This window comes from Collinsella aerofaciens (assembly GCF_018785245.1).
In the GTDB taxonomy this organism is placed as follows: domain Bacteria; phylum Actinomycetota; class Coriobacteriia; order Coriobacteriales; family Coriobacteriaceae; genus Collinsella; species Collinsella aerofaciens_AD.
On sequence record NZ_WQPL01000022.1, the window covers coordinates 115737 to 173407 of the forward strand.

Below are 57671 nucleotides of genomic sequence, written 5' to 3' on the forward strand. Positions count from 1 at the left end.
CATTCGTCGTTACTAGGACAGGTCATCTTCGTAGGGCATCAGATCTGCCAGATAGCCCTTTTCCTTGAGCATGGCCTCGATCTCGTCGAGGGTTTGCTCATCCTCCGCCGCGATGCGATGGAAGTGGTAGCCGCTCGTCACCGTCAGCAGCGGGAAACTCTTGCCGCTCTCGATATCGTGCAGGTAGCGCTCAACATCGCGACGATTGCGGATGTCCAGGTCGGCCGTGATCTTACCGTACACGCGGTGATTGACAATCACGTTGAGCACGGCGCCTCCGGCGTCGACGATACTCGTGAGCTCATCGCCTGCCTGCTCCACGCCGTGGCGAACCTTGACCAAGCGCGTGGGCACAGCGGGGCTGCTGGAGGCCTCCTGCAGCACGTAGCCGCGATTGGTCGCCACGATATCGTGCCCGTCGGCGCGCAGCAGAGCGATGTCTTGCACGACAATCTGGCGGCTCACACCCACCTCGCGGGCAAGTGCGCTGCCCGAAACGGGCTCCTTGGCTTCCTCGAGCACGCCCATGATGGCACGACGACGCTCGCGGGCGTCCATTATTTACCGTCCAACAGACGCAGGTGCTTGAGCGAGAGGTCGAGAATCGGCGCAGAGTGCGTCAACGCCCCCGAGCTAATAAAGTCAACGCCCAGGTCGGCGAGCGCGCGGATATTGTTGGCATCCACGTTGCCCGAGCACTCGGTCTTGGCACGGCCGGCGATAAGCTCAATCGCGGCAGCCATATCGTCGTGGGTCATGTTGTCGAACATGATGATGTCGGCGCCGGCCTCCACAGCCTCGCGCACCATGTCCAGGTTCTCGCACTCGATCTCGACCGTCGTGGTAAACGATGCATGGGCGCGCGCCATCTCGATCGCACGCGTCACGCCACCGGCGGCATCGATGTGGTTGTCCTTGAGCATGACAGCCGTCGACAGGTTATAGCGGTGGTTGCTGCCGCCGCCGATCTCGACCGCGGCCTTCTCGAAGACGCGCATGCCCGGCGTGGTCTTGCGTGTGTCGACAAGCACGGTCTTGGTGCCCTCGAGCGCCGCGGCCATCTGGTGCGTATAGGTAGCGATGCCGCTCATGCGCTGCAGGTAGTTGAGCGCCACGCGCTCGCCCGAAAGCAGCACGCGCGCATCGCCACGCACCTGCCCCACGTGGTCGCCGGCGTGAACCTCGTCACCGTCGGCAACATCAAACAGCACCGAACTCTGCGAATCCAGCAGCTCAAAGGTGCGAGCGAACACATCCAGACCCGCGATGATGCCATCGGCCTTGGCGATAAGCTCCACCGTGGCGGGACGCGCCGTGGGACACACGCTCGCCGTGCTCACGTCCTCAAAGGTAATGTCCTCGCGCAGAGCCTGCAAAATCAGATCATCGACGACGAGCTTCATGGTAATGGGATTCATGGTCTACTCCTCCACGGCCTGTGTGCCGGCGGCACGGGCCAAATCATCGATTGCCAGGGCGTCGGCGCTCAGGGCGCGATGACGGCCATCGAGCGCGGGATCGCCCGCCTGCTCCACGGCCAGCGACTCGCCGGTGCGCATGTACCACGCGGCGCGACGACCCCAGACTAGGGACTCGAGCAAGCTGTTGGAAGCTAGGCGGTTCTTGCCGTGAACACCGTTGCAAGCCGTCTCGCCCGCGGCGTAGAGCTCGGGCATCGAGGTGCGACCGTCCTTGTCGACCCACACGCCGCCCATAAAGTAGTGCTGCGTGGGCGTAACGGGGATGGGCTCGTCCAAGATGTCGCGGCCGTCCTCCAGGCAGCGCGCGCGGATGTTGGCAAAGTGCCCGGTCACCACATCGCGCTCGACGGGGGCAAAGCTCAGCCACTCGTGCTCGGTGCCGTCCTGCTTCATCTGCTCGCGAATGGCGGCTGCGACCACATCGCGCGGCTGGAGCTCATCGGTAAAGCGCTCGCCGGCGGCGTTAAGCAAAATCGCCCCCTCGCCGCGGCAGCTCTCGCTGATCAGGAAGGTGCGGCCCGGCTGCGGCGAGAACAGTCCCGTGGGGTGAATCTGCACGTAGTCCAGGTGCTCCATCTTAATGCCATGCTCCTGAGCAATGTAGCAGGCATCGCCCGTGAGCTGCGGGTAGTTGGTCGAATGGTCGTATACGCCTCCGATACCGCCCGTCGCCCACAGTGTGTGGCGGGCATGAATCTTAAACGGCTCGCTGGCATGCACGCCCTCGGCGGCGTTTGCCAGCTCGTCGGCGGGACGAACCGAGTTGTCCTCATCCACGGGAACGGCAACGACGCCGGTGCACACCGTGGCCCCATCGCGCTCAGCCGTCAGGATGTCGGTCATGGCCACGTGCTCCAAAATCTGCACGTTATCCAGCTTGCGGACGGCCTGAAGCAGCTTGGTTGTGATCTCCTTGCCCGTAATGTCGGCATGGAAGGCAATGCGCGGGCGGCTGTGTGCGCCCTCGCGGGTAAAGTCGAGGCTGCCGTCGGCCTTGCGCTCAAAATCCACGCCCATCGCTAGCAGGTCGTTGATGACCGAGCGGCTCGAGCGGATCATGATGTCGACGCTCTCGCGGCGGTTCTCGTAGTGGCCGGCGTGCATGGTGTCCTCAAAGAAGGCATCGTAGTCAGAGCCTTCGGGCAGCACACAAATGCCGCCCTGAGCGAGCATCGAATCGCACTCGTCGACAGCACCCTTGGAGAGCATGACCACGCGCGTGCTCGTCGGCAGATTGAGAGCCGCGTACAGACCCGCCACGCCGCAACCGGCAATGACGACGTCACACTCCATATCGGGGTATTGTTTGGTTTCCACAGGAATCCTCTCCCTTGTAATGTGACATAAGGAACTGTCCCTCATGTCACATTGGCTTAGCGCGCCGCGTACTCGAGCATGCGGTCGAGCGTAAGTTTGGCCTGGTCGGCAGCCTCGTCCGACACGCCGATCTGCACCTCGCCCTCGCCCGTCTCCAGGCAGTGCACGAGCTTTTCGAGCGTGATGAGATCCATGTTGACGCAGGTGGGCTGCACCGCCGGGAAGTAGAACTTCTTGCCGGTGCCCTGGCAGCGGCGCTCGAGCTCGTAGAGCACGCCGCGGACCGTCACGATGATGAACTCGCTCGCGTCCGACTCCTCGGCGAACTTGATAATACCGGCGGTGGAGCCGATGTAGTCGGCCTCGGCCAGGACGTCGGCCTTGCACTCGGGGTGCGCCAGCACGAGCGCGTCGGGGTGGGCCTCCGTCGCGTCGACGATCTGCTCGACGGTGATGATGTGATGGCGCGGGCAGTAGCCGTTGTTGAGGATGACGTGCTTTTGCGGCACCTGCTCGGCTACGAAGCGACCGAGGTTTTGGTCGGGAATGAACAGGACATGCTGCTGTGGCAGCTCGGACACGATCTTGACGGCGTTGGAGCTGGTGACGCACACGTCACTCCAGCTCTTGATCTCAACCGTCGAGTTGACGTAGCAGACCACGGCAAGGTCGTCGCCATACTCGGCGCGCGCCGCGTCGACCGTCTCGTGCTTGACCATATGAGCCATGGGGCAATCCGCACCCGGCTCGGGCAGCAGCACGGTTTTGGTGGGGTTGAGCAGCTTGGCGCTCTCGCCCATAAACTCCACGCCGCACAGCACGATCGTCTGCTGCGGCAGGCTCTTGGCAAGCTTTGCCAGGTAGAAGCTATCGCCGACGTAATCGGCAACGGCTTGGACCTCGGGCGCCACATAGTAGTGTGCCAGGATCACCGCGTCACGTTGGGTTTTTAGTTGCTGAATGGCCTCGACGAGCTCTGCGGGCACCAGTGCCGCGCGCTCCGTTGCCGTCGTTGCCGATGCTAGGCCGGCCGCGATATCGCGCGCAAGCTCCGACGCATCCATGTTCGCGCTCTGTGCCATCAAGGCCCCTCTCTTTTGGCGAATCTTGGGGCTTTAGTATGACACCTAGGTTTACAGCTGACAAGACAGCTGTAAACCTAGGTGTAAAGTTGAAATAAAGATTCAATCATGCGGCAGGTCCATTTTCGAACTGGCAAGCTGAGGATGGTCGAGCTCTCGATAGCGCAGGAGGCATCTTTAGGCGCCCGCCGCGCATGGTCGACGGCATGCCCGTAGCCGGGCACACCGGACACGGCTTTGGAACCAAGAGCATTAAGCTTGCCGTCGAGCGCATGAACGGCAACTGCCAGTTCCGCATCAACGGCAACCGGTTTGAGCTGCGCGCCGTGATGTAAGGGCGCGACAAGCCGGCGCCGCGCTCGACCCGTCAGGGCCGCCTTGCCGGCGCCAGTCCGCTACAGCGGCGCGGCTGCCGGGGTCAGCTGCTTGATGTATGCCCACATGCGCTGCTTGGCAGCTTTGTCAGTGAGCGCCGCCTCAAAACCGTCGAGCGCGAGCACGCGACGACCCTGCACATGGGCGACCAAGCCGGGCTTGAGCATAGCGGTATCAAAGTCGTCGATTGCCACGAGCATGTCGGCATAGGTCTCGCGCATGGTATCGGCCGCGCGATCGTCCAACAGCAGGACCGCCTCGGGGTCCAAGGCCTCGAGCGCCTCGCGGAACAGCTCGCACGGCAGGCCCTCGCCTATCGCAACCGCTCCGTCGCCCGCGCCGGCAACGCTTGCCAGCACGCAGAAATCCTCGGGCGCGTAGCCGATGGCACCGAGCGCCTTGCGCAGCGCGGCACCGTCCGGACCGGCAGCCAGCTCGCCGCCCGCACGCTCGGCATCGTCTAAATCACCTTTTACCAGCACAATCGGCGAGCACGCGTTGCCCGCGATACGCACGCCGCGACCCGCGAGCGATGCGAGCTCCTGCTCGGTCGCCTGGGCGATAGCTTCTTTTTTCTGGCTTTGTGACGTGGACATGCGCTCTCCAATCGTTTGCGTGCCCACCATTATATAAAAGAGCCGCCCGCGAGTGGTTGCATTGCGGGCCGTTGGGTATAAGCACGGTCGTACTGAGTTTTACGCGGCCGAGCCGCGTCGCACTATGGAGGTCACCATGGCTGACATTAAGCAGATTACCCCCGAGAACTTCGATTCCGTCGTTAACGGCAGCCTTCCCGTGCTGGTTGATTTTTGGGCACCGTGGTGCGGTCCCTGTCGTTCGCTCTCGCCCATCGTTGACGAAGTGGCCGACGAGCTGGCCGGCAAACTTGCCGTCGCCAAATGCAACGTCGACGACAATCAGGACCTGGCCATGAAGTTTGGCGTCATGAGCATCCCCACGCTGGTTGTATTTAAGAACGGCGAGGAAATTGACCGCTCCGTTGGCGCGCTACCCAAGGCCAGGCTGCAGGCGCTGCTTGAGAAGCACCTGTAATACGCCGGTCATGTGCTGCCGTCCATGAGCGGTTTTGCGCCGCTCACCGGAGAGCCGGGCGCTGCGCCCGCGACCACGGATAGTATGGTAGTCACAAACAGCCCCCAGTGAACGGGTGCGGGTCAGACAGACTCGCACCCGTTTTCTTATGCGGCGATGCGCAAAGCGGGCGTAGTAGAATCTGAACCACTGATTAGACCCGTATAAAAGGAGATTTCCCATGCATGACGTCGGAATGAACATGAGCCAGCTTGCCATGAGCGTCAAGCAGGTCGACGACACGATCGAGCTCGCCCACGAGTGGAGCCATCAGCTGCTGCATGCGACCGAGAACTTTGATATGGAGCGCATTGGTGCCAAACTCGAGGCCGCCATGGCGGCGCTCCACGAGGCGCACGACGCACTCGAGGGCTACGAGGAGGCCATCGAGGCCGACCATAACTCCGTTGGCTCCGTAAAGCTGGTGTAGCGTGACCGAGCACGAGCACACCTGCGATCACGGACACGAGCATTCGCACGGGCCGACTGGCGACGCGGACTGCCGTTGCAGCGGCTCCACCTCCGAACTGGTCCGCTTTTCGGTCACCGCGCCCGACGACCTGCTGCGCCGCTTTGACGAGCAGATCGCGCGCCGCGGTGACGTGGCCAACCGTTCCGAGGCCGTACGCGATCTGATTCGCGCCTCGATCGCCAAGGAGCAGATGCGAACGCCCAACGAGCAGGTCATCGGGTCGCTCACCATGATTTACGACCATCACACCGGCGACCTGACGCGCCGTCTGGACGAGGTGCAGCACGACTACACCGACGAGATTGTCTCGACCATGCACGTGCATCTGGACCACCACAACTGCCTGGAGATTCTGGCGCTCAAGGGTCGCGGCAAACGCGTCTACGAGCTGGCAGACCGTCTGCTGGGACTGCGCGGGGTTAAACACGGCGAGCTCACCTGTGCCGCCACCGAGCAGAGCCTGGGGCTGTAACAGCACACATTTCAATGAAGGAGGATCGCATGCGGCATGTGCATATCCATGTAACGGGCATTGTGCAGGGCGTTGGCATGCGGCCATTTGTGTATCGCGAGGCCATGGCGCATGGCATTTGCGGCTGGGTGCTCAACGCGGGCGATGGCGTGCACATCGAGGCGCATGCTTCGGTCGAGGCGCTCGACGGCTTTGTCGCCGCGCTGTCGGAGCACGCGCCTGCCGCGGCCCGCGTTGAGCATGTCGCTGTCGCAGACCTGGAGCCCGACGCTTGGGATACCGACGATGAGCAGGGCTTTCGCATTGTGGCGTCGCAGGATCAAACTGCCCACACGACGCTCATCTCCCCCGATATCGCCACCTGTGACGACTGTCTGCGCGAACTGTTCGACCCCGCCGACCGACGCTATCACTACCCCTTTATCAACTGCACCAACTGCGGGCCGCGCTTTACCATCATTCGCTCGCTGCCCTATGACCGAGCGGCAACCTCGATGGATCGCTTTCCCATGTGCCCCACCTGCGCCGCAGAGTATGCCGACCCGCTCGATCGGCGGTTTCACGCGCAGCCCGATGCCTGCTTTGATTGCGGACCGCATATTATGTGGCGTGAGGCCAATCGCGGTGTTGCGCCAGCGGGCGTTGACGCAACACCAGCCGTCGGCTCCACGCGCGAGGCCAGCGATGCCATCATCGAACGCTGCGTCGAGCTGCTGGCAGGCGGCGGCATCGTCGCCATCAAGGGTCTGGGCGGATTCCACCTTGCCTGCGATGCCAGCAACGAACAAGCAGTGCGCGAGTTGCGTCGTCGCAAGCGTCGCAGCAACAAGCCGCTTGCCGTTATGGTGCGCGACCTTGCCGACGCCGAGCGCCTGTGTCATATCGATGGCGTTGAGCGCGACCTGCTGGCCGGCAGCGTTCGTCCCATTGTGCTGTTGCGTCGCCGCGCAACCGGCAGCGACACCCACGGCTCCCCCGACGACCCTGAGCTCGCGCCATCCGTCGCGCACGACTTGCCCGAGCTCGGCGTCATGCTCCCCTACACCCCGCTTCAACATTTATTGCTCGCCGCGGCCGCGGCGCGCGGCATGAGCGCACTCGTCATGACCAGCGGAAACCTGAGCGAAGAGCCCATCGAGACCGACGATGCCCTTGCATGGGAGCACCTTGTTGCCGCCGGCATCGCCGATGCGCTGCTCGGTAACGACCGCGCGATTCTGTCGCGCTACGACGACTCCGTGGTACGCGTGGTCGACGGCGACGTCATGCCCGTGCGTCGCGCACGCGGATATGCGACGCAGCCGCTGTCGTTGCCGGCGCTCGACGGCACCACACCCTGCGTGCTCGCCTGCGGTCCTCAGCAAAAAGCCACGGTGGCACTCACGCGCGAGGACGCCGACGGCCATGCGGCCTGTTTTGTGTCGCAGCATATCGGCGATGTCGAAAACGGCGCGACTTTCGATGCTTGGAGCGCCGCACGCTCGCGTCTGGAAAACCTCTTTGACCTGGCGCCCGCCGCCTTGGCATGCGACATGCATCCCAGCTATCTGTCGAGCCAATGGGCGCGCGAACAGGCACGGGAGCACAATCTGCCGCTTATCGAAGTCCAGCACCATCATGCGCACATCGCGAGCGTAATGGCAGAGGCGATTGCCGCAGGCCGGCTTGCGCCCGATGCACGCGTCCTCGGCATCGCCTTCGACGGCACGGGCGCCGGCACCGATGGCACCATATGGGGCGGTGAGTTTCTTATCTCCCGTCTCTCCGATTTTGAGCGCGTCGCGCATCTGCGCACCTGGGCACTTCCCGGTGGCGCGGCATCCGTACACGATGCCCGCCGCAACGCCTTTACCCTGCTAAGTGAGCTCGACCTACTCGAGCACCCGGGAGCCGTGGGGCTCTTGAACAGCCTTGACGAGCAAACGCGCAGCATAACGGCAACGATGGTCGAGCGCGGCATCAACAGTCCGCGCACCAGCAGCATGGGTCGCCTGTTTGATGCCGCAGCCGCGATTTTGGGCATTTGCGGTCAGGCAACCTACGAGGGCGAACCCGCCATCGAGCTCGAAGCCGCCGCCTGGCGTGCGCTGGACAGCGAAATCGCCCGTTTTCCCGACGACAACGCCGGCCATTTCGCATCTGACCCATCGTGGCTGGACGGCCCCGATGTTCTGGACCAGAAAGCACTCTTTGAGGCGCTTTTGGAGGGAATTGAAGCCGGAGCGCCCGCCGACAGGCTCGCACTCGACTTCCATGTCGCCGTCGCGCGCTCCTCGGCGCGCATCGCCAGCGATATCTGCGTGCGCAAGGGCATCGACACCGTCGCGCTCTCGGGCGGCGTGTTCATGAACCGACTCCTGCTTCAGCTCCTCACCCGCGAGCTCAAAAACGCAGGCCTTACTGTCCTTGTCCCCCATACCGTGCCCGTCAACGATGGCTGCATCGCCTACGGTCAGGCGGCGGTCGCAAGCGCTCGTCTTGCGCAGATCGCATCGCAGTAGCTCGCCCTCGCACGCCGCTGTGCCCAGCCGTCTCACAGGCGTAACGCGTTTGCCCGCAAACCCCGTGAGCGCTACCATCAACTGATGGATTATTAAGCGCCCATCCAGCGCAAAGCGTATAAAAGGGGAACAATATGTGCCTTGCCGTTCCCGGCAAAGTAGTCAAACGCGACGACGACCTCAAGGCCACCGTCGACATGATGGGCATCGAGCGCCCCGTGTCGCTGCGACTCGTGCCGACGGCGCAGGTTGGCGACTATATTCTCGTACACGCCGGCTTTGGCATCCAGATTGTCGACGAGCAGGAAGCGCAAGAAACGCTCGAGCTCGTTAATACCATGACCGAGTTAGTCGAAGAAGACCAGCTGGCCAGCAACCCGGCCGAGGCATACTAGTGGCGGCCGGACAGCCGGCTCGCTCCGGTATCGACTTTTCGGCATTTCGCGATTCCAAGCTGGCCCGCGAGCTCATCGAACGCATCCATGAACTCGTCGGCGATCGCACCATCAACCTTATGGAAGTCTGCGGCACGCACACCGTGAGCATCGGCCGCTATGGCTTTCGCTCCATTATGCCGGCCGGGCTCAAGCTGCTGAGCGGACCGGGCTGCCCCGTCTGCGTTACCGCCAACCGCGACATCGACCACGCAATCGCGCTCGCCAACATAGACGGCGCCATCATCACCACCTTTGGCGACATGATGCGCGTGCCCGGATCGTCCACCTCGCTCGCTGCGCAAAAGGCGGCAGGGCGCGACATCCGCATCGTCTACTCCCCGCTCGACGCGCTCGACATTGCCGAGCAAAACCCCGATCGTCCGGTCATTTTTATGGGCGTGGGCTTTGAGACCACAACGCCCACCATCGCCGCCGCTATCTTGGAGGCCGAGGCGCGCGGGCTTTTGAACTTCTCGGTCTATTGCGCCCACAAGACCACGCCGCCGGCGTTGCGCGCCATCGCCAACGACCCCGAGACCGCCATCGACGGCTTCATCCTGCCGGGCCACGTCGCCACCATCACGGGCTTGGCGCCCTTTAGCTTTTTGGTCGATGAGTTCGATACCCCGGGTGTGGTCACGGGATTTGAACCGGTCGATATCCTGCAAGGCATCTGCATGCTGGTCCAGATGGTTGTCGAGGACAGGCCCGCAATCGACAACGCCTACCGTCGCGGCGTCAATGCCGACGGCAATCCCGTGGCGCGCCAGCTGGTCGAGCAGGTGTTTGAGCCGTGCGACACCACGTGGCGCGGGCTGGGGCCGATTGCCAACTCGGGCCTTTCCATCCGCCCCGAGTTCTCGCGCTTTGATGCCCGTACCCGCTTTGACGTGCCCGTCGAGGAGACGGTCGAGCCGCGTGGGTGCCGCTGCGGCGACGTGCTGCGCGGGGCCATTACGCCGAGCAGCTGTCCGCTCTTTGGCCGCACCTGCACGCCCGAACACCCCGTCGGCCCGTGCATGGTGAGCTCCGAGGGCAGCTGTGCGGCGTACTACCGCTACCGTAACTAGCCCGGACGCACCCGCACACCGGCACCACCCACGATTGGAGTTTTGGATATGTCCCATAGCATCACCGATAGCACCGTCCTGTTGGGCCACGGCTCTGGCGGTCAGATGATGAAGCGCATCATCGATGAGGTCTTTTTGGATGCGTTTGGGTCGCCCGAGCTGCTCGAGGGCAACGACGCCGGCGTCGCCGCGCTGCCCGCGAGCGGGCGCATCGCCATGTCGACCGACAGCTTTGTAGTCTCGCCGCAGTTCTTCCCCGGTGGCAACATCGGCCGCCTCGCCGTGTGCGGAACCGTCAACGACGTCGCGACCTCGGGCGCCAACGTGCGCTACCTGTCGTGCGGCTTTATCCTCGAAGAGGGCTATCCCATGGATAAGCTCCACCAGATTGTGCAGACGATGGCCAAAACGGCGCACGAGGCGGGCGTGTCCATAATCACGGGCGACACCAAGGTGGTCGAGCGCGGCGGGGCCGACGGCGTCTATATCAATACCGCCGGCGTGGGCGAGGTGCCCGCGGGCGTGGCACTCAGCGGCGCCAACTGCCAGCCCGGCGACGTCATTCTGGTATCGGGTACGCTGGGCGACCACGGCATCGCCATCATGAGCCAACGCGAGGGCTTGGCGTTTTCGAGCACGATCGAAAGCGACGCCGCGCCGCTCAACCACCTGATTGCCGACGTTTTGGCCGCAGCGCCCGGCACGCGTTGCTTTCGCGACCCCACGCGCGGTGGCCTGGCGTCCACACTCAACGAGTTTGCCCAGGCCAGCGGTGTTGCCATAGAGGTCGACGAGGATGCCGTGCCCGTGCGTCCCGACGTGCAGGCCGCCTGCGAAATGCTCGGCTACGATGTGCTGCAGGTGGCAAACGAGGGCAAGATGGTCGCCGTCGTGCCGGCCGAGCAAGCCGATGCCGCGCTGAGCGCCATGCGCGCCGCCCGCTACGGCGAGAATGCCGCCATCATCGGTCGCGTGCTGCCGCTTGAGTCAGGCGCCCGTCCCGCCGTGCGCGTGCGCACCGGCTGGGGCTCGACTCGTATCCTCGACATGCTCGTGGGAGAGCAGCTGCCGAGGATTTGCTAACGGCAAAAGCTTGCGGCCGGCGCGATGCGACTTGATATCCCTGGAGATGTTCAGATTCCAAGCTCGCCCAACGCGGAAGCCCAGTATTATGAGGTGCGTTTTTAAAGCCAATGACGGGAGCTTTCATGGCAGCAGCTTTTTCCCATGTGATCTTTGATCTGGACGGCACCATCCTCAACACGCTCGAGGACCTGGCGGCCGCCGGCAACCATACCTGCGAGATGCACGGCTGGCCCACGTTTGCCGTCGACGAGTACCGCTACAAGGTGGGAAACGGTATGCTCAAGCTGGTTGAGCGCTTTATGCCTGCCGAGTATGCGGGCGACGGCCGTATGTTTGAGCAGACGCTTGCCGAGTTTAGGGCTTATTACGGCGAGCACAAGGAGGACCACACCGCCCCCTATGCCGGCACGATCGAGATGCTCGACCGTTTGCGCGCCGCGGGTGTGCAGCTTGCCGTGCTCACTAACAAGGACCACGTCTCGGCGGCTCCTCTTATCGAGAAGTATTTTGGTTCCGAGCGCTTTGCGCTGGTACAGGGCCGTGTCGATGCGTTTCCGCCCAAGCCCGAAGCACCCGTCACGCTGCATGTGATGGAGGAGCTGGGCGCCGATCCGGCAACCACGCTCTATGTGGGCGATTCCAATGTCGATATCCTAACCGGCCACAACGCCGGCCTTAAGAGCGCGGGCGTCAGCTGGGGCTTCCGCGGCCGCGCAGAGCTGGAGGCAGCCGGCGCCGACTACGTGGTGGACAGCCAGGCAGAGCTCGCGGCGCTGATTCTGGGCGAGTAACCGCTCATCCCTTCCACGGGTAGCTAATGTGGGACGGGACTCTTTTAGCTGCCCCCGCAACAAAGAAATGTCCCCGACTGCCGCACCATGGCAACGACGCAGGTAGAGGACGGACAGCGAGCGGGCACCAGAGCGAACAAATTGGCATGAAAAGAGGACGGCATAGACCTTCTGGTCATGCCGCCCTCTTTGAATGACAAGTTGTCGCTCTGGTGCCCGCGCAGCGTCGAGCAGTTGCGGCGTTTGGTAAAACGCCGCAACGAACTAGCTCATCATCGCATTCATCATCTCGGTGGTTGCAGAATCATCGGCAGACCACTCGTTATCCTTGTTGGCGGAATACTTAAAGGTGACCTTGGTGTCCTTGGTCTTAGCGGCCTTGGTCACGTCGACCATCACCTGACCGGCCATCTTGTACAGGTCGTCCTCGGAAGGCATCGTATCGAGTGCGGCGATCTTCTCCTGATACTGGGTGGCGAAATCTTCGACGATCTTGTTCATGGACTTGCAGGTGATGGTAACCTCGGCGGTCGCGGTACCCTTGTCCTCATCGACCGTCACATCACCGATCTTGTAATCAAAGCCCTCGAGATAGCTCTTGGCATACTCCTTGGGATCGATGCCCAGCTGCTCAAACTCGTCGCCCGAAGCCTCTTCCAGGCCGGAGAGGAAGTCATCGCCGCCGTTCTTAATCTCGTCAAACTGGCTCGTAAGGTCGTTGGTGATGAGCTCCTCCACCGAAGGCCCTCCGCAGCCGGAAAGCAAAACCACGCACGCGACCAGGGCAGCCATCAGGGGCGCAAGCAGCAGCTTCTTTTTCATGACATTCCTCCAAACAAGCGGCGCTGCGTTCCCCACACAGCGCACGTCGTGACAGTAAGTCCATATTAGCGGCTCCGCCCAAACCCCTACGTCGCAAAAGCGCGGGCGGCTCAATTTGACGAGTGAATGGCCCATAAAGCAAGCCCCCTGCAATAAAATGCGCCTGCTCAGCCTATTAAAAAAGGGTGGCCGGATAACCCGACCACCCTTGTGCATCTTCTGGATGTCGCAGTCTACTTGCGGACGACCTTAACGATGGCGTCACCAGCAGCGACGGCAGACTCGGCCTCGACGGTAAGCTCGACGTCGGCGAACTCGGCGGTGTTGGACACAGCCACGACGACGCAGTCCTTGTAGCCGGCAGCAGCGATCTTGGCGCGGTCGATCTTGAGCAAGGGCTGGCCGGCCTTCACGACGTCGTCGGCCTTGACGAAGCCCTCGAAGCCGTCACCGTTCATGTTGACGGTATCGACACCAACGTGCACCAGGACCTCGATGCCGCTATCGGACTGCAGGCCCACGGCGTGACCCATGGTGACGGTCACCTTGCCGTCGCAGGGAGCGTAGACCAGATCGTCCTCGGGCCACACGGCGCAGCCCTTGCCCAGGACCTCGCCGCCAAAGACGGGATCGGGCACGTCGGCCATCTTGATGACCTTGCCCTTGACGGGCGAGCACAGCACGTCGGCGCCGGCAGAAGCAGAGATGGAGGCGGGAGCTGCAGCAGCGGCAGGCTCAGCCTTCTTCTTAAACATGTCAAACAGACCCATACGTTTTCTCCTCTTGATTAAGCGCAACGTTATGCGCATGCCTATGGTGATTATAGTGCCAAATGATCAAATTGCTAAGGTGAGGGCTCGAATCGCAAGCCCTTCCAAGCCCTTCCCAAAACCATTTCCCCAGTGGCACTCATATTGTCGATTAATCCTCGATAAGCCCCAGACGAACAAAAGCATTCCAGATGCCGTCGTCATCGACGTCGGTGGTCATGTAATCGGCTGCCGGTCCGACATTCGGCAGAACGCCGAAACTCAATCGCCGGAACTCAATTACTCCAAGCCCTCGGTGCCGTTGGACTTGATGATCTTCTGGTACGCGAAGAAGCTGTCCTTGCGGCGGCGCTCGTAGGTACCGGTGCCGTCGTCGTACTTATCGACATGGATGAAGCCGTAGCGCTTGCGCATCTCGCCGGTGCCGGCGGACACCAGGTCGATGGGGCCCCACCAGGTGTAGGCGATCAGGTCGACGCCGTCGGCAATGGCCTCGCCCATGGCCTTGATGTGGCTGCGCAAGTAGGCGATGCGATACGGGTCATGGATGGAACCGTCCTCCTCGACCTCGTCGTAAGCGCCCATGCCGTTCTCGACCACCATCAGCGGAATCTCGTAGCGAGCATAAATCTCGTTGAGGGCGATGCGCAGGCCCAGCGGGTCGATCTGCCAGCCCCAGTCGGTGGACTCCAGATAGGGATTCTTGCCGCCAAAGGTCATGTTGCCCTCGGTCATCTCGTGGTCCTTGTGGGTGCCCACGGTGCCGGACATGTAATAGCTAAAGGAATAGAAGTCGACCTTGCCGTCGGCGATATCCTGCAGGTCGCCGTCCTCCATCACAAGCTCAACATCGTTCTCGGCCCAGAAGCGCTTGGCATAGAACGGGTACTTTCCGCGCACCTGCACGTCGGAGCAGTACCAGTTCATGGCGTTCATCTCCTGCTGCGTGGCGAACACGTCGGCCGGATCGCACGTGGCGGCATAGGAAAGGATAAAGCAGTCCATGTTGCCCATCTTGAACTGCGGGTAATGCTCGTGGGCATAGCGCACGACGCGACCGCTGGCGACAAACTGGTGATGCAGCGCCTGCATACGGGCCTGCGGCGTGGTGTGAACCGCCGAAGCCGGGCCCTCGAAGCCCTGAATCATGCTGGTCTCGAAGAGGTTGCCCATGTCCTGAGTGCCACAGTTGATCTCGTTGAAGGTGAGCCAGAACTTGACCTTGTCCTGGTAACGGTCGAAGACGGTTTGGCAATACTTCTCAAAGAAGCCGATGAGCTCGCGGCTCGCCCAGCCGTTGTATTTCTCGACCAGGTGATAGGGCATCTCGTAGTGCGAGAGGGTCACGAGCGGCTCGATGTTGTGGGCGCGCAAGCAGTCGAAGACGCGGTCGTAGAAGGCGAGGCCGGCCTCGTTGGGCTCGGCGTCATCGCCGTTGGGGAAGATGCGGCTCCAAGAGATGGACATGCGGAACATGTTGAAGCCCATCTCGGCGAACAGCGCGATGTCCTCCTCATAGTGATGGTAGAAATCGATGCCGTCATGGTTGGGGTAGAAACGATCGGGGTCGATATCGATCGTGATCTGACGCGGCTCCTTGTAGCTGCCGCCCAGGAAGTGGTCGTCGACGGAAGGACCGCGGCCGTCCACGTTCCAAGCGCCCTCAAACTGGTTGGCGGCGGTGGCGCCACCCCAATAGAAGCCCTCGGGGAACTTGATGTTTGCCATGAGCATCTCCTTTACATCGCGGGTCGATGAGCCGAGTATCGCCCACGCGCGCGGCAGGCAGGGGCAGGGGTGCCAAACCCGACACTTCTTTTCGCGCCCACGGACCGCCGCCGCCCCGTCCCTGATACTTCCTGATACCGACCGAAACGTGCCAAAATAAACCTGTCTTTTTTGGCAGGTTTGTTGAGTGTGGGAGTTCGTATGGATATCAAACGCAAGATTTCCGAGGCACAGGGCCTTACCCCTACCGAGCAACAGCTCGGCATCTCGGCCCTTGCCATGGGCGAAGACGCCCGTGGGCTCTCCATCAAGGAATTTGCCGCGCGCACCAACGTTTCTGTTGCGAGCGTCCACCGTTTTTGCAAAAAGCTCGGCCTCGAGGGCTTCAAAGATCTCAAGGTCGAGCTCATCCGCCTGGCAACCGAATCGGGCAACCGACGCGACGTGGACATCAACTTTCCCTTCGACGCCACGTCCACCCCTGCGCAGGTTATGGAGCGCATGGAGGGACTCTACCAGACCACGCTGGCCGAGACGCAGGAGCTGCTCGACCCCGCGCAGCTCGACCACGCCGCCAAGCTTATCATGCGCGCCGGCACCGTGGACATCTACACGGGCTCGCACAACCTCTATCCAGCGGGAATGTTCCGCGACCGCCTGCTCTCCGCCGGTAAAAGCGCGACGTGCCACGACGGTGCCGAGGCCCAGGTGCGAACGGCGCTCGCCTCGGACCCCGGCCATGTGGCAATCGTCATCTCCTACAGCGGCCTTGCCCCCAACCTCAAGGACATCTTGCCGATCCTCAGCAGTCGGCATGTCCCAGTCATCGTCATCGGCACGCCTTATTGCGCTCGCATTCACCCCGGCTTTGCCGCCTACCTTACGGTGAGTGACCACGAGAGCATGACGCATCGCATCACACAGTTCGCGAGCCACATCGCCGTGCAATACGTGCTCGATTCGCTCTACAGCAGCTACTTCGCCAAAGATTACGCCCGCTGCTCCGAATTCCTAGAGCGCTCATTCCCCTACACCCGCCTCCCGGGGCTTAAGTAGCGACGAGCGTGGTTCTCGGACGTCTATCTAACGAGAGCAAGTAGTCATTGGGGACGTTCTTAAATGACTAGTCAAACAAGAACGTCCCCAACGACTAGTCGTTTAAGAACGTCCCCAATGACTACCCATCCGGAGTAAGACAACGCCGCAAGTAGAGGACGGACAGCGAGCGACGTCCAGGGCGAACAAGTTGGCATGAAAAAGGCGAGGCATTGACCTTCTGGTCATGCCGCCGAAGTTGAAAGGCAGATTGCCGCTCTGGCGGGCTTGCAGCGTCGGCCGGTTACGGCGTTTGGTAAAACGCCGTAACTACTCCCGAGCTCCGTACTGCTCGTAGTAGGCGTCGATGGCGGCCTTGAGCTCGTCGTCGATGACGACCTTGCCGTCGATCTCGTGGTTGTAGAGAGTCTCGACGACCTCGGCCATGGAAACGATGCTCGCGACGGGGAAACCGTACTTGGCCTCGATCTCCTTCTGCGCGGTGGTCACGCCACCCTTGCCGACCTCCATGCGGTTGAGGGACACGATCAGGCCCTTGATCTCAACATCAGCAGCAGCCTTAACCTTGGGATAGGTCTCGTCGATGGACTTGCCGCTGGTGGTAACGTCCTCGACCATGACCACACGGTCGCCGTCCTTGGGCTCATAACCCAGCAGGTTGCCCTTATCGGCACCGTGGTCCTTGGCCTCCTTGCGGTCGCAGCAGTACTTGACCTCCTTGCCGTACAGCTCGTGGTAGGCAATCGCGGTCACGACGGCCAGGGGAATGCCCTTGTAGGCCGGCCCAAACAGCACGTCAAAGTCGTCGCCAAAGTTATCGTGGATGGCCTGGGCGTAATACTCGCCCAGCTTCTTGAGCTGGTAGCCCGTCACGTAAGCACCGGCGTTCATAAAGAACGGGGACTGACGGCCGCTCTTGAGCGTAAAGCTGCCGAACTTAAGGACGTCGGACTCGACCATAAACTTGATGAACTCTTGCTTGTAAGCCTCCATGCGGGCTCCTCTCGTAATCGCGTACGTGCCTTCCAGTTTAGCGCAGGCGAAGCGTAGATGCGGGTGCGCTTTGGGGCCACGGCATTCTGCAAGGGCTTTGTCAGAGGGAATGGTTTTCCGAACAATGGGGTTGACATGTCAAACCCCCTCATCAAGAATACGGGCGGCTTAAAAAGGGGTACGAGATACCCAAAGCGCGCTGCGCTCAGCCTTTAGGAGGTGTGCCATGGAAGGCAGTCCTAGTCGAAAAACCTGCATGTCGCCCTTGGCACGCCGCGAGGACTCCGCATCCGCATAACCACCAACAACAGATCGTCAAAACCACCACAAAGATGCCTGCCCCCTTTGTGGTGGTTCGCGAGCATGACGTGAGCGACATCTAGGTTTTTTGCAATTCAATACGACACGTACGCTAACTCCCTTCGACAAGGAGGACCCTATGCTGATGCTCAAAACCGCCACGGTACTCGAAGCTATCTCCAAGCGCCGCCGCACGGCGCGCCCTGCCGCTCACACCGGCCTGTCCAAGAACACCATATTCGCCGCCACCCATAGCGCCGATGACGCCCTCGTTCTGCTCGATGCCACGGCAAACGGCCTCACCGCCAAGCAGGCAACCGAGCGTCTGGACGCCTCCGGCCCCAACACCATCGAGGCACCGACCAAAACGCTCGCCCGCCGTATCGCCGACGCCTTTGTCGACCCCTTCGCCGGCATCCTCGCCGCGCTCGCGCTGGTCTCGCTCTACATCGACGTGCTCGCCGTGCCCGAGCCGCAGCGCGACCCCTCCACGGTCATCGTCATCGGCATCATGTTGCTGGTATCGGGCGGTATGAAGTTTATCCAAGAAGCCCGCAGCGGCAATGCGGCCGAGGCCCTCAAGGACCTGGTCTCCAACACTTGCACCGCCCTGCGCGACGGCGAGCGCGTCGAGATCCCCTTCGACGAGCTCGTCCCCGGTGATGTGATCCGCCTCTCTGCCGGAGATATGGTGCCGGCCGATGCCCGCGTCATCACCGCGCGCGACCTGTTTGTGATCGAGTCCGCACTCACTGGCGAGAGCGAGGCCGTCGAGAAGACCACCGCCATCACCGTCGTCGAGAGTGCCGACGGCTCCGCGCTGCCACTCTCTGCCTGCAAGAACATCGTCTTTACCGGCACCTCCGTGCAAAACGGCACCGCCATTGCGCTTGTCGTTGCCACCGGTTCGGATACTTACCTGGGTGGCATCGCCAAGATGCTCAACGGGCGCGGCGAGAAGAGCGCGTTTGACCGCGGCGTCTCGAGCGTCTCCATGTTGCTCGTACGCCTCATGCTCGTTATGGCGCCGGCCGTCTTTGCCATCAACGCCGCCACCAAGGGCAACGCCATCGACGCGCTGCTGTTCGCCACGAGCGTGGCCGTGGGCATCACGCCGCAGATGCTTCCCGTCATCGTGACCACGAGCCTGTCGCAGGGCGCCAAGGACCTCGCCCGCCGCCAAGTAATCGTCAAGGAGCTGCCGGCGATTCAAAACCTCGGCGCGATGGACGTCCTGTGCTGCGACAAGACCGGCACCCTCACCGAAGACCGCATCGTGCTCGAGCGCTATCTCAGCACCGACGGCAACGAAGACGCACGCGTGCTGCGCCATGCATTTTTGAATAGCTTCTTCCAAACCGGCCTCAAAAATCTTATCGACCTGGCCGTAATCGACCGTGCCGATGTGACGCCCTCGACCGTCGTGCCCGATTCTATGCTGGGCCAGAGTCTGCGCGACTGCTATACCAAGGTCGACGAGGTTCCCTTCGATTTCTCGCGCCGTCGCCTGAGCGTAGTTGTCGCCGACGCCCAAGGCAAAACCCAGATGGTTACCAAGGGCGCTGCCGAGGAAATGCTCGAGATCTGCTCCTTTGTCGAGATCGATGGCATCGCTCAGCCGCTCACCGACGAGAAGCTCGCCCAGATTCGCAAGCAGATCGCCGGACTTAACGCCGAGGGCCTACGCGTAATTGCCGTGGCGCAGAAGACCAATCCGCGCTGCGTGGGCGAGTTTGGCATCGCCGACGAGTGCGACATGGTGCTGATGGGCTTTTTGGCCTTCCTCGATCCGCCCAAAGCAAGTGCCGCGGGCGCCGTCGCCACCCTCGAGGCCAAGGGCGTGGCGGTCAAGGTCCTAACCGGCGACAACGACCGCGTCGCCGCCACCGTCTGCGAGCAGATTGGTATCGATGCGAGCAACGTCTTGCTCGGCTCCGAGATCGATACGCTCGATGACGCCGAACTTGCCGAGCGCGCCGAGAAAACCCACCTCTTCGCCAAGCTCTCGCCGCTGCAGAAGGCGCGCCTGGTACGTGTCATGCGCGAGATGCTCGGCCACACCGTGGGCTTTATGGGCGACGGCATCAACGACGCCGCCGCCATGCGTGCGAGCGATTGCGGCATCTCGGTCGATTCGGCCGTCGATATTGCCAAGGAATCCGCCGATATCATCTTGCTTCAGAAGGACCTGGGCGTGCTCGAGCGCGGCATCATCGAAGGCCGCCGCACTTACGGCAACCTGCTCAAGTACCTCAAGACCACGGTGAGCTCCAACTTTGGCAATGTGCTGTCCGTGACCGTCGCGAGCCTGTTCTTGCCGTTTTTGCCCATGAGCGCCCTGCAGCTGGTACTGCTGTCGCTCGTCTACGAGATCGTGTGTATCGCACTGCCGTGGGACACCGTCGATGACGCCTGGACCGCCCGTCCGCGTGCCTGGGACGCTGCGTCCATCAAGGGCTTTATGCTCGAGCTGGGCCCCGTGAGCTCGCTGTTTGACATCGTGACCTTCGCCGCGCTCTTCTTTGTCGTGTGCCCCGCCGCCGTGGACGCAAGCTGGTCCGAGCTTGCCGCCGCGGGCGACGTCGCGGGTATGGCGACCTTTGCTGCGCTCTTCCAGAGCGGCTGGTTTGTCGAGTCCATGTGGTCGCAGACACTCGTGGTCCACATGTTGCGCTCCCCGCATCTGCCGAGCCCGCGCGACCACGCCGCGCCCGCATTGTGCGTTCTTACCGTGCTGGGCCTGGCGCTCGTCACCTGGCTGTCGGCAAGCCCCATCGCCGATGCGCTCGGCCTCATGCCGCTGCCCACGAGCTTTTTTGGGCTGCTCATTGGCATCGTTACCGCCTATATCGCGCTCACCCAGCTGGCAAAGCGCCGCTACATTGCCCGCCACGGCGAGCTGCTGTAGCAAGTAGACGGAAAACACCCTGCCAGCTGCCGTTGCCACTACCACAGCTGCCAACGCCGCTGCCGTTGCCTCTGCCGCCGCCGCAGTCTATCCCCCCAGCAGTTGCGGTGAAATAGTTCCTGTTTAAAGCCCCGTGACTTTAATTTAGGGACTATTCCACCGCAACTTATTGGGAGATTAGCTAGTCCTTGGGTGTCCAGGACCAGAAGAAGTTGATGAGGGCCACGCGCGAGGCGGTGCCGGTCTTTTTGTTGATCGAGGAAATGTGACGATAGAGCGTGGAGCGCGAAAGGAAAAGCGTTGTGGCGATGTCCTGAACGCTCTGGTCCGAAACGACCAAGACCTCAAGAATATCGTGCTCGCGCTCTGTAAGCCCAAAGGTGGCGACGAAAGCATCGAGGCGTTCATCGGACGTGAGCTCCGCCGCCTCCACGGGCTCGGGGTCGGGGCATGTGGGCGCAAGATCCCCACCAAGATCGTCGGTGGCAAGCGGCAGGCCATCCTGCATCACGGCATCATCGGCTCGTTGCCCCAACTGCCCCAGCAGCGTAATCGCAATGCCCACAAACATCACGAGCGCTGCACCGACCGCAGCCAGCACATTTTGACTCGAGATAATCGCCACTGCCGGCGCCGTCACGAACATCGAGCACACGTTGTTGACGACGCGACCCATGCACGGCCAAAAATATGACCAGCGCGCATAGAGCGAGACGGCGGCATATTTTGTGGTAAAGAACACCACGAAAAAGCCCGAGCCCAGATAAAAGATGATCGTGGCAGCAAGCTCGTTGCCGCCATTGCCATCGACGATGAGCACAAAGAACGAAAGCGTGGACAGTATGGCGGCGCATGTCATGCCGATATTCATATACGAACGGCCGTGCAGGTCAAATAGTGCGCCAGCGGCCAACGAGCTCACGACAAGCAGCAGGCGCGGCCAATCGCCCAAATCGACGGCTCCGACAGCATGCAAGGTCGTGAAGCCCGCGTTGAGAGCGGCGAATACGCCGGAAAGATACGCCGTCGCCACGGTCAGGCGAACTACGGCACGACGGAATGCCGCCTTTGCCTCGGGATCGTCTTGCCACTTGGCGCCATATTCCAAAGCATCTACCGAAAGCCCGGCAACACTGGGTTCAAAGCTGGGATCGGACTCGTCGCGCAGCTTGGCGCGTCGGGCACCGTGGAGCAACGCCACCTGCGCGATCGCACAGACGACCAGAACAGCCTGCTGAGGAATGCCGACAGGCATCACCATGTGGTTGATCACCTGTACCAGAACGCCCATGGCATAGGAAAGTGCGGCGGCGCGCGCCAGGCAGGGCGTCTGCGCAAAACGCCGCGCAAGATTGGCATGGGCGGTCGATCCGCAATAGCCCAGGGCGCAGCACGCCACCAGGCCGCCGGCAATTACTACCTCAAACCGCACTGCCGTAATCATCAGCAGCAACGCCGATACCAACAGCATGCCTGTAATATCGCTCGTCGCATCGATCGTCTGGGGAAGGCGATAGTACAGAAATGGGCGCACGAAAAAGCCAATCACGCTCGCGCCGACAACGATGCTCTCGTAGATGACGACCTCACTCGATGGCACGAACTCGGCCATGCGCACATCAAAGAGATACTCGCACGCCAAAAACGTGAAGAAGAACAGCGCCAGGCATATAATCTCCCGAATGCCCCGACGCAAATATGCGGTTGTGTCTCCCATGCCCCTCATGGTTAACCCCCCAGCCGCTCAATTGTCTGGAAATCTATTTTAATAAAGAACCAGTCTCAATATCGAAGCCAGGCTCGAAATGTTGCCAATTCGACCCCAGCCGTCCACATCACGCCGCGATTTTGAGCCGCATGGACCAGAAGGGACGCGCGCGATCTCTAGCTCGGCCAGGAGTGTCTCCAACTACCACTCATTTAAGTACGTCCCCAATGAGTGGCCGAAGAGTGTCCCCGGCGTCCAATCAAAAAATGGGCCATGTGTCCCAGTTGTGGAGACTCCTTGAGCCGTCTGGGTATCGCGAAGGATCGCGCACTCCCCCATCATCAAAAGTGACACACGCTACCAGTTGATGGGAGGCAGCCATGGGCTTCTTTGACAAGATGTTTGAGAAGAAAGAGTGCGCGATTTGCGGTACCGAGCTGGGACTTCTAGGTAAGACAAAAATCAATGAGGGCTACCTGTGCAAAGAGTGCGCCGGCAAGCTCTCCCCCTTCTTTGGCGGCTATCGCTCCAGCACCGCGGACGATATCCGTGAGCAACTCGCCTACCGCGAGGCCAATGCCGAGCGCCTGGCGTCGTTCAACCCCACGCGTACGCTTTCTGCCGGGCGCACCAATATTATGCTCGATGAGGACGCGGGCCTGCTGATCATCACTTCGCAGAGCCGCTGGCGCGACGCCAATCCCGACATCATCGAGTTCTCGCAGGTACTCGGCTGCGATATGGATATCGACGAGCAGCGCACCGAGATCTATCGCGAGACCAAGGACGGCGAGCGCGAGAGCTACAACCCGCCGCGCTACGACCTAGATTACGACTTTAATCTGACCATCCATGTCAACACGCCGTACTTTACCGAGATCAACCTGCGCGTGAACGACTCCACCATCGATCAGCGCGGCTCCATCGAATACCGCGAGGCCAAGCGCCAGGCAACCGAGGTCCGCGATGCGCTGGTGCAGCTGCGCCAGGAGACGCGCGACAGCGTCGTGGCCGCCAAGGCCCCCAAGACCGCGGTGACCTGCCCCTTCTGCGGAGCCACCACCATTCCCGATGCCAGCGGGCGCTGCGAATACTGCGGCGGCGCCATCGGCGCATAGCACCCGGCACGGAAAGGACCGATCATGGCCTTCGAGAGCGTTAACTATCAGTGCCCTGCCTGCGGTGGCCCCCTGCATTTTGCCAGCGCCGAGCAAAAGCTCGTCTGCGACTACTGTGACTCGCGCTTTGAAGTCGAAGAAGTCGAGGCCCTCTATCGCGAGCGCCAGGACAAGGCCGATGCCAAAGCCGATGCGGTAGCCGCGGCTCCCAAACCTGCTGCCGACGACGCGGTGCAGGAGCTCGCCCAAAACGCCGGCTACATCTGCTCGTCGTGCGGTGCCGAACTCGTGTCCGACGGCACCGTCGCCGTCACCACCTGCCCGTACTGCGGCAACTCCGCCGTGGCGCCCGGCCAGCTCTCTGGCGACTTCTCGCCCGACCTGGTGATTCCGTTTAAGCTCGGGCGCGATGACGTCACGGCCGCACTCAAGGAACACTACAAGGGCAAGATCTTGCTGCCCAAGAGCTTTGTCACCGGCAACCACATCGACGAGGTCCAAGGTGTCTACGTGCCGTTTTGGCTCTACGGCGCCCGCGTTGACGGCGAAGTGTACTTTGACGCGACCAACGAGACCGTGACCGAGGAATCCGACCGCACCGTCACGACCACCGACCACTACGATGCCTATCGCAAGGGCAATATCTCGTTTAAGCGCGTGCCCGTCGACGGATCATCCAAGATGCCCGACGGCCACATGGACGCCATCGAGCCGTTTGACTACGACGCACTGCGTCCGTTCTCGGTCGCATATATGCCCGGCTACATCGCCAACCGTTACGACGAGGACTGCGAGACTTGCAAGGCGCGCGCCGAGCGCCGTATGGAAGAAAGCACAATCTCGGCCCTGCGCGAAACCGTCGTCGACGAATATGACGATGCCACGGTCGAAAGCAAGCAGCTCGACTACACCTGGGAAGACAGCGACTATGCCCTGTTCCCCGTGTGGATGCTTTCCACCTCGTGGAACGGCAAGAGCTACCTGTTTGCCATGAACGGCCAAACCGGCCGTATGGTCGGCGAGCTTCCTTGCTCCAAGCCCAAGCTCGCTATCGCCTCGGTGCTGTTCTTTGTGATCGGATTTGTCCTCTCCCAGATCCTCTTCATGGGTGAGAACGCCTTCGATCCGGATTACCTCACCTTTGATATCGAGGGCATCCTCATCAACATCGTCGCGCCGCTGATCATCGTGGTCATCGCAGACGTGCTGCTGGTGGGCCAGCTCAAGACGGCCAACGAGGCCACCCACGCCGATTGCTACTGTGGCGAGCTCGACCTGACCGAGAAGCACGACACCTTCAGCCACACCGAGACCACCGTTGTCATGAAGGACGACAAGGACGATTAACCATCCTGACCAATACCACCCGGCCTTTGACGAGAAAGGAAGATCACCATGGGACTCTTGAAAGCTGGATTGGGTGCTGCCGGCGGCGTCATGGCCGACCAGTGGAAGGAATTTATCTACTGCGAATCGATGCCCGCTGACGTCTTGGCCTGCAAGGGCAGCAAGCGCACCGGCGGCCGCAGCTCCAACACGCGCGGCGAGGACAACGTCATCTCCAACGGCTCGGTCATCGCCGTCAACGACGGCCAGGGCATGCTCGTGGTGCAAAACGGCAAGATCATCGAAGTCGCGCTGGAGCCCGGTGAGTTCGTCTTCGATACCGGCAGCGAGCCGAGCGTCTTTAGCGGCAACCTGGGCGATTCCATCAAGGAGACCTTCGCCAATATCGGCAGCCGCTTTACCTTTGGCGGCGACGCGGGCAAAGACCAGCGCGTCTACTTCATCAACACCAAGGAGATCATCGGCAACAAGTACGGCACCGCCTCGCCCGTGCCCTTCCGCGTGGTCGACAACAACATCGGTCTGGACGTCGACATCTCCGTGCGCTGCAACGGCGAGTATTCGTACCGCATCACCAACCCGCTGCTGTTCTACACCAACGTGTGCGGCAACGTGACCGATAGCTACACGCGCGACAAGATCGACAGCCAGCTTAAGTCCGAGCTGCTCACCGCCCTGCAGCCCGCCTTTGCCAAGATCTCGGAGATGGGCATCCGCTACAGCGCCATCCCCGGCCACACCACCGAGCTCGCCCGCGCGCTCAACGAGGTCCTCTCTGCCGACTGGCGTGACCTGCGCGGCGTTGAGATCGTAAGCTTTGGCGTCAACTCCATCGCCGCCTCGCAAGAAGACGAGCAGATGATCAAGGACCTGCAGAAAGCCGCGGTCATGCGCGATCCCACCATGGCGGCAGCCAACATCGCCAGCGCCCAGAGCGATGCGATGCGCGCGGCAGCCGCCAACCCCAACGGCGCGATGGCAGGCTTTATGGGCATGGGCATGGCAGGTGGCATGGGCGGCATGAACGCCAGCCAGCTGTTCGCCGCCGGCCAGGCACAGCAGCAGGCCGCCCCGCAGCCGGCTCCGGCTCCCGCCCCCGCACCGGCTCCCGCCGCCGCACCTGCGGCCGGCACGTGGACTTGCAGCTGCGGCGACACCAACACCGGCAAGTTCTGCTCCGAGTGCGGCAGTCCCGCACCCGCCCCGGCACCGGCAAAGTGGTTCTGCCCCAACTGCGGCAGCGAAAACGGCGGCAAGTTCTGCAGCAACTGCGGAACGCCCCGGCCCTAGCCCCTCTATCTGGTAATTGGCGGGGGATCCGCCACCCCCGCATTTGCTTCTATGGGTTTCGTTCGATGAAGGAGGACACCATGAAGACAACGTTCAAAAAGTCCGTACTCGCATTTCTGACATGCGTCCTGGCGCTCGCCTTTGCCCTGACGGGCTGCAGCGGCGGCGGCAAAGACCCCAAGGCCAACTTCGTCGGCAGCTGGGAACTCTCGGGTGGAACCTTGGACGGCGAAGAGCTCACCGATGAGTACATGGATATGCTCAAGGAGTGGGGCCTCAACTGTATCCTGATCCTCGACGAAGACGGCACGGGCGTCCTCGACATGTTCCTTGAGGTCGCCGACCTGAAATGGGAGGCCAAGGACGCCACCACCGTAACGATTACCGCCGAAGATGAGTCGCACGACCTGAAACTCAAGGACGACAAGCTCGTCCTCGAGGTGGAAGGCGACAAGCTTATCTTTACGAAGTCCGACAAGGATCTGTCCGGTACGGTGAAGAAGGATCGCGAGAACGCCGAGAAGGAAGAAGAGATCGATGAGGCCGTCGAAGACGACGACGTCCAGAGCATCGAAATCTCCCCCGCCGTCACCGTCGCCGATGACGACCTGTGCACCATCACCATCACCGAGAAGTTCAAGGACGACTGGGGCGACATCGGCTTTGTCGTCAACATCACCAACAAGAGCGACAAGGACCTGACCTTCTACGCTCCTTCCGGCAAGACCAACGTCAACGGCACCATGAAGGAAGCCTGGTTCTCGGCTCACTTGATGCCCGGCACCAACGCCACCGAGGAATTCACGTTCTCGAAGGGCACGCTCGATAGCCTTGACGACCTCGTCAATACGACCATCGGCATCGACGCCTACCTGACCGATTCCTACGAGGACGTCGCCTCCTACAGCGCAACCATCGCGTAACGGCAGACACCGACAGCCGCGGATTGGCGGACACATCCGCGCACATGCCAGACGGGGCCGCAGGAGTTGATCCTGCGGCCCCACCGCTTTATGCCGATGCGTAACGAGCGCTAGCGCTCCATGTTGGGAACGATGCTGCCCTCCGTTACTGCGCGCACGGCCAAGCGCATGATGTTGTCGTAGCCGGTCTTATTGAGAATCTCCGAGATGCGGCGTTTGATGGTGCCCTCGCTCATAAACAGCTCGGCCGCGATCTCGCGGCGGCTTTTACCCTCGCAGGCAAGGCGCAAGATCGACAGCTCGACATCGTCGAGGGCCGCCGTGCCCGAGAAGATGCTCTCGGGCGGCTTGGGAAACGTGCAGTAACCCGCCAGCGTGGAGCGCATCACGGCGAAAAGCTCGTCGATACCGACGTTCTTGTACACAAAGCTGTCGACGCCCGCCTCGCGTGCCTGGTCCACAAAGGTGATTTCGGGCATACCCGTCATGATAATGACGCGGCACTCGGGCAGTTGTTCTTTGATGCGCGCCGCCGCCACGATGCCGTTGGAATCCTGCTCGGTGCACACGTCCATCAGTATCATGTCCGGGCGCTCCTTAAGCACAACGTCCAAGGCATCCGAGGCGTCGGCGATCGCGGCAACAACCGTCATGTCGGGCTGGTCACCGACGGAGCGCGCGAGGCTCTCGCGCAAGATAGCCTGGTCTTCGACGATTAACACGCGAATCATGAACTTCTCCTTTGGGCCGTGGCGCTGGAGGCGAGCGGGATGGACACCGTAAGCGTGAAGGGCGGGGCGGTGTGGACTTCCAGGCTGCCGCCCAGATTCTGTGCGACATGCCTCATACCTGGGATACCCGTTCCCTCGCGATACGATACGGGTGCAGGCGCGCCGTCGTTAGAAACGACCATCCGCGCGACAGCGCCGTCTTCTGTCCCCTCCTGCCACAGGCGCACATGGACCTGATGGGCTTGTGCATGCTTGGTGGCATTGGTCGAGGCTTCGCGGATAATCTGCAAAAATGCTGCGGCGACACGCGCGTCGTTTGGCAGCTCGCCCTCCACATCGATCTGCACGCTCACCAGGCCAAAGGCATGGACGATATCGCCCAGTTGCTCTGCCGGTTCGCTGTCGCCCCCGCTGCGCAGATCGGCAGCGATTGAGCGCAGCAGCGGGTCGATCTGCTCGAGTGACTCGTCATCCAGGCGCCCTTCCTCCAGATAACGATGGAGAATGGACAGGCGCTGCCCGATCACGTCGTGCACGCGAGCGCGCATACGCAGATAGGCCGCATTGTCAGCAACTTTTTTGACTTCTTCGATCTGGGCTTGGAGCTCTTGGCCCGCAAGCTCAAGCAGGTGGTTTGCTTGCGCCAAGCGGTCGTAGGCGTGTGCGTATTCCGTCACGTCCAAGCCGACGACGCGCTCGAACGGACGGCCCGAGACCGTAACGGAGTCACGCACGAACAGACGAATCTCAGAAGGAGAGATCTCGACCACGGCACGGTCGTGGCCAAAGCGGTCAAGGTCAATATGGGCGCGATTTGCGCTGCTTTCGGGCGTCTGCATGCTGAGCTTGCGAAGGTCACTCCACGTGCCGCTCATGTCGCGCAGGTCGGTGGGCATGCGAAGCTCCACCAGGTTTTTGCGCATGCAGCGGTTCATGAGCAGCGGGCGACCCTTTGGGTCCAGATACAAGATGCCCACAGGGATCACGTTGATGGTTTCGATGGTCGAGAACGCGGTAATGTCTTCCTGACGGTTGCGGACATCCATCAAAAGCGCCGCGATGGAGCGAAATAGGAAAAACGCACCCTCTGCAATAAGGACCACGGTCCACGCCGAGCCCATGAGGCACACCACCGGCGGCGTCGCGGCTGCAACGAGCAGCAGCTCGGCCAGCATGACGGGGCGACGATAGTGCGCCATAAGCACCGCGCCGTAGGCAAAGATTGCGGCATTGAGCCACAGCGCTCCGCCCATTGCCCTGGCACAAACGTCAAGCGGCGCCACCAGATATGAGCCAGACGACGCGAACAAGATGAGCGCCGAAATAACTAGGTGAAGCACAAGGCTCGCCTCGTAGGCACAAATCACCTTACGGTTATAGGACGAGCGGCGCGATGAAATGAGCGGGACGTGGATCGTCTGCAGACACGCAGCCAGGGCAAAGACAACATCGAGCGCAACGATTTGGGGAAGGATGAGCGAAATCTGCATCGTCACTCACCCGCCCTCGGCATCAAGACGATCATGCGCAGCTGGCCGGGCTCGCCCTCAAGGCGGTATGCCACGTTGCGCCCTTGCAGAGCGCTTTCGAGCTCTTGCGCAGCGGGCGTCTGCGAAAGATCTGCATCATCGTTGGAAAAAAGCGTGGCGCGCAGCTCGACACTGCATCGGTCATGGTCGCCCAAGTGATACATAAGCGCCGGATGGTCGGTGGTGTAGGCAAAAAACGCAAAGTCATACACGCAGTCGTACAGGGCGCTTACCGTACTGGCGTGCATCGGGCGCCGTATGGCGATAATCGAGGCGCAATCGATATCGATGGTGCGCAGGTCGCTTGCGAGCTCGTTGGCAATGAGTTGAATGCGGTCGCGATCAAAACCGCTCTCCCCATGCTGTGCCAACGTGAGCGACCCCTTGCGCTTGCAATAGGCGATGAGCATCTTTGCGCGCTGCAGCATGCGGTAACGCTCGTGCGAAGACGCCTCGTCGGTCAACGGCGGCAGCGAGCTCAGCAGGTCGTACATCCCTTCGAGCGCGCGGGCAATCGCCTGGTCCACGTCTTGGACCAGCAAGGTCTCGGCCTCTTGATCTGCCAAATGCGTCTTAAGGTCGTAGTCGGCGGCGAGCAGCTCGTTTTGACGCTGCAGCTCCATGCGACGATGTGCCAGCTCACGGTTAAGCTCGTTGAGCTCCGACACGTCTTGGGCAAGCAGGGCCGATCCGCCCAGCAGTGGAAAGGCACGGTACATCACATCGGGATCGGACGCCACGGCAAAGGCATGGGCGTGGCCGTGCTCCTGGGTCCGCAACTCCTCGCGCACGCCTACCGGCATTGGCTTTGACACCGGCGTGGCATAGACCTCCTGCAGGTCGCGCGTTAGAACTTTGAGGTCGAGCGGCAAGGTGTCGAAAATGCCGGCGATGTCGTGATACGACGGAATGACACCACAATCGAGACAGATTTCCATCGCCACCACGCACAGGACGCAATAGACGAGCGAGAAGTTGAGCCTCCATGCCCAGGGCACGCGCAACGCATACGAGATGGCAAAGAATGCGCCACCCAGCAGTACGAGCGCCGCCGTGCCCGAGAAACGCTGGATGCGAAAGGACGAGGACCGGCCCACCAGGATAAAAAAGGCCACGAAGTTAAAGGCCGTCCACACTAAGACAGCGAAATAACCCCAGTCGTACGTGTAATCGTTGCTCCAGGTGTCGCTTGTACGGTCAAAGCGGAAGACCTGCTGGTGAAAATCGTTGGTGAGCACAAATCCGATAAGCAGGATGGCCACAATCCACAGCGCAGCGCAGTAGCGGCGACCCAGGCGGTGTTGCTCCAGACCCGCAAGGCGCAAACCACACAACTGGTAGAGCAGCGGAATGAGCGTCATGGGCACGTAGTACAGGTACCACAGCACGGTGGCATAGAACGGCGTGAACGACTTGTACTTGAGAATGACTTCGATCATCCACAGGGCGCAGATGGTGGCGATGGCAACAAGGCGGCGGCGCAACACATAGTCCAAACAGCGCAGATAGACCGATACGCCCCAAATTGAAAATACAATTGCGACGACAAGCAGCGGGAGAGAGCTCGAATGGACGAGCGCGTCCACGACCTCTTCGGACACCTCGCTATAGGCGGGCGCGGCGTTAGAAAGTTTGGGGTCGAAGGCGAACAGTGCCGGCAAGACTGCCAAAAGCATGAGGAACAGTGCGGTGATGGCGCCGGCGATAGCGAAGACGCGGTGACGGTACGCCTGATGTGTTATGCCAACAAGGAATCGCGGCATGGCGAAGAGCCTGCCGCCCCTGGGATCCGCCACGGGTGCGGATCGGGCGGCCGCGTGGCCGATATGTCGCTCGCGGGTACCCATAGTGCTTTTAGTGTACCGACAGGCAGGCTCAAAAAGCGGGCCACATGTCCCAAAATCCGCAGACGGCAAGGCGCCCGGCAGCCTCCCCCGTCTGGCACTTCCCGATATCCGCCCGCCCCAAACCACCGCAAAGGGGACAGGCACCTTTGTGGTGGTTTGGGGCGATGCGCTAGTCCACGGTGATGTCGAGGTTTTTGCCGATGAGGCCTACGTAGCCGCCCTCGGCTGCCTTGGGGCTGTCAGCATGGCAGAGGACCCACTTGTCGGCCTTCCAGTAGCAGTAGCTGTCACCGGTGGCAGGCATGTCGGCTGCAGCCTCGGGGCGCGGGCCGTTGGTGCCGGCGGGCAGCGCCACCATCACCTGGAAGCCGCCGTCGTCGACCATGCACGGCGTGTAGTGGAGCGTGGTGTTGAAAACCTCAACAAGCGTGCCGGCCGGCACGCGGAACGCCTTGACGCACGCGGTGTCGAGCTTGCCGTCCTCGATCTCCCAGCGATGCGCCACGAGCAGGATAAAGTCGCGGGCGCCCAGGTTAAACTCGCTGGCGCGGTGATACTCCAGGCAGTTGAGCTGCGTGTTGTGGCCGTTGCACCAGCCAAGCTGGAAGGGACGACCACCAAACATGAGAAAGCCAAGCTTGTCGGCATCCTTGACGCCCTCGAGCTCGGGCGCAGAGGCCACATACTTGCTGCCCTCGGGGATGGGCGTGGAGACAAGTGCCTCGAGCACGGGCGACGTAAGCTCGGACGGAACGTTATCCCAAACGTTGCCATAGGACTTGAACTCGGGATCAGAGACAGAGTAGATATGCATGTTCGCTCCTGTTCGTTTGTGTGACAGTATGAACATTCTAGAACAATCTTGTTCTGTTTTGAGCACTCGGCATAAAAAAGCGCTCCGCAAAGAGCGGGAGCGCTTCTAGTACAAACGCTATTCCTGCGAGGGACTTACGCCTGCTGATAATGCAGGTGCTTCTCATCGATATCGGCCAGGTCACGGTCGAGATAGCGGCGCGCGAGCCAGTTTGCCATGGGGGGGGTTCTGGTCCAGGTAGTTGCCGCACTCCTCGGGAGCGGCACCGGGGACATCGCCCTCGAAGCCGGCGACAAACTCAAACAGCTCGCGGACGAGCGGCAAGACCTTCTCGCTCGTCAGCTCGCCAAAGACAACCAGATAAAAGCCCGTGCGGCAGCCCATGGGGCCAAAGTAGACAATGCGGCTCGACCACTCGGCATGATTGCGAAGGAACGTCGCGCCCAGGTGCTCGATGGTGTGGCACTCGGCGGTGTTCATGACCGGCTCCTTGTTGGGCGTGGTCAGGCGCAGGTCAAACGTAGTGACGGCGGCACCGGTCGCCGGATCGCGGTCGATGCGGCTCACATACACGCCGGGCTCAAGCAGCAGATGATCAACGGAAAAGCTGGCGATGCGCTCCATGGCAGATCCTCTCGATAGTCAAATTGGGACGGGGCTCTTTTAGCTGGTTCGATTGGTCGCACCAATCATACCAGTCAAAAAGCCCCGTCCCAAAAAGACAACTTAGCCCAAGACGCGGGCCATACGTGTCTTGAACTCGGACAGGAAGCGCGGAGCATCCACGGTCAGTGCCACAAGCGCGCTCTTGTCCGGATCGGATAGGCGGCGCTCATCGCAGATGGTGCGGCCGCGATACTCGCCCAGCAAGTCAACACGCAGGTTGCAAGCGAGCGCACCTACGAGCGTGGGGTCGATCGCCACGGCAACCGCCAGCGGATCGTGCAGCGCGCAGCCGCCCAGGTAGGGCGCGTTCATTTCGTACGAACCAATGTAGTGCTCGACCATGCTCGCAAATGCGCAGCCAGCCATAGTGCCCGAGCCCGTCCAGCCGGCAACGTCGCGGCGTGTGAGCACCACGCGGTGCGTTACATCCAGGCCCACCATGGTGAGCTTGCGACCTGAGCGCAGCACCGCGTCGGCTGCCTCGGGGTCGCTCGCCATGTTGGCCTCGGCGCCCGCGCTCACGTTACCGGGCACGGTAAGGGCGCCGCCCATCACGACCACGCGGCCGATGGACATCATCGCCGCCGCATCGCGCTCCAGGGCGAGCGCCAGGTTGGAGAGCGGGCCAGTCGCTACGTAGACCAGATCGGGACCATAGGTGCGCGCGGCATCGATCAGATAATCGACCGCAGCGTTGCCGTCGGCCGAGGTCGCCCCCACCGGCTCGTAGGGCGACGCGGGCACGCTCGCGCCGCCGATGCCGTTCTTGCCGTGAATGAGCGCGGTGGACGCCGGCGGCGTATAGGGCTCAGTCGCCTGCAGAGGACGGTCGGCACCCAGGTACACCGGAACCTCGGGGCGACCCAGCAGATCGAGCACCGCCAGGCAATTGTGCGCCGATTGCTCGACGCGCGCGTTGCCAAAGCACGTGGTAATGCCCACGAGCTCCACCTCGGGGCTCGCGATGGCATAGGCCAGCGCCATCGCATCGTCCACACCCATATCCAGATCAAGGATCAGCTTCTTGATTGCCATTGTTCTACTCCGCTTCTCCGTCTTTATCGTTTAACCAAACCAATGTTCAACTTCGGCGCGCGTGGGAATCGATTGCTGAGCGCCCAGGCGCGACACCGTCACTGCCGAGGCGCGAGCGCCCGCGGCCATGCACTCAAAGAGCGGCAAGCCCTCTAGGCGAGCCGCCGCCAACGCGCCGATAAACGTATCGCCCGCGGCCGTGGTATCGACTACCGCGCTCGAAAGTGCCGGCATGCGCAGCGGCTCACCGCCATCGCCGAGCGTAACCGAGCCGGCGCCGCCCAGCGTGATGACCGCGGCGCCGGCGCCCTTAGCAAGCAGGGCGCTGAGCGCAGCGGCGCAGCTCTCATCGTCCTTGGGCAGGATACCCGTCAGCACCTGGCACTCGGTCTCGTTGGGGCAGACCAAGTCGACCGCAGGCCAGACCTCCGCAGGCAACTCACAGGCGGGCGCTGGATTAAAGACCGTATAGAACCCCAGCTCGTGAGCGCAAACAAGCGCATCGGCCGTCGCTGCAAGGTCACATTCACCCTGGGCGATAAAGACGCTTCCGGCAGCCGGGGCAATCTCACTGCCGTCTCCGTCGAGCTCATGGGCCACCAGACGCCTCAGCGCGCAGGCAACGTCCCCGCCCGCAAGCGCATGGTTGGCGCCCGGTGACAGGATGATGCGGTTGTCGCCCTCGCAGCGAATGATGGTCGCCGTTCCCGTCTCCACGTCATCGCGATGCACTACAAAGTCACAGTCCACGCCGGCGTCTTGAAGCCCCGCCACGAGCGACGCGCCGAACGCGTCGCGACCGACAGCGCCGATCATGCACGTGCGCGCACCCATGCGCGCGGCGGCGACGGCCTGGTTAGCGCCCTTGCCACCGGCGTTGGTGATAAAACCGCTACCACCGACTGTCTCGCCCGCGCGCGGCATGCGCTCGCACGCCACCGAAAGGTCCATGTTCATGCTGCCGAACACCGCAACGATGCCGCGATCTGCCATGGAAACCTCCTCATCTGCGGGCTTTGCACCCACCGTCGACCGTCGATTGCGCGCCTTCGCACCTCTATAACTTTAGTTCACTTTGATGTGAACGCACCCTTGAGGTTGCGCCAGCAGCAAGCATTCACAGGAGCAGGCAGCTACAATGAATACGTGCTGATTATTCTCGTCATTGGATGATGTTTTATGGAACAATTCTCGCAATCGGGCTCGCGCGGTCGACGCCGCACGGGCAACGAGCCGGCGCCGCACGAACGCGTGAAGAGCGAACGCCGTGCCAACGAGCCGCGACGCACCACGAGCCCCCATCGCGCTTCTGCCAACAACGCGGGCCGCGCCAACACTCCCGCCGCGGAGCAGACGCCTGCTCGCCCCAAGTCCCGCTACATCCCTGCACTCGACGGCCTGCGTACGCTCGCCGTCGTCGCGGTGGTGCTCTATCACCTTAACCTCACGTGGGCTCAGGGCGGCCTGCTCGGCGTCACGATCTTCTTTGTGCTTTCGGGCTATCTGATCACGCGCTTGCTGCTCAACGAAGTCGCTAAGACCGGCCGCATCGACCTCAAGAGCTTCTGGATCCGCCGCATCCGTCGCCTGGTCCCCGCCGTGGTGACCGTCGTGGTGGTGACCTGTGCTCTGTGCACCGTCTTCAACCACGTGATGCTCACCAAGATGCGCCCCGACATCCTGCCGTCGCTGTTGTTCTTCAACAACTGGTGGCAGATTGCCCAAAACGTCTCGTACTTCAATGCTCTGGGCGACCCCTCGCCGCTCACGCACTTTTGGTCGCTTGCCATCGAGGAACAGTTCTACCTGATTTGGCCGCCACTGCTGTTTGCCATGGTATCCATGCATGTGAGCAAACCCAACACGCGCCGCGTGGTTCTGGGCCTTGCCGCGGTATCTGCCCTCGCCATGATGGTGCTTTACAACCCTGCCGCCGACCCCAGCCGCGTGTACTACGGCACCGACACCCGCGTGTTCTCGCTGCTGCTGGGTGCCTGGATGGCCTTTATCCCCGATCGCGACCTGGCGCCGGTGCGTCTCGCTCGTCGTTTGGGGCTCAATCGCCTAGCTGGCGCCGCCAAGCACGGCAAGAACGCCGAGGGCAAGCCTGGCGAGAAGGCCGACGAAGCAGCCGAGACCGCCCCGGCACAGCCGAGCGCCCTCGTGCGTTTTTGGTCCTCGCCCGCATCCATCGATGTGTTGGGCGTCGTGGGTCTGGTTGGCCTTGCCGCCATGGTCGCGCTCACCAACGGCTACACCGCCTTCCAGTATCGCGGAGGCACGCTGCTGTGCTCGATCCTCACGCTCATGGTCATCGCGGCCTGCGTGCAGCCCCAGGGAATGGTTGCCCGCGCGCTGTCCGCCGAGCCGCTCGTGTGGGTTGGCAAGCGCTCGTACAGCATCTACCTGTGGCACTATCCGCTGCTGTTGCCTATGAACCCGGTCGCCAACATCAACGATACACCGTGGTGGCAGTACATTTTGCAGGTGCTGTTGGTGGTCGCCGTGGCCGAATGCTCATATCGCTTTATCGAGACGCCGTTTAGGAAGGGCGCCTTTGGGCGCACCGTCGCCGAATTCCGCGATGGCACCACCACGCCCGCCAACTGGGCACGCGCGCACGTCCCCGTCTGCGCAGCCTGCGCTGTCGTGTTGGTCGTTGCGCTGGGCGGCCTGATCTTTGTTCCCGAGACGTCTGCGCTGAGCGGCGAGGGCGCCGAAGTTCTGAACAAGGAAGCCAAGAACACCGCGCCCACCGACCAGCAGGCGGCCGACGACACCGACAAGGACAACGACGGCTTCCCCGATGGCTCCTACGATCTGCTTATGATCGGCGACTCCGTGTCGCTGCGTGCCGTAGACACCTTTGACGGCGTGTTCCCGCACAGCCATATCGATGCCGAAAAGGGCCGCCAGTTTGATGCGGGGCGCGCGACATTTGAGGGCTATATCCAGCAGAACCTTGCCGGCAAGATCGTGGTCTTTGCCCTGGGCACCAACGGCTTGGTAACCGACGACCAGATCGACGCCATCATGGCCGATGCGGGAGATAAGCGTATGGTGGTGTTTGTGAACACGCGCAGCCCGCAGCCGTGGGTTGGCTCTACCAACCAGGCCATCGCCAACGCCGCTACGCGCTACAAGAACGTGCGCGTTATCGACTGGTACGGATACAGTGCCAACCGCAACGACCTGTTCGATGGCGATGGCACGCATCTATCGACCACTGGCGTGACTGAGTACCTCAACTTGATCCACGATGCAGTCAAGAAGGACCTGCCCGTGCATCCCGAGGATCACGTCAACGATCCGCAGCCGGCAGCCGTCAAGTCTGCCACCGACGCGCTCGTTAACGCCCTCGCCTTCAAACCGCACAAACTAGGCACCGACAAGTAGCACACCGTCAAATCCGCTTGCACCCGGAGGGGGCGTCGGCCACAACCGACGCCCCCTCCGGCAGTTAGGGACGTTCCTTATGTGCCGGTACCTAGGGACACTCCTGGCGCAGCCAATGAAGACCTCTACGGATGAATTCCAGGCCGCTCCGTCGCTCCAGACATCGTTTCCGCGCCTCGCGCCTGCCCCAAACAATCAAAACAAGCCCTTTTCGCCGCACCCTCAAAGGTCTGTGGGCAAAAAAGGGCAAATATGAGTACTGCTACCATTTTAGTAGCAGGCAAAACCACCCAAAATGACGTCCGAGCGAACCCTACAACCCCCTAAAGCAGCCAACCTGACTGGTTTAAGGCGTATTGGAGCCAATTTTAATGAACATACTATAGGTTATGTTTATTATCTTCTTGAATGTAAATGCTATTCACTTAGCAACAGTACTCATATTTGGCATTTTTTGCCCACTGCCATATAACTAACACCCTATAGCAGACAAAAACAGGCCGCAGCCCATCGCTGCGGCCTGTTTGGAATCCAAAAGAGGCGCTAAGCGCTGTAACCCATCGCCTGCAGAACAAACATGACAACCGTGAGCACCGTAATCACACCGATAGTCGCCCACGTGAGCACATTCCACACGCGGCCGTTGCGGTTGGCACCCATGATGTGACGGTCGGCGGCGATAACCACCTGGAACACCAGAACCACGGGCAGCAGCACGCCATTGATGACCTGTGAGGTCATCATAATCTGGAACAGATCGACGCCGGGCATAAGCACTAGCACGGCAGAGATACCGATGATGGCCGTAATGATACCGCGATAGACCGGGGCCTCGTCCCAGCTGCGGTCGGCACCGCGCTCCCAGCCAAATGCCTCGCAGATAGCGCTCGACGTAACGCCCGGCAGCACGCAGGCAGCCAAGAAGCTCGCCGCGACCAGGCCCGAGGCAAACAGTACCGTGGACCACTGACCCGCAATAGGCTCCAACGCGCGGGCGGCATCGGCAGCATCGCTAATCTGAATACCCGCCGGGAACAACACCGTACCGGTCGTGATGATAATAAAGCCGGCAATGACATCGGCAGCAAGCGAGCCGCTCACGGTATCGATGCGCTGCAGCACGATATCGTCCTCGCCCGCGTTCTTATCGACCACGTTGTTCTGCGCCAAGAAAATCATCCACGGCGCAATGGTAGTACCGATCGTTGCGACCACGAGCGACACGTAGCTGGGGTCGTTTTGAATGTTAGGCACAACCAGGTCGACTGCCACCTCGCCCCAGTTGGGGCCAGCCATAAACGCGGCGACGATATAGGTCACGAACACGCAGCTCACCAGCAGCAGAATCTTCTCGATGCGCTGGAAACTACCCGACATGGTAAGCATCCACACCAGCAGCGCCACCAACGGCACCGAGATGCTCGCCGGCACGCCAAAGAGAGCAAGGCCGCTGGCGATGCCCGCAAACTCCGAAATGGTCACCGCCGTGTTGGCGATCAACAGCGCCGCCATAGCAAGTACACTCTTGCGCACGCCAAAGCGCTCGCGAATAAGCGATGCCAGGCCCTTGCCCGTGACGCAGCCGCAGCGCGCCGCGGTCTCCTGCGTCACGATGAGCAGTACAGTCATGACGGGAAGCATCCAGAGCATCTTGTAGCCATAGCTGGCGCCCGCGCTGGAATACGTTGCAATGCCGCCGGCGTCATTGCCCGAAAGCGCCGCCAGCAGACCGGGACCCATAGCGCCAAAGATGGCCGCGATGGTCAACTTTTGCTTGGTGCCCGACTTTTGCTTGGTATTTTGCACGCGACCACCTAACCCATGACCGACATGGTGAGCAGCACCGCAGCGGCGCAGTACGCCACGCACGAGATCATGACGGCAACAACGTTCATGGCGGTGCCCGACGTGTTGAGGTCATGCTCGTCACGCCAGAACAGCACCATCAGGTAAATCACGGCGCTCATGTTGCCAATCAGACAAACGATGGCCGCGATGTTAAAGCAGCCGGTAAAGAGCTGCTCCTCAAACATGGGTGCATCGGGGAACGCAGCGGTGCGCACCAGCTGGGCGCACAGGTAGGTCACGAATGACAGAATCAGGCCCATGCCCGTGCTCTGGAAGAAGAACCCCAGATACGGCTTGGGCTCGTCGTCGTGACCGTCATACTCCAGGAAGTAGTTCTTGACGAACGACACCATGCGCGAGGCCGCCAGCAGCACGAGTGGCATGGCGCACATGGGGAACACCACCAGATGCGCGGAGCCGAGCGCCGTTCCCAGCACGGTCGCCATGATGCACGACGCGATGCCCCATACGACAACCCAGTACTGGCGATGCACAAACCAGCTGAGCACGTTCGTCGAGTCGTCCGACGCGCTATCGCCCGAGCCGACACCGGCGATCTGCAGGTCCTCCTGGTGCTCCTCGGCGATAACGTCCATGGCGTCGTCGAAGGTCACGATACCCAGGATATGGCGGTTCTCGTCGCAGACAGGGATGGCAACCAGGTCGTACTTGGTCATCTCGTCCGTCACGTCTTCCTGGTCCTCGTCGGGCGACACATAGACCAGGTCGCGATAGGCCAGCTGACCCAGCGTGGCGTCGCGGTCGGCTACGATCAGCGTGCGCAGCGAAAGCACGCCCGTCAGCATGCCGCTCGGGTCCTCGGTATAGACGTAATAGACGCTCTCAAAGTCCTCGTCGAGCTTGCGAATCGCCTCGATGGCGTCGCCGACCGTCGCCGTGGCGGGCAGCGAGACAAACTCCGAGGTCATGATGCGACCGGCGGTGTTGTCCTCGTAGCCCAGCAGATTACGAATCGCCTTCTCCTCCTTGACGCCCATCAGGCGTAGGAGCTTCTCGGCCTTCTCGTAATCGAGCTCGTCGATCAGGTCGGCTGCATCGTCCGGGTCCATCATGGCCAGCATCGACGATGCGTCCGTGTCGGACAGGCCCTCGAGCATCTCGGTCATAAGCTCGTCGTCATCGAACTCCGAGATGGCCTCGGCGGCCTGGGCAGTATCGAGCTGCGCGAACACCTGCGCACGTAGGCGCGGGTCGAGTTGCTCGATAATGTCGGCGATGTCGGCAGGGTGCAGCTCGCCGAGCGTCTTGTGCGACACCGAGAGTTGAATGTTCTTGGTCGAGCGGTCGAGCAGGTCCATGTAGGACCAAGCGATGATGTCCTCACTGAGCGGCTTGCCCAGGTGCTTCATAAAGCCTTCGACGATATGCTCGAGCGCGGGGCTGATGGCGCGTAGCAGACCGCGGGCACCGACCTCGGCGCCCAGCAGGCGCAGCTGGTTTTCGCCCGACATGGAAAACTTGATGTCGTTTACGCGCACGACCTTCATGCCCTGCGTGTCGACAATCTGCTTGTTGAGCACGTCGCGGGCAAGCAAAAGTTCGGTCGGCTGCAGGTACGAAAAACGAATTTCGGTGGCCGACGTCTTAAGGTGTACACCCGTCTCGTCGATACGGTCGACCCATTTGCGCCAGCTAATCATAAACGGCGTCTTGCCGGGTCCGCGGAACGCGAGCGACGTCACGTGCGGAAAAACTTCGCCGGTAGCAATACCAAAATCGTTGACCACGCCGAGCTTTTCGCCGTCGACGTCCAAGACCGGCAATTTGAGCATCTCACTCAGATAATTCAATGGTGCTCCCCATCATTATTCCTCCGGACGCGGCCGCGCGTGCGGCGTCCGGGGGCTTCTGGATATGTATACGCATGCGCGGGCGGCACGCCGCTCGACGCTTACACCCCGTGCATGCGCAAAAGCACCTGCATGGGGTCATCGACTGTATGGTCGAGGTTTGGATTTCACCTGTAACCTTTCTCTTGACCCTCATTAACCGCAGTAACTATAGCATCAGCTTCGCCCTGCGGCATCGAATTTATGCGCTGCACATTGCAGGCATACCAAACGCTGACGCATCCGTGACATAGTCATTGGGGACGTTCTTAAATGACTACCCGATAACTACTCTGTGGTGTCGTCGTCCTCGGCAAGTTGGGGGAACACGGCGTCCTTGGGCATGGTGACCTTCGTCAGCGAGGTGAGCTTTTTGCTCAGAGACGTGTCCGTCTTGACCAGGTCGCTGAGCGTCACGATCTTGTAGCCGTCGGCAATGAGGCCGTCGATGATCTGCGGCAGCGCCTCGAGCGTCTGCTCGGCGCATTCGTCTCTATCGGTGAGCAGCACGATATTGCCCGGCGTCACCGAATCGAGCACCGTCGAGACCTGCTCGTCGGCACCGTTTAGCAGCCAGTCGCCCGAGTCAATATTCCACGAGACCACGGCGGAGACCAGGTCCATCGCATCAATCCAGTTTTGCTCGTCAAAGGCAGCGTAGGGAGCACGCAGCAGCATCGTCTTCACGCCGGTCGCCGACTTAATCGCATCGGTGCCTTTCGTGATCTGTTCGCGTACCGCCTCACGGTCCTGACCCTTGAGCGAATCGTCGCTGTAGCTGTTGGATCCGATCTCGCACCCGGCATCGACAATCGCCTTGGCCGTGGCAGGCGAGGCCTCGGCCGCATCGCCCGAAAGGAAGAACGTCGCGGTGACGCCCTTTTCCTTGAGCACCTGCAAGATCTGTTTGGTGGCACCGCTCGGGCCCTCATCAAACGTCAGCGCCACGTACTTTTCGTTGCCCTTGGGCGCCACGCTGGCGCACGCAACAACGCAATCGGTGGCGGGCACGACCTCGCCGCGGTCCTGCGTTTTGCCCGACTGCTCACCAACCCACACCTCGGATCGGCCCTGGACACCCCACGTCTTGACGTACTCGATGGCACCCGTGCCCTCAACCTTGAGCTTGGGCTCGATAACCGTCGCCTGGACCTCGTGCTTCTCATACGTGTCGCGGCCGTCCTTGACCGTCACCTTCTCGCCGCCCTCAAGTTCGCGGCTATCCCATTTGCCCTGCTTCACGCGCTTGCCGTCGACCTTCACCGACAGCTTTTCGCCCCCATGGCGCTTGAGCACGCTGTCATCGACGGCTAGCAGGTCGCCTGCGTCGTAGGTGTCAGTCAACTCCTGGTCGTCGATGAGATTCTGCAGCGTAGAGCCTACACGTACCGCGGTCTTCTGGCCGTTGAGCTCCACGTCCACACTGCGGTTGACGTAGCCCACGACGGCGGCGATAAACAACACGAGCGCGCAACCCACGGCGATGAGCGCATAGGGCAGGCGAGACGAACGACGGGGCGTGCGGCTGTTGCCGATGCGCGCGCTGCGATCGCTAAAGCCGCGGCTATGGTTGAGGTACATCGCGCCGGGCTTACGGTGACGGCGGCGCTGACCGCTGGGTAGCTGCCCCAGGTCGCGGCGCGCCGTCGGACGCGCACCCGAACGCCCGTTTAAGTTGGATCCGTTTTGGCGCATGTGCCCTCCCCCATAAACACAGCAAGCCGGAGCAACAGGTCTCCGGCTTGCCTCCCATCATTTGGTACGTCGCTATTTTGTAGCTTTTGACGAGCCTCCGCTCGCCTTTTGGTATTCGTCCTTAAAGGCCTTGAACATGCCGCGCGTCTTGCCGAGCTGCTTGCCCAGTGCGCGGCTGCCCTTGTCCACGGCAACCGATCCCTTGTCGTCGAGCACCTTGGCGCCCTTCTTGACCTTATCGCCCACCACGACGCTGGCCTCGGCGGCCTTGGCGGCCGCACCGCCCGAATACCCGAGCGACTTGACCTCGTCCGAGACGACCATCGCGCCGTTCTCGTAGCCGCGCAGCATCGTCGGCGGCACCTGCGTGTCACCAACCAAAACACTCGAAGCAGCACCGGCGGTCACATAGAATGCCTGCACGATGCCCGAGCGTGGCTTGAACTCAACGTCCGAGCAATAGCCCACGACGTCGCCCGATTCCGTGCGCACGTCCATACCGACCCAGATGATGCAATCGTCCAGGTTGATGTCGAGGCGCTTGGCGGCGGTGGCATCGTACGTGCCTTTGACGTCATCGACCGCAATGGCGCCCTCGTAGACACCAATGGCGTCGAGCGCTACGAATCGGTCGGGGCGCTCGATCATGCCCGCGATATCGGACTGGCGGACCATAAAGCCGACCACGCGCGTACCGCCCGGGGTAAAGACCGGAAAGTGAATCTTTCCGAGCTTTTTAGGGCTGCGCGGCGTGCCGTCCTTTTTGGTGCGCTTGTCCTCGGTAGGCTTGCGATAGATCTTGGCGCCGACAAAATCCCCGGCGCGCATTATGCCTCGGTCGAGGGCTCCGCAGCCTCGGTATCAGCCTCGACGGCGTTCTCGACCACGACGTCGGCGGCAGGCGTCACGTTGCCGCCCGAAATGGCGTCGTTGAGCTGCTCGCGCAGCTGGTCCATGCGCTCGCGGGCCAGGTCGACCTTGGCGCGCAGGTCGTCGGTCTTGGCATCGACCATCGGGCCAAAGTCATTCACCGCAGCACGGGCCTCCTCGGCGCCGTGCTCGTAGGTGTCGCGCATATTGTCCCAGGCGTCGTTGGCGATATCGGCAGCCATGGCGCGGGTCTCGGCGCCCGAGCGCGGGGCCAGAGCAACGCCGATAATAGCGCCGGCAGCGGCACCAAAAAGTGCGCCGGAGACAAAGCTGAAAGTCTTACCCATGATCATTCCTCTCCTGCGGGCACGTCGGTGCCCACCGTTTGAATGCTGTCCATTATACCCGCAGCGCATCACTTGCCGCTCCGCTCATCTGCGTACGGCAAAAGCGCAGGTACGTGATGGTGGTAAACGAGTAGGCCTACTCCTGAGGCATAGCCGGCATGGCCACTGTGGCACCCGGGTCCTCGCCGGCGCCGTCCACGAGCGGCAGGCCGCCCTCATGCGCAGGTCCTGCCGGAACCGTCGCCGCACCGCCAAAGACAGCCGCGGAAGCCTCGTGGTTCTCGGCAACCGCGCCCTCGGTATCAATCGCCACCTGAGGCTCGTCGTCAAAGTTGGGGACGCCCTGGGGCTCGGTGGGAACGGGCTCGGCGGTCACATCGGCAGCGGGCTCGGCGTCGACCGGCACATCGCCCTCGTCAGCGCCCTCGTCCTCGGCAGCATCTTCGCCGTTCGCAGCGGCGACGGCCTCGTGAGGATCCTTGCCCTCGGCCTCGGCGCGCATGCCCAGCACCAGGTTGCGCAGGCCCGCGACCGTGCCTTCCACGTCGGGGGCAGGCTGGTCGGCGTGCAAGTACGCCCAGTCCATCATAAAGGTCGCTGACGACAGCGCACCGATGGCCAGCGCGTCGTCGGGGCACGAAAGCTCAACCTCAAAGACGCGCTCGTCGTGCTCACTTACGCGCGTGCGGCCGCACGAGATGCTGCCGGCAAGACCGGTCTCGTTCATGAGCTCGACCGTCACGTGCTCCAGCAGATGGCAGAGCTCGGTCTGGCCCATGCAGTCCTGGAACTCGCGACCGGAATCGCCCAGGCACAGGTGCTTGGCAATCGCGGGCACCAGGTAGTACACGCGCGCCGTGGCCTCGATGTCCTCCGAGGTCATGAGCGGCATGCCGGGGTTCACCAGCACATGCGCGCAGATCTTGTCCTCACTGACGGTGACCTTAAGGATGTTGAACAGGCCTGCCATAACTCTCCCCTACTCTTCCTTGTCCTACTCGTCGCCGTCGTGCGGATTCGCGGAACCCGCACCCGACGTCGTCGGCTCGTCTACCGAAGACTCGGAATCCTTCTTATCGGTTTCGGCCGGAGCGATCACGCGAATGAGCGAGATGCGCTGGCCACGCATCGACTGAACTTTAAACTTGTACCCCGCGACCTCAAACACCTCTCCGATGTCGGGCACCGAGTCGCAAAGCTCCAAAATCCAGCCGGCGATGGTCTCATAATCATCGCTTTCCTCGAGCGGCCAACCAAGCTCAATCGCGTCATCGCACGAAAAACGCCCATCAACGAGCCACTCGCGGCGCGAAAGGCGCGTGAGATACTTGTTGTCGGGGTCGAACTCGTCCTCGATCTCGCCGACGATCTCCTCGACGATATCCTCGATGGTGATAATGCCGGCCGTGCCGCCGTACTCGTCCACGACCACCACGATCTGGTCGTGCGAGGTCTGCATCTCGGACAGCAGCGGCAGGATGTCCTTGGTGTCGGGCACAAAGGTGGCGTCGCGCAAAAAGCCGGCGATGGGCTGGTCGCCCTTGCCGTCGAGCGCGGGTTGGATCAGGTCCTTGATGTGCGCGATGCCGGCGACGTTGTCGGGGTCCTCGTGATAGACGGGGATGCGGCTAAAGCCGGTCTGGCGCATGGTGGATAGCACGCTAGCGACCGTCTCGTCGTCCTCGCACATGGTGGTGTCCACGCGCGGCACCATGACCTCGCGGGCAACGGTGTCGCCCAGGTCGAAGATCTCGTGGATCATGCGCTTTTCCTCGTCGAGCAGGTCGTCCTGCTCCGAGACCATGTACTTGATCTCTTCTTCCGAGACGTTCTGGCGGTCGTCGGCGCTCTTGATGCGCAGGATGCGGGCCAGGCCATCGGAGCAAGCGCCAGTCAGCCACACGAGCGGACGGGCAATCTTTTGGAACACGGAAAGCGGGCCCACGACCTGCTTGGACACGCCCTCGGCATTGGCCAGGCCGATGCGCTTGGGGACGAGCTCGCCGATCACGATGGACACAAAGGCGACCGCGACGGTGATGATGACCGGCGCCAGGCCGCGCGCGATGGCGGAGAGCGGCGCGATGCCAAAGCTCATGAGCCACGTGGCGAGCGGGTCGGACAGACTCGTCGAGGCGACGGCGGACGAGGCGAAGCCCACGAGCGTGATGGCGACCTGGATGGTGGCGAGCAGCTGGTCGGAGTCAGCAGCCAGCTTAATGGCACGCTCGGCGCGCTTGTCGCCTTCCTCTGCCTCGTGTTCCAGCACGGCGCGCTTGGCCGTGGTGAGCGCCATCTCAGACATAGAGAAGTAGCCGTTGATGAGGGTCAAAACGAGGGTGGTGATAAGGGAGATGGTTATGTCCATCGGGAGTTTCTCGAACCTCCAAGATTCGGGATGTTAGGTAGTAAGCGTAGGTGACGGATAGGGCAGTTGCGCCCAGCGGCCGCTTGGATGGGCCCGCGGGCACAGACGCGATCGCTAGATTACGAAGAGGATCACCGCCATGAACTGGAAGATACTGCCGGCGAGCACCCACAGGTGAAACACACTGTGCAGATAACGCACGTTTTTGGCGATGTAGAACGGCACGCCCACGGTGTAGCACACGCCGCCGACAGCGAGCAGGGCAAGTGCCACGGGGTTGAGCAGCGACACGAGCTCGGGCAGCTTAAAGACGACGAGCCAGCCCATCAGCAGATAGACCAGACCGCTTACCCAATGCGGCTGGCGCTCACGCAAAAAGCACTCGAGGGCGATGCCGATAATGGCGATGGCCCATACGGCAAAAAACAGCACGGGGCCACCGTCGTTTGCGAGCGTGATGAGGCAAAACGGCGTATAGCTGCCAGCTATGAGCAGGTAGATGCAGCTGTGGTCGATAATGCGAAACACACGCTTGGCACCCGCGGGCTGAATCGCATGGTAGAGCGTGGAGGCAAGGTATTCGAGAATAATGCTGGCACCGTAGACGATTGCCGCGGCCATATGCGCCGGACCGCCACCGCGAAGAGCGGCAAATACGATCAGGAGCACAAGGCCTGCGATGCCCAGCAGGCAACCGACACCATGGGTGACGGAGTTCATGATCTCCTCGCCCACCGTGTAGTGCGGAACGGCCGCGGTCTTGGGTCGCGGCTTAGAACTGTCGCTCGAATCGGACATGCCGGTTACATCCTCCAACGTAAAGAGTTCTCAACACTATATCAAAGCGTCTAGATACGTGCGAAATTTGCACCATATGTGACCCTTTGTTTACCCATTCTTTGCTTGTTGACGCATCAACGGCAAACGCCCATAATGCGCTTGCATTAAATGTTGATGTATTAACATCTTATAGGAAAGCTTCTTATGTCTCAAAACGCACGTTCCCATCGAAAGCTTAAGATAACCGTCGTTGTTGCGCTGGTGCTCGTTGTCGCGCTGCTGGGGTTTGCCGGAAACTTTTTGTTTGACTTTGCCCTGAACCCCCAAGCGCCCTACACCATGAAGATGATGCAGGATGGTAAGGCCGACAAAAAAGGTGAGCAGCCGGATGCCGAGGAAACCGAGGCGCGGGCGTGGTTTAAAGAGAACCGCGAGAGCAGCAGCCTCACCGCAGATGACGGAACCGAGCTCGCCGCTTGGTATTTTGCTGCACCGGAGAGCACGCACGACTACGCCGTCTGCCTGCATGGATATACCAACGAGCCCATCGGTATGGCCCGATACGCCAAACGATTCCACGACCGCGGCATGAACGTACTCGCACCAGCCGCCCGCGCCCACGAGCGCTCCGGCGGCGACTATATCGGCATGGGCTGGCCCGAGCGCCTCGACATCGTCGCATGGATCGAGCGAATCGTTCAGGCTGACCCCGAGGCGCGCATCCTGGTCTTTGGCGAGTCGATGGGTGCGGCAACCGCCATGAACGTCGCGGGGGAATCTCTGCCCGCAAACGTAAAATGCATTATCGAGGACTGCGGTTATACGAGCGTTTGGGACGAGTTTTCCCTGCAGCTCAAGGATGTGTTCGGCCTGCCCAGCTTTCCCTTGCTCGATGTAGCAAACTTGGTGTGCAACGTGCGCGCGGGCTACGACTTTCATAAGGCGAGCAGTGTGGAGCAACTCAAACACGCGACGGTTCCCATGCTGTTTATCCACGGCGACCAGGACACCTTTGTACCGTACAGTATGCTCGACCAAAACTACGAGGCGTGCGCCAGCAAGGTCAAGCAAAAGCTCACCATCCATGGCGCCACCCACGCCAAGAGTGCGCAAGTTGACCCCGAGCTCTACTGGAACACAGTCAATAACTTCCTCGACGAGCACTTTTAGGCAAAAAGCAACGTCTGGGGTTTTGTTGCCTAAAACGCCTTGTGGTCGGCGGTATTCGATTTTTCACCTCGCTTCCGAAAAGCCGCCCGTGAGCGCTGTGCTCACGGGCGGCTTTTACTTACGTTGCGCTGCTAAAAGAACGCGATTTGTCCAATAACCGGACGCTACTTGACCTCGATGAGCTCATACTCGCTCGTGCCCAGGCCAATCTTTTCGGCGTGCGCGATGCACGCGCGCCAGTCGGTGTCGGGATGCGTGATGCAGAAGGGGTCGTGTGCCTGCTCGCCCTCCAGGTGCTCGTGATTGTGCTCCATCTTAGCGGCGCTATCGGTGAGCTCGGTGTTGGGCAGCGGCTCGGATGCCATGACGGCGTCGGCGCAAGCCTGGTCGATGGCGACCGGGTCGAAGCTCGCGAACATACCGATATCGTTGACGATGGGCGTGTCGTTTTCGGGATGGCAATCGCAGTTGGGACTAATGTCCATAGCGAGCGAGATGTGGAAACTCGGGCGGCCGTCGACGACAGCCTTCGTGTACTCGGCGATCTTGTAGTTGAGCACATCGGCCGCAGCGTCATAGCCGGGCTTGATGCAGTCCTGGTTGCACGCCGCAATGCAGCGCCCACACCCCACGCAGCGATTGTGGTCGATGGCGGCCACGTGTACCGTGCGAGTACTACCGTTGGCAAGCTCGCGCTCGCGGGTGTCGTCAAACGAGACGGCGTTGTGCGCGCAGATCTTTTCGCAGGCGTGGCAGCCCACGCAGTTGGTGGTATCGACATTCGGCTTGCCGGCGGCGTGCTGCTCCATCTTGCCAGCACGGCTGCCGCCTCCCATGCCCAGGTTCTTCATGGCGCCGCCAAATCCGGCCTGCTCATGGCCCTTAAAGTGGGTGAGGCTGATCACGATGTCGGCGTCCATGAGTGCCTGGCCGATCTTGGCCTCGTGCACGTACTCACCGCCCTCGACCGGAACGAGTGCCTCATCGGTGCCTTTGAGGCCGTCGGCGATGATAATCTGACAGCCCGTGGCATACGGGGTGAAGCCGTTCTGGTAGGCGGTGTCGATGTGCTCGAGCGCGTTTTTGCGGCTACCGACGTAGAGCGTGTTGCAGTCGGTGAGGAAGGGCTTGCCGCCCAGCTCTTTTACGACGTCCGCGACGGCGCGGGCGTAGTTGGGGCGCAAAAAGCTCAGGTTGCCCAGCTCGCCAAAGTGAATCTTGATAGCAACGAACTTGTTCTCAAAGTCGATCTGCTCAATACCGGCGCGGCGAATGAGGCGCTTGAGCTTGTCGAGCTGGCTCTCGCGAGCATGCGTGCGCAGGTTCGTAAAGTACACCTTGGCGGGTGCGGCGGGTGCAGTTGCGGTCATAGATATATCCCCTCTGTCTATATGGCGTTACAGACATAGAGGATGGTACCCGTTAAAGCGGGGTTAATGTCAAGCACGGCGCCCAGTCATTGGGTACTCATTGGGGACAGACTTAAATGGCTGAAACCACTCATTGGGGACGGACTTAAATGAGCGCCTCGCCACCTGGCAGCTAGGGACGTTCCTTTCCTGCCGGCAGCTGGGGACAGTCCTTTCCAGCCGGCCGGCAGACCGGCGAATCATCGGCATCTGGTAAGAGGGACGCGCCGTCACGTTTGTGGCGGCGCGCCTTGGTTTGGCGGCGCGTTCTGGCGTGGCCACAATCTGGTTTGATGGCGTGCCCTGGCGTGACGGAGCGTCCTGGCGCGGACCGCTAGCCCTTTCGCGCGACCAGATGCGCGCGGAATCCCTTCTGTGCCTCGAGCTTGAGCGGGGCGAGCCCGGATTCCTCGACGAGCGCGCGTAGCTCGGACAGCTTGAGGATGCGCACGTCGCCATGGCCCAAGAGGCGTGCCAGCGGTAGCTCGATGTTGTTCATGAGCCAGACCGCGACATCGTTCGAGGTGTAGTCGCGGAGGACCAGTCGCCCGCCGGGGCGGAGGACGCGTGCCACCTCGGCGAAGAACCTCTCCGGATGCGGGTAGTGGTGGAAGCTGTTGGAGCAGAGCACGGCGTCGAAGCTCCGGGGCTCGAAGGGCAGTGCCTCCGCGTCTCCGACGACAAAGCTGACGTTATCGAGCTGCTTTGCCCGGGCGACGTCGATCATCCCGGGTGTAAGGTCGAGTCCAGTCAAGTGCTTGTTGGGGTACCGGGCGTGGAGCAGTTCTAGGACGGCTCCGGTTCCACAGCCCACGTCGAACACGTCCTCGAAGGGTTCGAGCTCAAGCTCCTCGAGCATTTGCGGATAGTCGTCCTTGCACATCTCGTAAATGCCGGCATGGCCAGATTCGTAGACCTTTGCCGCCTCGGTGAACTCTTTGACGGAAAGCTGCTTGAGCTCTTCTGCCGATCTAGCCATGAGCCCTCCTATTCCTGAACCTTGAGCGCCTCGGCGAGGCTGACGCGTTTGATGGAGCGTGTGTGCAGCAGCGCCACGACCAGGTAGGTCGCAAAGCCAATGCCGACGCATGCAGCCATGGACCAAGCGGGCACGTAGATCTCGATATTGCCGTTGTAGGCAAGCAACATGGAGCGGAAGATAGCCGTGAGCGAGCCGATGATCACCGGCAGGCTCAGCACGAGCGACGCCGCCACGCACAGCGTGATCGAGCGGATGTACAGGTGCGAGATCTCGCTATCGCGATAGCCAAAGACTTTCATGTAGCTGATCGAACGAGCGCTGTGGTCGATCACAGCCTTGGTCAGCAGGTACATAAACAGCAAGAAGATGAACACTGCAAGCCCAACCATCATGCCGATCATTTTGCTCATCATGCCGATGAACTGGTCGCCCACGGCGCGCATGTCGTCGGGCGTGGTGTCGCCGGCAAAGTAGCGCGAATCAAGGTCGAGCTTCTCATCGCTCACATAGCCGTTAAAGTAGGCCGCATCGTTGTCAAACAGCTCGTTAAAGTCGTCGATACTCATATAGATATTCATGTCCGACTTGGAGCCCCAGGCACAGTCCTTGCCCGCGTACTCAAGGGAATAATGCTTGCCCTCGTACTTGTCGCTGAGCGTGACCTTCTGACCCTCGCTCCAGCCAAACTTATCGAGCAGACCGCCGCCAAAGACGACGCGCCCATCGCCGACGTTGAGGTCTTTCCAGTAGCGCGAATCGGATGAAATGCCGTAGACGGAAATCGTCTCCTCGCCATTTTCGTCGCCGCGGTCGTATTGCAACTGGTAGACGGCGTATTTCTCGGCCTGCGCGATTGTGCCTGCACCGTTGTCGATCGTGTTGACCGGGTGAATGTCGTCGTTGTCGGTGTCGATCTTAGAGGCCTTGTCGATCAGGTCGATAGCCTCGTCGCGGTTGCAGCCGAGGGCATCGGCAAGGTCATCGAGGCGCGCATAAAGCGCATCCTTCTTGTCCTGGACCTTGGCGAGCGCGTCCTGCGCCGCGGCAAGGCTCTCGGCAGACGGAGCGCTGGTCGCGGCATCGGCTGCCGCCTGCGCCGCATCGGCCGCGTCGTCAAGCTCGTCATCGGCATCTTGGGCGGCAGAAAGCAGCGCGCCGTCAACCGACTGCAAGCACTCGAGTGCCGACCACTGCTCGCGCTCCTCGGCAGTGCCCTCGAGCTCCAGCGGAGCCTTGAGCGTGTACTGGTGCTCGGCGACCAGGCTCGTCTCGAGGTTGTCCGCGTAGTGCGTCATCGTGGGCAGAATCGCCAGGCCAAAGAGCAGCAGCAGCGAGGCAAACGCAATGCCCACGAAGAGCGTGGCGAAGTTGCCCAGGTTGCGCAGGAAGATACGCAGGCGGAAGCGCGAGACAAAGCCCATGCGCTCCGGCAGCTGCAGGCCGCGCTTGGTGCCAGACTTGCCGCTCGCCTCGTGGCGAAGAAACTGCAACGGCGTCTTGCCCATCTTGCGAAGCAGACCCACCAGCGTGATGAGGATGAGCGCAGCGGCGGGAACCACGGCGCACTTCACAAAGATCTCCCAGCTCCAGTACACCTGGAAGGGCGGCAGGCTGTACGAGCCGTAATAGAGGCTGCGCATGGGCTCGGTAAAGAACACGACGCCGAGCGCAGTGCCCAAAAGCGCCGCGACCACGCCCACGATGGCGGGAAGCGCAAGGTAGTGCAGCACGATCTCGCGTCGACGATAGCCGCTGGCGAGCAGCGTGCCGATGATGGCGCTCTCCTCCTCGATGGTGGCGTCGGTAAGGACCACAAAGACGAACGCCATGATCACGATGATGATGTCGAGCAGCGTCATCCACATCATGGAGTCGCCGTCTACGTCGTCGCGCGCGTAGCCAATGCCCTGGTTGGAATCGGCGTCGATGAGGTCATCCACGCGTGCATCGGCATCGGTGAGCGCCTCCACCATATCCTGCTCCGCATCGACGCGATCCGCGGCGGAGAGATCGCGATCGGTAAAGGTAAAGGAGTAGGTGTAGGCAGGCGCGCCGCCGGCGTCCTTAAGCGCGGCAAAGCCGGCGTCGGTGACCTCGGCCACACCGTACGTGATGGTGTTCACCGTAAAGTCCGAATTGTTGAGGAACAGCGCCTGGCTATCGGGCTGGGTCATGATGCCGCAGATGGTGTAGGTGCGACCCTCGAGCTCGACTTTATCGCCCACGGACAGGTTGTTATTGGTGGCGAAGACACGGTCGATTGCCACCTCATCGTCCGCCTTAGGCTGCCTGCCTTCGCAGTAGGACGCGATATCGACCTTGGTGCGGTGCGCATAGGTGCGCAGCGTGCGCTTGGTGCCGTCGTCGCCGGCGGTCTTTTTGATGATGGCATCGATGGAGAAATTCTTGTAGAGCGTGACGCCGCCGACGTCGTCTGCCGCGTCCTCGGCTGCCTTGAGCTGGTCTTTGGTGGCCTCGAAGGAGGTGGTCACGCGGCCGTCCTCGATCGCGTACGCATCGCGCATGTCGTCGATAAGGCAGCCGATGGAATGCGCCGCGAGCAAAAAGCCCGATGTAAGGGCAATGCTTCCGCACATAAGCAAAAAGATGCCCAGGTACTTACCGATATTGCGGCGCAGCTCGCGCGGGAGACGTTTTGCGAGAGGTGTCATGGCGCCGCCTACCAATCGAGCTCGGCGGCCGCGACGGGCGACTCGTTGAGCTCATCCTCGACGATGCGCCCGTCGCGCAGGCGCAGCACGCGATTGGCCATGCGGGCGATGGCGGCGTTGTGTGTGACGATGATGATGGTGCAGCCGTAGGTGCGGTTGACATCCTCCATGAGCTGCAAGATTTCCTTGGACGTCTTATAGTCGAGCGCACCGGTGGGCTCGTCGCACAGCAGCAGGCCCGGGTTTTTGACGAGCGCACGGCCGATGGCGCAGCGCTGCTGCTGGCCACCCGAGACCTGGCGCGGGAACTTGTTGCGGTGCTCGTAGAGGCCCAGCGAGCGCAGCAGGTCGTCGACGCTGAGCGGGTTTTTGGACAGGTGCGCCGTGACCTCGATGTTTTCCTTGATGGTGAGATCAGGCGCCAGGTTGTAGAACTGGAAGACAAAGCCCAGCTCGCGGCGGCGATACTCGCCCAGGTCGGCGGGCTTGAGCACCGTGAGGTCGCAGCCGTCCACCATGATGGAACCGCCGTCGGCATCCTCCAGGCCGCCGATCAGGTTGAGAAAGGTCGACTTGCCCGAGCCCGAGGGCCCCAGCATGACGCAGATCTCGCCGCGGTTGATGGACGCGTCGATGCCATCGAGTACCGTCAGGCGCGCATCACCGTCGCCGTAGTGCTTTTTGAGATCCTTAACCTGGACGTAGGCTTCCTGCGTTGCCATGGTATCCCCCATTGTTAGCCTCGTACTACTTTATGAACGTAATAGTAAACCTTGGCGAACTATTTTGGGGCGAGAGTGGGGATTTGTTTCAGACTAGTCATTGGGGACGTTCTTAAATGACCAGTCACAAGGGACGCTCTTTCGCCACCCGGCAGTTGGGGACGCTCCTTATCTGCCCCCGATGGCTAGTCATTTAAGTCTGTCCCCAATGAATACTTTTGGTCGTTTAAGTCTGTCCCCAATGAGTAGGTGTCTAGGCGTGGGATTTGTTGTGGGCGAGGGCTAGGCCTACGGCGGCGATGGCGGCGGCGAAGAGCACGGTGACGCCCAGGTCGCAGGCGATATCGCCCAGCACGGTGGACGTCAGGTCCGCGGCGAGCGCCTTGCCGGTCGCGTCGTTCACCCAATACGTCGGCACAAAATGCGCCGAGGTCAGCACGGCCGAGCCCATGAGCGACAGCGGCATCCAGGCGCCGCCCAAAAACGTCATGAGCATGCCGAGTAAGTTGCCCACGCCGTTGAGCAGCTCCTCGCGCGCGCCCAAGCTCGACAGCGTAAAGCCAACGGCCAGCGGCGTGCACGCCAGGGCAAACGTCGCCGCCAGCGCCAGACACACACGACCCGCGCCGACCTCGGCAACCGCGCCGGCAAAGCCCACGACGCCCATCATGCTCGACACAAACCAGATGCAGACGGTGAGCACAGCGGCGGCCGCAAACACGGCAAGCGAACGCCGGCGCTCGGAAATTGGGCCGGCATCCATACGACGCACGCGCTCGGGCTCGTTCATGCCCGAGAACACCAATCCCACCGATACGATGACCGACGAGATAATCGCGTACGCGCCAAAGTTGAAGTACGACTCGAGCGTGGCAGCAGCAGTCGAGTCGACCTTGACCTGCTCGATCTGGACCTCCGCGCGCTTTGCAGCGGCATGCTCGGCGGCCTTGGCGACGCTGCCGTTAGAGGCGGCGGGCTCAAGCGCCGCCGCAGCGCCCGCGAGCGAGATCCAGCGCGAGGCTTCGGCAGACGAAAGCGCCGCCGCCATGGTGCCGGAGCCGTAGGTCACGTCGAGCTTGGGCAAGGTCTCCCCCGCACGGGCGGCCGCGATCAGGTCGTCCTCAAACCCCTCCGGGATAAAGAACACGCAGTCGGCGCTGCCCTTGGCACTATTGCTCTTGGAGAGCGCGTCCGCAAGATCGTACGTATCGTCGCCGATGCCCGTGACCAGCTCAAAACGCGAACCCAGATGCTTGGTAAGCGCACGCGAAAGGTCGCTGTCGTCGCGGTCGACCACGATCACTTTGGCATCGTAGGGCTCGTACTCGGTGAGCTGCGACGAGTTCCAGCTCACCGATGCCGCAATGAACACGCCCATGAGCGAGATGAACACCGTATAGATGAGCAGGTAGAACGGGTGCGCAAGCGCCATGCGAAGCGCAGTCTTAAAGGTGCTCATAGCGGCTCCTTCCAAAGATCAGCGTGGCGACGGCAACGAACAGCAGCGCCATAAGGACCAGCGCGCCGGCGCGAACGACAAAGGGGCCCAGGTCCTCAAAGAAATACAGGCGATTGAACATGTCACAGATAAGCTTGACGGGGTTGAGCCAGCACTCGGCCGGGTAGGCGCGGGCGACGTCATCGGCAAGCGCCATCGCCGGCTCGCCGTAGAGGCCGGCGAACAGGGCGCACGTGGTAGCAAAGCCCGTGAGGATGCCGGACTTGGACGCCTTGCCGCCCTTAACGGGAAGCGTGCCCACAAAAAGGCCCAAGCCCGTGGCGGCAAGCGCGGAAGCGGCGCCGCCCACCAGACACAGCCCCTCGCGCCCGCCAAAGTCGACGCCCACGACCAGGCGCACGTAGCCGATCGCGATCGCCATCGAGGCAAAGGAGACCAGCCACGAGCCCACAAAGATACCGGCCAGCGACGCCGTTTTGGAAAGACCGCCCACGCAGCGACGCGCGCCAAGACCCGACAGATTGGGCTGCAGGTCGATGACGCTCAAGGCGGCAAACTCGGCAGACATCATCGCGACCAGGCCAAAGAGCGCGTAATAGTAGATGACTGTGCCGTCGGGTGTGGTGCGCGTAAGGCTCACGCGACGGGTGCCGCCCTCGAGCGACAGGGCGCGCGCAACCGCCTCGGGGTCGGCGAGTGCCGCCGGGTTGTCCTGGGCAATCTGGGACATGAGCTCGGCATTTTGTGTATACGAGCTTGCCACCGTCTCCAGGATGCTGCGATCGGTGAGCACCGATGATGCGCGCGAGCTGTCGTAGCTCGATAGCAGTGTGAGCTTGGGTGCGCCTGCGTCGTCGACCGTATAGATGCCCGCGACCTCGCCGGCCTTAAGCGCACGGTTCGCATCGGCTGCGTCGTCGCACTCGTGGATCTCGAGCAGCTGATTGTCGCTCTCCTTGGCAAGCGACGTCGCCACGTCCTTAAAGGTCGAGGCGTCCCAGGCCTCGTCCGCTATGACGGCAACCGGTACCGGGTCGACCGTGCCGTCGGAGCTCAGATTCGCAAACATAAACATGAACATCGTGGAAAGTGCGATGGGAAAGAGAGCGCCCCAGACCCACGTGCTCGGCCGGCGCAACAGCGTCTTGACCGTAGTGATGATGGTGTTGAACATGACTGCCCCCTAGTCGCGCAGCTCGCGGCCGGTGATCTCGAGGAACACGTCGTTGAGGGTCGGCGGCTCGCTCCACACGCGGCCGAGCGCCACATCGGCGGCGCGCAGCGTGTCGAGGATGTCGACCAGATTGTGCGGGCTCGCCTCGCAGTTGCAGACGAGTTCGCCGCCGGAAAGCTCAACCGAAAGCACGTGCTCGTGGGCACGCAGGCGCTCGACCGTGGCGGCCTCGACGGCGCCGACCTCGGCAGTCACGCGCTCGCCCATCTGAATCATGCGCTTGAGTTCGTCGTTGGTGCCCTGCGCCAGCACGCGCCCGCCGTCCATGATCATGATGCGGCTGCAGATCTGCTCGACTTCCTCCATATAATGGCTGGTATACACCACCGTGGCGCCCTCGTCGCGCAGGCGGCAGATGCCCTCCAGGATGGCGTTGCGACTCTGCGGGTCGACCGCCACCGTGGGCTCGTCAAAGAAGATGAGCTCGGGCTTGTGCGCGATGCCGCAGGCGATGTTGAGGCGACGCGCCAGGCCGCCCGAGAGCTTGCCGGGGCGGAACTTCGTAAAGTCGCCCAAGCCGACAAAGTCGATCGCCTCGTCCACCAGCGCGCGGCGGCGCTTGCGGTCGTTGACGTAGAGACTGCAGAAATAGTCGATGTTCTCGCGCACGGTGAGCTCGTCGAACACCGCCACCTGTTGCGGCACCACGCCGATGCGGCGCTTGAGGTCGTAGCGGGCGGGCGTCATGGGCTCGCCAAAGAGCTCGATGGTGCCTTTGTCGTAGGCAAGCAGCTGCAGGATACAGTTGATGGACGTGGTTTTGCCCGAGCCGTTGGGGCCGAGCAGGCCAAAGATCTCGCCGGGGGCGATGCTGAGGTTAAAGTGGTCGAGCGCGATAAGATCGTCATAGCGCTTGACGAGGTTTTCGACGTGGACGATGTCTGTCATGAGGCGGCCCTTCCGTTGATTGCGGCCCGGTACGATTGCATCATCGCAGGAGCCGCCGGCGCACGCCAGTGAGCTTTGTCACGAGTGCGGGGCTTGGCCGTGCGGCCCGCCGACGTCCCCGCTTTGCCGCACGGGAGGAATGTCACGGTTGCGCAGGCGGCTCCTCCACCACGCGCGGGTTCGCGTACAATACCCGTATGAACAGGCTTTTCGACAAATC

The 57671-nt window shown here is 61.7% G+C and carries 49 protein-coding genes and 1 pseudogene (1 of these 50 only partly in view); 18 read left to right on the top strand and 32 right to left on the bottom strand.

All coding sequences use genetic code 11. The annotated features are described in order from the left end of the window. Positions 1-12: 12 nt before the first annotated feature. The 4 genes from GPK39_RS05780 to nadA are packed head-to-tail and all read right to left on the bottom strand — an operon-like array spanning position 13 to position 3880. Positions 13-558: a transcription repressor NadR gene (locus GPK39_RS05780; RefSeq protein ID WP_215674315.1), complete on the bottom strand. Its 546-nt coding sequence runs from the start codon at positions 556-558 to the stop codon at positions 13-15. Then, positions 558-1418: a carboxylating nicotinate-nucleotide diphosphorylase gene (gene nadC, locus GPK39_RS05785; RefSeq protein ID WP_215674317.1), complete on the bottom strand. Its 861-nt coding sequence runs from the start codon at positions 1416-1418 to the stop codon at positions 558-560. The genes GPK39_RS05780 and nadC overlap by 1 nt, the downstream gene beginning before the upstream one ends. 3 nt (positions 1419-1421) lie before the next feature. Beyond that, positions 1422-2798, bottom strand: coding sequence for an L-aspartate oxidase (locus GPK39_RS05790; protein WP_338404397.1), 1377 nt, complete (start codon positions 2796-2798; stop codon positions 1422-1424). Between the two features lie 56 nt (positions 2799-2854). Beyond that, positions 2855-3880, bottom strand: a complete 1026-nt coding sequence (gene nadA, locus GPK39_RS05795) for a quinolinate synthase NadA (protein WP_215674319.1) — start codon at positions 3878-3880, stop codon at positions 2855-2857. A gap of 194 nt (positions 3881-4074) precedes the next feature. Between nadA and GPK39_RS05800 the strand changes: the two genes are divergently transcribed. Further along, the gene (locus tag GPK39_RS05800) at positions 4075-4215 is read left to right on the top strand and encodes an ATP-binding protein (RefSeq protein ID WP_215674321.1); all 141 of its coding nucleotides are present in this window, start codon (positions 4075-4077) and stop codon (positions 4213-4215) included. A gap of 60 nt (positions 4216-4275) precedes the next feature. On the opposite strand, the gene GPK39_RS05805 is transcribed toward GPK39_RS05800, so the two are convergent. Further along, the gene (locus tag GPK39_RS05805) at positions 4276-4851 is read right to left on the bottom strand and encodes a hypothetical protein (RefSeq protein WP_215674323.1); all 576 of its coding nucleotides are present in this window, start codon (positions 4849-4851) and stop codon (positions 4276-4278) included. A gap of 136 nt (positions 4852-4987) precedes the next feature. Here GPK39_RS05805 and trxA point away from each other — a divergent pair, with 136 nt between their 5' ends. From trxA to GPK39_RS05845, 8 genes are all read left to right on the top strand, one after another. After that, complete coding sequence (gene trxA, locus GPK39_RS05810; RefSeq protein ID WP_117640725.1) at positions 4988-5308, top strand: thioredoxin; 321 nt, start codon at positions 4988-4990, stop codon at positions 5306-5308. Positions 5309-5528: 220 nt separating this feature from the next. Then, positions 5529-5777, top strand: a complete 249-nt coding sequence (locus GPK39_RS05815; RefSeq protein ID WP_006235225.1) for a hypothetical protein — start codon at positions 5529-5531, stop codon at positions 5775-5777. A 1-nt stretch (position 5778) separates the two neighbouring features. After that, positions 5779-6291 (top strand): nickel-responsive transcriptional regulator NikR, encoded by a 513-nt coding sequence (nikR, locus tag GPK39_RS05820; RefSeq protein ID WP_215674325.1) that lies wholly within the window; start codon positions 5779-5781, stop codon positions 6289-6291. 29 nt (positions 6292-6320) lie between these two features. Continuing rightward, positions 6321-8792 (top strand): carbamoyltransferase HypF, encoded by a 2472-nt coding sequence (hypF, locus tag GPK39_RS05825; RefSeq protein WP_215674327.1) that lies wholly within the window; start codon positions 6321-6323, stop codon positions 8790-8792. 134 nt (positions 8793-8926) lie between these two features. After that, a complete protein-coding gene (locus GPK39_RS05830; RefSeq protein WP_215674329.1) occupies positions 8927-9187 on the top strand; it encodes a HypC/HybG/HupF family hydrogenase formation chaperone in 261 nt (86 codons plus the stop codon). Beyond that, positions 9187-10299: a hydrogenase formation protein HypD gene (hypD, locus tag GPK39_RS05835; RefSeq protein ID WP_338404398.1), complete on the top strand. Its 1113-nt coding sequence runs from the start codon at positions 9187-9189 to the stop codon at positions 10297-10299. Before GPK39_RS05830 ends, hypD begins: the two co-directional genes overlap by 1 nt. A gap of 48 nt (positions 10300-10347) precedes the next feature. After that, on the top strand, positions 10348-11382 hold the full coding sequence (gene hypE, locus GPK39_RS05840) for a hydrogenase expression/formation protein HypE (RefSeq protein WP_215674331.1): 1035 nt from the start codon (positions 10348-10350) through the stop codon (positions 11380-11382). Positions 11383-11507: 125 nt separating this feature from the next. Further along, entirely contained in the window at positions 11508-12176 is a 669-nt protein-coding gene (locus GPK39_RS05845) for an HAD family hydrolase (protein ID WP_252204709.1), read from the top strand. Between the two features lie 264 nt (positions 12177-12440). Here GPK39_RS05845 and GPK39_RS05850 read toward each other — a convergent pair whose 3' ends face one another. The 3 genes from GPK39_RS05850 to GPK39_RS05860 form a co-directional block, all read right to left on the bottom strand. Beyond that, positions 12441-12998: a hypothetical protein gene (locus tag GPK39_RS05850; protein ID WP_215674335.1), complete on the bottom strand. Its 558-nt coding sequence runs from the start codon at positions 12996-12998 to the stop codon at positions 12441-12443. A gap of 233 nt (positions 12999-13231) precedes the next feature. Further along, complete coding sequence (locus GPK39_RS05855; protein WP_138340575.1) at positions 13232-13768, bottom strand: PTS sugar transporter subunit IIA; 537 nt, start codon at positions 13766-13768, stop codon at positions 13232-13234. A gap of 279 nt (positions 13769-14047) precedes the next feature. Beyond that, complete coding sequence (locus GPK39_RS05860) at positions 14048-15496, bottom strand: glycoside hydrolase family 1 protein (protein WP_195569080.1); 1449 nt, start codon at positions 15494-15496, stop codon at positions 14048-14050. Positions 15497-15697: 201 nt separating this feature from the next. Here GPK39_RS05860 and GPK39_RS05865 point away from each other — a divergent pair, with 201 nt between their 5' ends. Then, a complete protein-coding gene (locus GPK39_RS05865) occupies positions 15698-16552 on the top strand; it encodes a MurR/RpiR family transcriptional regulator (protein ID WP_215674337.1) in 855 nt (284 codons plus the stop codon). 309 nt (positions 16553-16861) lie between these two features. Here the strand turns inward: GPK39_RS05865 and pyrE are convergent, their stop codons facing one another. Beyond that, positions 16862-17545 carry an orotate phosphoribosyltransferase gene (gene pyrE / locus GPK39_RS05870; protein ID WP_215674339.1) on the bottom strand — a complete coding sequence of 228 codons (684 nt, stop codon included), beginning with the start codon at positions 17543-17545 and terminating at the stop codon, positions 16862-16864. 439 nt (positions 17546-17984) lie between these two features. Between pyrE and mgtA the strand changes: the two genes are divergently transcribed. Continuing rightward, positions 17985-20753 carry a magnesium-translocating P-type ATPase gene (gene mgtA, locus GPK39_RS05875; RefSeq protein ID WP_215674341.1) on the top strand — a complete coding sequence of 923 codons (2769 nt, stop codon included), beginning with the start codon at positions 17985-17987 and terminating at the stop codon, positions 20751-20753. A gap of 181 nt (positions 20754-20934) precedes the next feature. Here the strand turns inward: mgtA and GPK39_RS05880 are convergent, their stop codons facing one another. Continuing rightward, positions 20935-22479 carry a helix-turn-helix transcriptional regulator gene (locus GPK39_RS05880; RefSeq protein WP_215674343.1) on the bottom strand — a complete coding sequence of 515 codons (1545 nt, stop codon included), beginning with the start codon at positions 22477-22479 and terminating at the stop codon, positions 20935-20937. Between the two features lie 362 nt (positions 22480-22841). Here GPK39_RS05880 and GPK39_RS05885 point away from each other — a divergent pair, with 362 nt between their 5' ends. The 4 genes from GPK39_RS05885 to GPK39_RS05900 all read left to right on the top strand — a co-directional run bounded on the left by GPK39_RS05885 (position 22842) and on the right by GPK39_RS05900 (position 27139). After that, positions 22842-23579, top strand: a complete 738-nt coding sequence (locus GPK39_RS05885; protein ID WP_215674345.1) for a DUF4428 domain-containing protein — start codon at positions 22842-22844, stop codon at positions 23577-23579. A 24-nt stretch (positions 23580-23603) separates the two neighbouring features. After that, positions 23604-24926, top strand: coding sequence for a hypothetical protein (locus GPK39_RS05890; protein ID WP_215674347.1), 1323 nt, complete (start codon positions 23604-23606; stop codon positions 24924-24926). A gap of 48 nt (positions 24927-24974) precedes the next feature. Beyond that, positions 24975-26216, top strand: a complete 1242-nt coding sequence (locus tag GPK39_RS05895) for an SPFH domain-containing protein (RefSeq protein WP_215674349.1) — start codon at positions 24975-24977, stop codon at positions 26214-26216. Between the two features lie 80 nt (positions 26217-26296). After that, a complete protein-coding gene (locus tag GPK39_RS05900) occupies positions 26297-27139 on the top strand; it encodes a hypothetical protein (RefSeq protein WP_215674351.1) in 843 nt (280 codons plus the stop codon). A gap of 110 nt (positions 27140-27249) precedes the next feature. Here GPK39_RS05900 and GPK39_RS05905 read toward each other — a convergent pair whose 3' ends face one another. From GPK39_RS05905 to GPK39_RS05935, 7 genes and pseudogenes are all read right to left on the bottom strand, one after another. Next, the gene (locus tag GPK39_RS05905; RefSeq protein WP_215674353.1) at positions 27250-27870 is read right to left on the bottom strand and encodes a response regulator transcription factor; all 621 of its coding nucleotides are present in this window, start codon (positions 27868-27870) and stop codon (positions 27250-27252) included. Beyond that, positions 27867-29360 (bottom strand): sensor histidine kinase, encoded by a 1494-nt coding sequence (locus GPK39_RS05910; RefSeq protein ID WP_338404399.1) that lies wholly within the window; start codon positions 29358-29360, stop codon positions 27867-27869. The genes GPK39_RS05905 and GPK39_RS05910 overlap by 4 nt, the downstream gene beginning before the upstream one ends. A 2-nt stretch (positions 29361-29362) precedes the next feature. Continuing rightward, positions 29363-31162 (bottom strand): histidine kinase N-terminal 7TM domain-containing protein, encoded by a 1800-nt coding sequence (locus GPK39_RS05915; protein WP_215674357.1) that lies wholly within the window; start codon positions 31160-31162, stop codon positions 29363-29365. A 253-nt stretch (positions 31163-31415) separates the two neighbouring features. Next, the gene (locus GPK39_RS05920) at positions 31416-32060 is read right to left on the bottom strand and encodes a DUF4867 family protein (RefSeq protein ID WP_215674359.1); all 645 of its coding nucleotides are present in this window, start codon (positions 32058-32060) and stop codon (positions 31416-31418) included. Positions 32061-32194: 134 nt separating this feature from the next. Further along, positions 32195-32684: pseudogene (locus tag GPK39_RS05925) on the bottom strand (S-ribosylhomocysteine lyase). A 102-nt stretch (positions 32685-32786) separates the two neighbouring features. Then, entirely contained in the window at positions 32787-33761 is a 975-nt protein-coding gene (locus tag GPK39_RS05930; protein ID WP_252204711.1) for a nucleoside hydrolase, read from the bottom strand. Between the two features lie 30 nt (positions 33762-33791). Next, positions 33792-34754 carry a ribokinase gene (locus GPK39_RS05935; protein WP_215674361.1) on the bottom strand — a complete coding sequence of 321 codons (963 nt, stop codon included), beginning with the start codon at positions 34752-34754 and terminating at the stop codon, positions 33792-33794. 186 nt (positions 34755-34940) lie between these two features. Between GPK39_RS05935 and GPK39_RS05940 the strand changes: the two genes are divergently transcribed. Continuing rightward, a complete protein-coding gene (locus GPK39_RS05940) occupies positions 34941-37157 on the top strand; it encodes an acyltransferase family protein (RefSeq protein ID WP_215674363.1) in 2217 nt (738 codons plus the stop codon). A 543-nt stretch (positions 37158-37700) separates the two neighbouring features. On the opposite strand, the gene GPK39_RS05945 is transcribed toward GPK39_RS05940, so the two are convergent. The 8 genes from GPK39_RS05945 to trhA all read right to left on the bottom strand — a co-directional run bounded on the left by GPK39_RS05945 (position 37701) and on the right by trhA (position 46933). Then, complete coding sequence (locus GPK39_RS05945) at positions 37701-38897, bottom strand: Nramp family divalent metal transporter (protein ID WP_006235731.1); 1197 nt, start codon at positions 38895-38897, stop codon at positions 37701-37703. Positions 38898-38971: 74 nt separating this feature from the next. Continuing rightward, complete coding sequence (locus GPK39_RS05950; RefSeq protein WP_215674365.1) at positions 38972-40816, bottom strand: magnesium transporter; 1845 nt, start codon at positions 40814-40816, stop codon at positions 38972-38974. A 327-nt stretch (positions 40817-41143) separates the two neighbouring features. Then, positions 41144-42550, bottom strand: a complete 1407-nt coding sequence (locus GPK39_RS05955; protein WP_252204713.1) for a polysaccharide deacetylase family protein — start codon at positions 42548-42550, stop codon at positions 41144-41146. A gap of 72 nt (positions 42551-42622) precedes the next feature. Beyond that, positions 42623-43378, bottom strand: a complete 756-nt coding sequence (locus GPK39_RS05960; protein ID WP_195919467.1) for a PRC-barrel domain-containing protein — start codon at positions 43376-43378, stop codon at positions 42623-42625. Beyond that, positions 43378-43767 (bottom strand): YtxH domain-containing protein, encoded by a 390-nt coding sequence (locus GPK39_RS05965; protein ID WP_117742967.1) that lies wholly within the window; start codon positions 43765-43767, stop codon positions 43378-43380. Before GPK39_RS05965 ends, GPK39_RS05960 begins: the two co-directional genes overlap by 1 nt. 136 nt (positions 43768-43903) lie before the next feature. Continuing rightward, positions 43904-44737, bottom strand: coding sequence for a cyanophycin synthetase family protein (locus tag GPK39_RS09520; RefSeq protein ID WP_230308401.1), 834 nt, complete (start codon positions 44735-44737; stop codon positions 43904-43906). Between the two features lie 24 nt (positions 44738-44761). After that, on the bottom strand, positions 44762-46135 hold the full coding sequence (locus tag GPK39_RS05975; RefSeq protein WP_117778705.1) for a hemolysin family protein: 1374 nt from the start codon (positions 46133-46135) through the stop codon (positions 44762-44764). A gap of 114 nt (positions 46136-46249) precedes the next feature. Continuing rightward, positions 46250-46933, bottom strand: a complete 684-nt coding sequence (gene trhA, locus GPK39_RS05980) for a PAQR family membrane homeostasis protein TrhA (protein WP_195919466.1) — start codon at positions 46931-46933, stop codon at positions 46250-46252. A 186-nt stretch (positions 46934-47119) separates the two neighbouring features. Here trhA and GPK39_RS05985 point away from each other — a divergent pair, with 186 nt between their 5' ends. After that, a complete protein-coding gene (locus GPK39_RS05985) occupies positions 47120-48085 on the top strand; it encodes an alpha/beta hydrolase (protein ID WP_195624816.1) in 966 nt (321 codons plus the stop codon). Between the two features lie 164 nt (positions 48086-48249). Here the strand turns inward: GPK39_RS05985 and GPK39_RS05990 are convergent, their stop codons facing one another. From GPK39_RS05990 to GPK39_RS06020, 7 genes are all read right to left on the bottom strand, one after another. Then, positions 48250-49455 carry a DUF362 domain-containing protein gene (locus GPK39_RS05990; protein WP_215674367.1) on the bottom strand — a complete coding sequence of 402 codons (1206 nt, stop codon included), beginning with the start codon at positions 49453-49455 and terminating at the stop codon, positions 48250-48252. Positions 49456-49828: 373 nt separating this feature from the next. Next, on the bottom strand, positions 49829-50473 hold the full coding sequence (locus GPK39_RS05995) for a class I SAM-dependent methyltransferase (protein ID WP_215674369.1): 645 nt from the start codon (positions 50471-50473) through the stop codon (positions 49829-49831). Between the two features lie 8 nt (positions 50474-50481). After that, positions 50482-53148, bottom strand: a complete 2667-nt coding sequence (locus GPK39_RS06000; RefSeq protein WP_215674371.1) for an ABC transporter permease — start codon at positions 53146-53148, stop codon at positions 50482-50484. An 8-nt stretch (positions 53149-53156) separates the two neighbouring features. Then, a complete protein-coding gene (locus GPK39_RS06005) occupies positions 53157-53870 on the bottom strand; it encodes an ABC transporter ATP-binding protein (protein ID WP_252204715.1) in 714 nt (237 codons plus the stop codon). A 253-nt stretch (positions 53871-54123) separates the two neighbouring features. After that, on the bottom strand, positions 54124-55329 hold the full coding sequence (locus GPK39_RS06010; RefSeq protein WP_215674375.1) for an ABC transporter permease: 1206 nt from the start codon (positions 55327-55329) through the stop codon (positions 54124-54126). Further along, complete coding sequence (locus GPK39_RS06015; protein WP_215674377.1) at positions 55316-56503, bottom strand: ABC transporter permease; 1188 nt, start codon at positions 56501-56503, stop codon at positions 55316-55318. The genes GPK39_RS06010 and GPK39_RS06015 overlap by 14 nt, the downstream gene beginning before the upstream one ends. Positions 56504-56512: 9 nt before the next feature. After that, positions 56513-57451, bottom strand: coding sequence for an ABC transporter ATP-binding protein (locus tag GPK39_RS06020; RefSeq protein WP_215674379.1), 939 nt, complete (start codon positions 57449-57451; stop codon positions 56513-56515). Positions 57452-57648: 197 nt separating this feature from the next. Here GPK39_RS06020 and GPK39_RS06025 point away from each other — a divergent pair, with 197 nt between their 5' ends. Continuing rightward, a protein-coding gene (locus tag GPK39_RS06025) for a sensor histidine kinase (RefSeq protein WP_215674381.1) crosses the window boundary here: on the top strand, positions 57649-57671 show its start. It continues 1123 nt past the right edge of the window; only the first 23 of its 1146 coding nucleotides appear in the window; its start codon is at positions 57649-57651; its stop codon lies off the right edge, out of view.

What these genes read in the sequence shown, in the direction of transcription:
- GPK39_RS05780 (WP_215674315.1), bottom strand. Translation starts at nt 558, where the DNA reads ATGGACGCCCGCGAGCGTCGTCGTGCCATCATGGGCGTGCTCGAGGAA.
- nadC (WP_215674317.1), bottom strand. Translation starts at nt 1,418, where the DNA reads ATGAATCCCATTACCATGAAGCTCGTCGTCGATGATCTGATTTTGCAG.
- nadA (WP_215674319.1), bottom strand. Translation starts at nt 3,880, where the DNA reads ATGGCACAGAGCGCGAACATGGATGCGTCGGAGCTTGCGCGCGATATC.
- GPK39_RS05800 (WP_215674321.1), top strand. Translation starts at nt 4,075, where the DNA reads ATGGTCGACGGCATGCCCGTAGCCGGGCACACCGGACACGGCTTTGGA.
- GPK39_RS05805 (WP_215674323.1), bottom strand. Translation starts at nt 4,851, where the DNA reads ATGTCCACGTCACAAAGCCAGAAAAAAGAAGCTATCGCCCAGGCGACC.
- trxA (WP_117640725.1), top strand. Translation starts at nt 4,988, where the DNA reads ATGGCTGACATTAAGCAGATTACCCCCGAGAACTTCGATTCCGTCGTT.
- GPK39_RS05815 (WP_006235225.1), top strand. Translation starts at nt 5,529, where the DNA reads ATGCATGACGTCGGAATGAACATGAGCCAGCTTGCCATGAGCGTCAAG.
- hypF (WP_215674327.1), top strand. Translation starts at nt 6,321, where the DNA reads ATGCGGCATGTGCATATCCATGTAACGGGCATTGTGCAGGGCGTTGGC.
- GPK39_RS05830 (WP_215674329.1), top strand. Translation starts at nt 8,927, where the DNA reads ATGTGCCTTGCCGTTCCCGGCAAAGTAGTCAAACGCGACGACGACCTC.
- hypE (WP_215674331.1), top strand. Translation starts at nt 10,348, where the DNA reads ATGTCCCATAGCATCACCGATAGCACCGTCCTGTTGGGCCACGGCTCT.
- GPK39_RS05845 (WP_252204709.1), top strand. Translation starts at nt 11,508, where the DNA reads ATGGCAGCAGCTTTTTCCCATGTGATCTTTGATCTGGACGGCACCATC.
- GPK39_RS05850 (WP_215674335.1), bottom strand. Translation starts at nt 12,998, where the DNA reads ATGAAAAAGAAGCTGCTGCTTGCGCCCCTGATGGCTGCCCTGGTCGCG.
- GPK39_RS05855 (WP_138340575.1), bottom strand. Translation starts at nt 13,768, where the DNA reads ATGGGTCTGTTTGACATGTTTAAGAAGAAGGCTGAGCCTGCCGCTGCT.
- GPK39_RS05860 (WP_195569080.1), bottom strand. Translation starts at nt 15,496, where the DNA reads ATGGCAAACATCAAGTTCCCCGAGGGCTTCTATTGGGGTGGCGCCACC.
- GPK39_RS05865 (WP_215674337.1), top strand. Translation starts at nt 15,698, where the DNA reads ATGGATATCAAACGCAAGATTTCCGAGGCACAGGGCCTTACCCCTACC.
- pyrE (WP_215674339.1), bottom strand. Translation starts at nt 17,545, where the DNA reads ATGGAGGCTTACAAGCAAGAGTTCATCAAGTTTATGGTCGAGTCCGAC.
- mgtA (WP_215674341.1), top strand. Translation starts at nt 17,985, where the DNA reads ATGCTGATGCTCAAAACCGCCACGGTACTCGAAGCTATCTCCAAGCGC.
- GPK39_RS05880 (WP_215674343.1), bottom strand. Translation starts at nt 22,479, where the DNA reads ATGAGGGGCATGGGAGACACAACCGCATATTTGCGTCGGGGCATTCGG.
- GPK39_RS05885 (WP_215674345.1), top strand. Translation starts at nt 22,842, where the DNA reads ATGGGCTTCTTTGACAAGATGTTTGAGAAGAAAGAGTGCGCGATTTGC.
- GPK39_RS05890 (WP_215674347.1), top strand. Translation starts at nt 23,604, where the DNA reads ATGGCCTTCGAGAGCGTTAACTATCAGTGCCCTGCCTGCGGTGGCCCC.
- GPK39_RS05895 (WP_215674349.1), top strand. Translation starts at nt 24,975, where the DNA reads ATGGGACTCTTGAAAGCTGGATTGGGTGCTGCCGGCGGCGTCATGGCC.
- GPK39_RS05900 (WP_215674351.1), top strand. Translation starts at nt 26,297, where the DNA reads ATGAAGACAACGTTCAAAAAGTCCGTACTCGCATTTCTGACATGCGTC.
- GPK39_RS05905 (WP_215674353.1), bottom strand. Translation starts at nt 27,870, where the DNA reads ATGATTCGCGTGTTAATCGTCGAAGACCAGGCTATCTTGCGCGAGAGC.
- GPK39_RS05910 (WP_338404399.1), bottom strand. Translation starts at nt 29,360, where the DNA reads ATGCAGATTTCGCTCATCCTTCCCCAAATCGTTGCGCTCGATGTTGTC.
- GPK39_RS05915 (WP_215674357.1), bottom strand. Translation starts at nt 31,162, where the DNA reads ATGCCGCGATTCCTTGTTGGCATAACACATCAGGCGTACCGTCACCGC.
- GPK39_RS05920 (WP_215674359.1), bottom strand. Translation starts at nt 32,060, where the DNA reads ATGCATATCTACTCTGTCTCTGATCCCGAGTTCAAGTCCTATGGCAAC.
- GPK39_RS05930 (WP_252204711.1), bottom strand. Translation starts at nt 33,761, where the DNA reads ATGGCAATCAAGAAGCTGATCCTTGATCTGGATATGGGTGTGGACGAT.
- GPK39_RS05935 (WP_215674361.1), bottom strand. Translation starts at nt 34,754, where the DNA reads ATGGCAGATCGCGGCATCGTTGCGGTGTTCGGCAGCATGAACATGGAC.
- GPK39_RS05940 (WP_215674363.1), top strand. Translation starts at nt 34,941, where the DNA reads ATGGAACAATTCTCGCAATCGGGCTCGCGCGGTCGACGCCGCACGGGC.
- GPK39_RS05945 (WP_006235731.1), bottom strand. Translation starts at nt 38,897, where the DNA reads ATGGGTCCCGGTCTGCTGGCGGCGCTTTCGGGCAATGACGCCGGCGGC.
- GPK39_RS05955 (WP_252204713.1), bottom strand. Translation starts at nt 42,550, where the DNA reads ATGCGCCAAAACGGATCCAACTTAAACGGGCGTTCGGGTGCGCGTCCG.
- GPK39_RS05960 (WP_195919467.1), bottom strand. Translation starts at nt 43,378, where the DNA reads ATGCGCGCCGGGGATTTTGTCGGCGCCAAGATCTATCGCAAGCCTACC.
- GPK39_RS05965 (WP_117742967.1), bottom strand. Translation starts at nt 43,767, where the DNA reads ATGGGTAAGACTTTCAGCTTTGTCTCCGGCGCACTTTTTGGTGCCGCT.
- GPK39_RS09520 (WP_230308401.1), bottom strand. Translation starts at nt 44,737, where the DNA reads ATGGCAGGCCTGTTCAACATCCTTAAGGTCACCGTCAGTGAGGACAAG.
- GPK39_RS05975 (WP_117778705.1), bottom strand. Translation starts at nt 46,135, where the DNA reads ATGGACATAACCATCTCCCTTATCACCACCCTCGTTTTGACCCTCATC.
- trhA (WP_195919466.1), bottom strand. Translation starts at nt 46,933, where the DNA reads ATGTCCGATTCGAGCGACAGTTCTAAGCCGCGACCCAAGACCGCGGCC.
- GPK39_RS05985 (WP_195624816.1), top strand. Translation starts at nt 47,120, where the DNA reads ATGTCTCAAAACGCACGTTCCCATCGAAAGCTTAAGATAACCGTCGTT.
- GPK39_RS05990 (WP_215674367.1), bottom strand. Translation starts at nt 49,455, where the DNA reads ATGACCGCAACTGCACCCGCCGCACCCGCCAAGGTGTACTTTACGAAC.
- GPK39_RS05995 (WP_215674369.1), bottom strand. Translation starts at nt 50,473, where the DNA reads ATGGCTAGATCGGCAGAAGAGCTCAAGCAGCTTTCCGTCAAAGAGTTC.
- GPK39_RS06000 (WP_215674371.1), bottom strand. Translation starts at nt 53,148, where the DNA reads ATGACACCTCTCGCAAAACGTCTCCCGCGCGAGCTGCGCCGCAATATC.
- GPK39_RS06005 (WP_252204715.1), bottom strand. Translation starts at nt 53,870, where the DNA reads ATGGCAACGCAGGAAGCCTACGTCCAGGTTAAGGATCTCAAAAAGCAC.
- GPK39_RS06010 (WP_215674375.1), bottom strand. Translation starts at nt 55,329, where the DNA reads ATGAGCACCTTTAAGACTGCGCTTCGCATGGCGCTTGCGCACCCGTTC.
- GPK39_RS06015 (WP_215674377.1), bottom strand. Translation starts at nt 56,503, where the DNA reads ATGTTCAACACCATCATCACTACGGTCAAGACGCTGTTGCGCCGGCCG.
- GPK39_RS06020 (WP_215674379.1), bottom strand. Translation starts at nt 57,451, where the DNA reads ATGACAGACATCGTCCACGTCGAAAACCTCGTCAAGCGCTATGACGAT.